The 57671-nt window shown below is 47.9% G+C and carries 54 protein-coding genes (1 of these 54 running past the window's edge); 4 read left to right on the forward strand and 50 right to left on the reverse strand.

The genetic code is table 11. The features are described 5' to 3' along the window. Positions 1-114 precede the first annotated feature (114 nt). The 7 genes from NCY57_RS10425 to NCY57_RS10455 form a co-directional block, all read right to left on the reverse strand. Positions 115-3399, reverse strand: coding sequence for a SpaA isopeptide-forming pilin-related protein (locus NCY57_RS10425; RefSeq protein ID WP_173739628.1), 3285 nt, complete (start codon positions 3397-3399; stop codon positions 115-117). After that, positions 3396-4619, reverse strand: a complete 1224-nt coding sequence (locus NCY57_RS10430; RefSeq protein WP_129974895.1) for a hypothetical protein — start codon at positions 4617-4619, stop codon at positions 3396-3398. The genes NCY57_RS10425 and NCY57_RS10430 overlap by 4 nt, the downstream gene beginning before the upstream one ends. Further along, positions 4616-5200 carry a hypothetical protein gene (locus NCY57_RS10435; RefSeq protein WP_129974893.1) on the reverse strand — a complete coding sequence of 195 codons (585 nt, stop codon included), beginning with the start codon at positions 5198-5200 and terminating at the stop codon, positions 4616-4618. Before NCY57_RS10435 ends, NCY57_RS10430 begins: the two co-directional genes overlap by 4 nt. Next, positions 5197-5844 (reverse strand): TasA family protein, encoded by a 648-nt coding sequence (locus tag NCY57_RS10440; protein ID WP_015524856.1) that lies wholly within the window; start codon positions 5842-5844, stop codon positions 5197-5199. Before NCY57_RS10440 ends, NCY57_RS10435 begins: the two co-directional genes overlap by 4 nt. A 2-nt stretch (positions 5845-5846) precedes the next feature. Continuing rightward, on the reverse strand, positions 5847-6326 hold the full coding sequence (locus NCY57_RS10445; RefSeq protein ID WP_021650528.1) for a signal peptidase I: 480 nt from the start codon (positions 6324-6326) through the stop codon (positions 5847-5849). A 482-nt stretch (positions 6327-6808) separates the two neighbouring features. Beyond that, positions 6809-7702: a M14 family zinc carboxypeptidase gene (locus NCY57_RS10450; protein ID WP_015524854.1), complete on the reverse strand. Its 894-nt coding sequence runs from the start codon at positions 7700-7702 to the stop codon at positions 6809-6811. A gap of 77 nt (positions 7703-7779) precedes the next feature. After that, a complete protein-coding gene (locus NCY57_RS10455) occupies positions 7780-8313 on the reverse strand; it encodes a hypothetical protein (RefSeq protein ID WP_242981989.1) in 534 nt (177 codons plus the stop codon). 149 nt (positions 8314-8462) lie between these two features. Here NCY57_RS10455 and NCY57_RS10460 point away from each other — a divergent pair, with 149 nt between their 5' ends. Both NCY57_RS10460 and NCY57_RS10465 read left to right on the forward strand, forming a co-directional pair. Continuing rightward, complete coding sequence (locus tag NCY57_RS10460; protein ID WP_021650530.1) at positions 8463-9305, forward strand: ABC transporter ATP-binding protein; 843 nt, start codon at positions 8463-8465, stop codon at positions 9303-9305. 54 nt (positions 9306-9359) lie between these two features. Continuing rightward, on the forward strand, positions 9360-10091 hold the full coding sequence (locus NCY57_RS10465) for an ABC transporter permease (protein ID WP_021650531.1): 732 nt from the start codon (positions 9360-9362) through the stop codon (positions 10089-10091). A gap of 90 nt (positions 10092-10181) precedes the next feature. On the opposite strand, the gene NCY57_RS10470 is transcribed toward NCY57_RS10465, so the two are convergent. The 33 genes from NCY57_RS10470 to NCY57_RS10625 form a co-directional block, all read right to left on the reverse strand. After that, positions 10182-13253: a hypothetical protein gene (locus tag NCY57_RS10470; protein WP_250789646.1), complete on the reverse strand. Its 3072-nt coding sequence runs from the start codon at positions 13251-13253 to the stop codon at positions 10182-10184. 112 nt (positions 13254-13365) lie between these two features. Next, the gene (locus NCY57_RS10475) at positions 13366-14616 is read right to left on the reverse strand and encodes a glutamate-5-semialdehyde dehydrogenase (RefSeq protein WP_195655957.1); all 1251 of its coding nucleotides are present in this window, start codon (positions 14614-14616) and stop codon (positions 13366-13368) included. 43 nt (positions 14617-14659) lie between these two features. Further along, the gene (locus tag NCY57_RS10480; protein WP_022426775.1) at positions 14660-15220 is read right to left on the reverse strand and encodes a 5-formyltetrahydrofolate cyclo-ligase; all 561 of its coding nucleotides are present in this window, start codon (positions 15218-15220) and stop codon (positions 14660-14662) included. Beyond that, positions 15198-15419 (reverse strand): DUF896 domain-containing protein, encoded by a 222-nt coding sequence (locus NCY57_RS10485; RefSeq protein ID WP_044960849.1) that lies wholly within the window; start codon positions 15417-15419, stop codon positions 15198-15200. Before NCY57_RS10485 ends, NCY57_RS10480 begins: the two co-directional genes overlap by 23 nt. Before the next feature lie 16 nt (positions 15420-15435). Beyond that, the gene (gene proB, locus NCY57_RS10490) at positions 15436-16299 is read right to left on the reverse strand and encodes a glutamate 5-kinase (protein WP_044960851.1); all 864 of its coding nucleotides are present in this window, start codon (positions 16297-16299) and stop codon (positions 15436-15438) included. A gap of 34 nt (positions 16300-16333) precedes the next feature. Next, a complete protein-coding gene (locus NCY57_RS10495; protein ID WP_250789647.1) occupies positions 16334-17383 on the reverse strand; it encodes a DUF3048 domain-containing protein in 1050 nt (349 codons plus the stop codon). Positions 17384-17446: 63 nt separating this feature from the next. After that, complete coding sequence (ybeY, locus tag NCY57_RS10500; protein ID WP_015524845.1) at positions 17447-17941, reverse strand: rRNA maturation RNase YbeY; 495 nt, start codon at positions 17939-17941, stop codon at positions 17447-17449. Next, entirely contained in the window at positions 17938-18963 is a 1026-nt protein-coding gene (locus NCY57_RS10505) for a PhoH family protein (RefSeq protein ID WP_022426778.1), read from the reverse strand. Before NCY57_RS10505 ends, ybeY begins: the two co-directional genes overlap by 4 nt. After that, a complete protein-coding gene (locus NCY57_RS10510) occupies positions 18956-20161 on the reverse strand; it encodes a sporulation protein YqfD (RefSeq protein WP_250789648.1) in 1206 nt (401 codons plus the stop codon). Before NCY57_RS10510 ends, NCY57_RS10505 begins: the two co-directional genes overlap by 8 nt. Beyond that, positions 20161-20424 carry a YabP/YqfC family sporulation protein gene (locus NCY57_RS10515; protein WP_021650540.1) on the reverse strand — a complete coding sequence of 88 codons (264 nt, stop codon included), beginning with the start codon at positions 20422-20424 and terminating at the stop codon, positions 20161-20163. The genes NCY57_RS10510 and NCY57_RS10515 overlap by 1 nt, the downstream gene beginning before the upstream one ends. 84 nt (positions 20425-20508) lie before the next feature. After that, a complete protein-coding gene (locus NCY57_RS10520; protein ID WP_015524841.1) occupies positions 20509-21054 on the reverse strand; it encodes a DUF2284 domain-containing protein in 546 nt (181 codons plus the stop codon). Beyond that, positions 21051-22013, reverse strand: a complete 963-nt coding sequence (locus tag NCY57_RS10525; RefSeq protein ID WP_114002424.1) for a tRNA dihydrouridine synthase — start codon at positions 22011-22013, stop codon at positions 21051-21053. The genes NCY57_RS10520 and NCY57_RS10525 overlap by 4 nt, the downstream gene beginning before the upstream one ends. Continuing rightward, positions 22010-22801, reverse strand: coding sequence for an NYN domain-containing protein (locus NCY57_RS10530; RefSeq protein ID WP_022426781.1), 792 nt, complete (start codon positions 22799-22801; stop codon positions 22010-22012). The genes NCY57_RS10525 and NCY57_RS10530 overlap by 4 nt, the downstream gene beginning before the upstream one ends. A 44-nt stretch (positions 22802-22845) precedes the next feature. After that, positions 22846-24147 carry an L-cysteine desulfidase family protein gene (locus NCY57_RS10535; protein ID WP_195635273.1) on the reverse strand — a complete coding sequence of 434 codons (1302 nt, stop codon included), beginning with the start codon at positions 24145-24147 and terminating at the stop codon, positions 22846-22848. Further along, a complete protein-coding gene (locus NCY57_RS10540; RefSeq protein ID WP_118368852.1) occupies positions 24144-25121 on the reverse strand; it encodes an ABC transporter ATP-binding protein in 978 nt (325 codons plus the stop codon). The genes NCY57_RS10535 and NCY57_RS10540 overlap by 4 nt, the downstream gene beginning before the upstream one ends. Next, positions 25118-26077: an ABC transporter ATP-binding protein gene (locus NCY57_RS10545; protein ID WP_173741292.1), complete on the reverse strand. Its 960-nt coding sequence runs from the start codon at positions 26075-26077 to the stop codon at positions 25118-25120. The genes NCY57_RS10540 and NCY57_RS10545 overlap by 4 nt, the downstream gene beginning before the upstream one ends. A gap of 15 nt (positions 26078-26092) precedes the next feature. Next, positions 26093-26926: an ABC transporter permease gene (locus tag NCY57_RS10550; RefSeq protein WP_015524834.1), complete on the reverse strand. Its 834-nt coding sequence runs from the start codon at positions 26924-26926 to the stop codon at positions 26093-26095. A gap of 13 nt (positions 26927-26939) precedes the next feature. Beyond that, positions 26940-27890: an ABC transporter permease gene (locus tag NCY57_RS10555; RefSeq protein WP_021650547.1), complete on the reverse strand. Its 951-nt coding sequence runs from the start codon at positions 27888-27890 to the stop codon at positions 26940-26942. Positions 27891-27988: 98 nt separating this feature from the next. Next, positions 27989-29560, reverse strand: coding sequence for an ABC transporter substrate-binding protein (locus NCY57_RS10560; protein WP_022426786.1), 1572 nt, complete (start codon positions 29558-29560; stop codon positions 27989-27991). A 222-nt stretch (positions 29561-29782) separates the two neighbouring features. After that, a complete protein-coding gene (locus tag NCY57_RS16950) occupies positions 29783-30016 on the reverse strand; it encodes a hypothetical protein (protein WP_015524831.1) in 234 nt (77 codons plus the stop codon). 29 nt (positions 30017-30045) lie between these two features. Then, positions 30046-30540, reverse strand: a complete 495-nt coding sequence (locus NCY57_RS10565; RefSeq protein WP_330638987.1) for an MATE family efflux transporter — start codon at positions 30538-30540, stop codon at positions 30046-30048. Beyond that, on the reverse strand, positions 30540-30827 hold the full coding sequence (gene groES, locus NCY57_RS10570; RefSeq protein ID WP_044960825.1) for a co-chaperone GroES: 288 nt from the start codon (positions 30825-30827) through the stop codon (positions 30540-30542). The genes NCY57_RS10565 and groES overlap by 1 nt, the downstream gene beginning before the upstream one ends. 115 nt (positions 30828-30942) lie before the next feature. Next, positions 30943-31422: a 23S rRNA (pseudouridine(1915)-N(3))-methyltransferase RlmH gene (gene rlmH, locus NCY57_RS10575; RefSeq protein WP_015524828.1), complete on the reverse strand. Its 480-nt coding sequence runs from the start codon at positions 31420-31422 to the stop codon at positions 30943-30945. Beyond that, positions 31419-34166, reverse strand: a complete 2748-nt coding sequence (locus NCY57_RS10580; protein ID WP_147603005.1) for an FtsK/SpoIIIE family DNA translocase — start codon at positions 34164-34166, stop codon at positions 31419-31421. Before NCY57_RS10580 ends, rlmH begins: the two co-directional genes overlap by 4 nt. Positions 34167-34189: 23 nt before the next feature. Then, the gene (locus NCY57_RS10585) at positions 34190-35065 is read right to left on the reverse strand and encodes an undecaprenyl-diphosphate phosphatase (protein WP_147603006.1); all 876 of its coding nucleotides are present in this window, start codon (positions 35063-35065) and stop codon (positions 34190-34192) included. A gap of 180 nt (positions 35066-35245) precedes the next feature. Further along, positions 35246-36640, reverse strand: coding sequence for an NADPH-dependent glutamate synthase (gltA, locus tag NCY57_RS10590; protein WP_021650554.1), 1395 nt, complete (start codon positions 36638-36640; stop codon positions 35246-35248). Beyond that, positions 36640-37527, reverse strand: a complete 888-nt coding sequence (locus tag NCY57_RS10595; protein ID WP_015524825.1) for a sulfide/dihydroorotate dehydrogenase-like FAD/NAD-binding protein — start codon at positions 37525-37527, stop codon at positions 36640-36642. The genes gltA and NCY57_RS10595 overlap by 1 nt, the downstream gene beginning before the upstream one ends. Before the next feature lie 165 nt (positions 37528-37692). Then, positions 37693-38406, reverse strand: coding sequence for a ClpP family protease (locus NCY57_RS10600; RefSeq protein ID WP_022426789.1), 714 nt, complete (start codon positions 38404-38406; stop codon positions 37693-37695). A 68-nt stretch (positions 38407-38474) separates the two neighbouring features. Further along, entirely contained in the window at positions 38475-39218 is a 744-nt protein-coding gene (locus tag NCY57_RS10605; protein WP_015524823.1) for a YebC/PmpR family DNA-binding transcriptional regulator, read from the reverse strand. A gap of 153 nt (positions 39219-39371) precedes the next feature. After that, on the reverse strand, positions 39372-39719 hold the full coding sequence (locus tag NCY57_RS10610) for a type II toxin-antitoxin system PemK/MazF family toxin (protein ID WP_021650556.1): 348 nt from the start codon (positions 39717-39719) through the stop codon (positions 39372-39374). A gap of 156 nt (positions 39720-39875) precedes the next feature. Then, a complete protein-coding gene (gene alr, locus NCY57_RS10615) occupies positions 39876-41045 on the reverse strand; it encodes an alanine racemase (protein WP_015524822.1) in 1170 nt (389 codons plus the stop codon). After that, the gene (locus tag NCY57_RS10620; RefSeq protein WP_250789649.1) at positions 41042-42559 is read right to left on the reverse strand and encodes an NAD(P)H-hydrate dehydratase; all 1518 of its coding nucleotides are present in this window, start codon (positions 42557-42559) and stop codon (positions 41042-41044) included. The genes alr and NCY57_RS10620 overlap by 4 nt, the downstream gene beginning before the upstream one ends. Positions 42560-42620: 61 nt before the next feature. Then, complete coding sequence (locus NCY57_RS10625) at positions 42621-43268, reverse strand: redox-sensing transcriptional repressor Rex (RefSeq protein ID WP_021650558.1); 648 nt, start codon at positions 43266-43268, stop codon at positions 42621-42623. 214 nt (positions 43269-43482) lie between these two features. On the opposite strand from NCY57_RS10625, the gene NCY57_RS10630 reads away from it, so the two are divergent. Further along, entirely contained in the window at positions 43483-45399 is a 1917-nt protein-coding gene (locus NCY57_RS10630; protein ID WP_173733559.1) for an ABC-F family ATP-binding cassette domain-containing protein, read from the forward strand. A 30-nt stretch (positions 45400-45429) separates the two neighbouring features. Here the strand turns inward: NCY57_RS10630 and NCY57_RS10635 are convergent, their stop codons facing one another. Beyond that, positions 45430-46296: a pyridoxamine kinase gene (locus tag NCY57_RS10635; RefSeq protein ID WP_015524819.1), complete on the reverse strand. Its 867-nt coding sequence runs from the start codon at positions 46294-46296 to the stop codon at positions 45430-45432. Between the two features lie 92 nt (positions 46297-46388). On the opposite strand from NCY57_RS10635, the gene pdxR reads away from it, so the two are divergent. After that, positions 46389-47705 carry a MocR-like pyridoxine biosynthesis transcription factor PdxR gene (pdxR, locus tag NCY57_RS10640; RefSeq protein WP_173739636.1) on the forward strand — a complete coding sequence of 439 codons (1317 nt, stop codon included), beginning with the start codon at positions 46389-46391 and terminating at the stop codon, positions 47703-47705. Here pdxR and NCY57_RS10645 read toward each other — a convergent pair. The 9 genes in view from NCY57_RS10645 to cobM are tightly spaced (at most 27 nt apart) and all read right to left on the reverse strand, a layout consistent with a single transcriptional unit that may run on beyond the window. After that, positions 47702-48343 carry a precorrin-8X methylmutase gene (locus NCY57_RS10645; RefSeq protein WP_015524817.1) on the reverse strand — a complete coding sequence of 214 codons (642 nt, stop codon included), beginning with the start codon at positions 48341-48343 and terminating at the stop codon, positions 47702-47704. The two genes, pdxR and NCY57_RS10645, sit on opposite strands and share 4 nt — an antisense overlap. 2 nt (positions 48344-48345) lie before the next feature. Next, positions 48346-49866: a cobyric acid synthase gene (locus NCY57_RS10650; RefSeq protein ID WP_173733561.1), complete on the reverse strand. Its 1521-nt coding sequence runs from the start codon at positions 49864-49866 to the stop codon at positions 48346-48348. Next, positions 49851-50903: a threonine-phosphate decarboxylase CobD gene (cobD, locus tag NCY57_RS10655; protein ID WP_173739638.1), complete on the reverse strand. Its 1053-nt coding sequence runs from the start codon at positions 50901-50903 to the stop codon at positions 49851-49853. The genes NCY57_RS10650 and cobD overlap by 16 nt, the downstream gene beginning before the upstream one ends. Before the next feature lie 27 nt (positions 50904-50930). Then, on the reverse strand, positions 50931-51908 hold the full coding sequence (gene cbiB, locus NCY57_RS10660; RefSeq protein ID WP_015524814.1) for an adenosylcobinamide-phosphate synthase CbiB: 978 nt from the start codon (positions 51906-51908) through the stop codon (positions 50931-50933). Beyond that, the gene (locus tag NCY57_RS10665) at positions 51895-53298 is read right to left on the reverse strand and encodes a cobyrinate a,c-diamide synthase (RefSeq protein WP_177968464.1); all 1404 of its coding nucleotides are present in this window, start codon (positions 53296-53298) and stop codon (positions 51895-51897) included. The genes cbiB and NCY57_RS10665 overlap by 14 nt, the downstream gene beginning before the upstream one ends. Next, complete coding sequence (gene cobK, locus NCY57_RS10670; protein ID WP_250789650.1) at positions 53299-55272, reverse strand: precorrin-6A reductase; 1974 nt, start codon at positions 55270-55272, stop codon at positions 53299-53301. It lies immediately after the preceding gene. Further along, positions 55265-55996 (reverse strand): precorrin-3B C(17)-methyltransferase, encoded by a 732-nt coding sequence (gene cobJ / locus NCY57_RS10675; RefSeq protein ID WP_021650567.1) that lies wholly within the window; start codon positions 55994-55996, stop codon positions 55265-55267. Before cobJ ends, cobK begins: the two co-directional genes overlap by 8 nt. Further along, the gene (locus NCY57_RS10680; RefSeq protein ID WP_177968465.1) at positions 55989-57077 is read right to left on the reverse strand and encodes a cobalt-precorrin 5A hydrolase; all 1089 of its coding nucleotides are present in this window, start codon (positions 57075-57077) and stop codon (positions 55989-55991) included. The genes cobJ and NCY57_RS10680 overlap by 8 nt, the downstream gene beginning before the upstream one ends. A 3-nt stretch (positions 57078-57080) precedes the next feature. After that, positions 57081-57671, reverse strand: partial view of a precorrin-4 C(11)-methyltransferase gene (gene cobM, locus NCY57_RS10685; protein ID WP_015524810.1) — the 3' portion only. 168 nt of this gene lie beyond the right edge of the window; 591 of the gene's 759 nt are visible here — the last part of the coding sequence; the start codon falls outside the window, past its right edge; its stop codon occupies positions 57081-57083.

Raw genomic sequence — 57671 nt, forward strand, 5'->3', positions numbered from 1 at the left:
TATACCATATCGTTGGGTATATATGTAGTTTTTTTATTTCTTTTTACAGTTTGTTTTTTACTATATAAAATACGCTGCGGAGGGCAGGATTACTCCTGCCCTCCTGTCTTTTTTTCAGGAAAATGATACGGGTATGGTATTTTTTATGCTGTCATTATGGGAATATCGATCATATCTGGATTTCTCATTTACAAAAGTCAGCGATGCATTTTTGTTTTGCATTGTCAGAGCAGCCGTACCGGAAGCAATCTTCCGGGGATCTGTACCATATGCAGGTGCAGCGCCTTTTATGATGCGGACATTCTCTGTATTTGCCCGTACATCTTTCAGATAGTAGCGTAGTACCGGTTTTTCCCAGACCGTATACTGCCCCAGCGGGATATTCCTGAGAGTGACCGATAATGTTGCATAGCCATTTTTATCGGTTTCATAGCTTCCTCTGGTAAAGGTCACATAATCCTCATATCTGTGAGGATTTCCGGATAGATCCGTACCTTCTGCCACAAAGGAAAAGGTTGGATTTCCATGAGCCCAGGTAATATCCTCCTCTTTGATCTTTTTTATGATGGTGATGCTTCCCAGTGGAAGTGTCACCGGAGTATTCTCTGCTTTTAAATCCACAATGTCTGTATCTGTGTTTTCTTTTTTCTGAAAGATTACCTCCTTTTCGTATTTGCCTGTATAGTTTTCCGGATTTTTTGTTTCCACTACTTTGAACCTTCCCTGATTGTCATCTGTGAGCACCAGCTCTTCGGTAGAGTACCATCCGGTTTCTCCGTCAAACTTCAGGATGCTCTGCCCGCCCAGGTCATTCTGGTAAGTCTGCTTCCCTCTATTCCACTGAAGCACGGTAAATTCAGCATCTTCCAGAACTTCCCCGGTATAGATGTCTGTTTTTCTCAGACGGATCACCCCTTTATATTCCTTTTCCTTTTCATTGACAACTTCAAAGGAAAGGCGTGCATCCTTGTCTGTGATATTCACCTCTTCTTCCCAGCTTCCTGTATATCCGGGCGGAGTCTTTGTTTCCGCGATCTTATATTTTCCCTCATTATCCGAAGTCTTCAAAAGTTCACCACTTACATAAAGTTCACTGGAGATGTCATAATCCAGAAGAGTTCCTTTTTCTTTATAGGCTTTTTTGGCTGCACTGTATTCATAAAGTGTAAATTCCGCACCTTTCAGGATCTCACCGGTTTTCGCATCGATCTTACGAACTTCAATCCTTCGTTTTTCAGTCTGGTAGTTCACTGCTTCAAACAGAAATTCCTGCTTTTCTCCCGGCTTATCCAGCGTAAAATTCTTCTGCCAGTTTCCGGTGTAATTGGGAGGAGATTTTGTCTCACGCACACGGAATTTTCCCTGATTGTCTTCGGTATAATTAAATTTCCCGGAGTTATAGGTACGCTTCTGTCCATCATAAGTCAGTTTTTTTAAGGTTACGTAGGCTTTGCTTTTTTTACTCCACTGATACAGGGTGAATTCAGCTCCTGCCAGTGGATCGCCGGTATTTCCGTCTTTCTTTCTGATGGATACTGTTCCGCTGATATCCATGATATCCGTTACGCTGACGGTTGTCGTCTTTCCGCCGGTTACTGTAACATTTTTGATAGCGGTGTTCAGTTTATAGCCTGCAGCGGCTTTCGTTTCTTTCACATAGTATTTTCCCGGAACCAGTTTTGAAAAAAGGATCTCTCCACTGGCGTTTGTTGTTCCGGTTGAAACCTTCTGATCCTTACTGTACATAGTCCGGTATCCGGAGGTCAGAGCTTCTGCTGCAAACAGTCCGTACTGCGCTCCCTGGATCAGTTTTCCCGTGTTGGGTTCCTTCTTGACCAGCTTTGCATTGCCGTAAACCGATGGCTTTACTGAAAACGAAAGGCTTCCTCTTGTTCCCTGGTATACGTAAGCGCCAAAATCCTGTACTCCATCTTTTCCTGCCTGGGCACTTCCGTCAACCAGGATATAGGAAACCGGCTGAAGCAGCATTTTGCAGGAAAACTTCTTTGTCGCAGATGCATTTAACGGAAAGATCAGGAAAAAATATGCCCCATCCTTAAGGCTCAGGCTTGTCCCCGACATCATTTTGGGATTGGTTTTGTGAGAATTATAATCCGCTGCACTTGTCCAGTAGGCCAGCTGCCATTTTTCTGCGGATCCTCTTGTTATGGTGATCCCGTTCCCTGCTTTTGCTCCATCTGTTACTTTCATAAGAGTACTCATCTGAAATCCGTCTTTCATACTGTCCGGAACAAAGGGAAAACCTGCAGGTCTGCTTCGAAATACACTTAACGGAATCGTCTTTCCGGATGCTGCTGCCCAGGAACCGTCTTCGGAAACATAAACGGCAGCTTTGTTTCTTGCAGGGATCGTCAATGTCTGGATCTTATCGATCAGGCGGTTTATCCCTGTATGTTCTACTTCTGCTGCTGTGGCATATCCACAATCATTAAAATATACCTTTGACAGCGCAATATGCGTAAATACATAACGGTTCTGCCATTTTGACCAGTCTATGTGACTGCAGGAGGGGTCGTATCCGGTTCCCAGATCCCCCGGTCCTCCGTAACCAAAGTACAAAAGCTTCTGAATCACAGAATTAGTCAGTGCTTTTACTGCCTCATTCTTCAGCGTCATACTGTCCAGTCCATCCTGAGTTGCTTTCAGGCAATAGAGAGGCGAAACCTTTTCCTCTCCTGTATCATCAATATAATGTACAGAACGATACGTACATCCCATACGGGTTTTATTTCCGGAACCAAGAAAATCATTGGCAGCTGTCCAGATCTCATCGCAGTAAACCCTGGTCCAGCTGTCCAGATAATACTGGGACGGGGAAAGTGCTGTAGCTGCGATAGCATCCTCTCCTTCTGAGATTACTTCCGCACTGCCAGTTTCCCGGAACTCCCCGGGAAGTGCTGCAGAAAGAGCAATGATCTCTCCGTTTTCGATATCCTGGATCAGTTCCTGATCCTCTTCACTTTCTCCTGTAAGGATTTCCGCGTTTTCTTCCGTGAATACAGTAAATCCCGGATCCTCTGTCTGCTCCGGTATCTCTGTCAGAGCTATATTTTCTCCTTCTTTTGAAGCAGCTTCTGGTTCTTCTTCCGGTTCGATCAGCTCATCACTATCCGTATTTTCAGTATTATCTTTACTTTCTTCAAAAGCTTCCTCCACCGTTTCCGGTTCAGGCAAGGCTGTCGGAACCGGCATCTCAGCCTCCCCAGGCTGATCTGTTACCGGAATATCCGGGGCCTCCTCTTCTTCCTCCGGTTCTGTCTGTTCCTGCTGCGGATCTGCTGATACCGAACTCATATCTGCTGCAGGACTGGCCGAAACCACAAGAGAAGAAGCTGTGATCATCAATGCCAGCCATGCACCGATCATTCTTCTTTTCAATTTTTTCGTCCTCCTTTCCATAGCGTCAGACTGCAGGTAAGCAGCGCCATACCAGCCATCAGTGCAAACAGGATCACAGGAGATTCATCTCCTGTCTTCACTGGTGTTGTCCTTACCGAAGAACTGTTATTTCCGGAAGCTCTTTCTGTGCTTTCTTTCCTGCCATTCCGGCGTGGAACAGGGCTAGTATCCACCGTCTCCTGATCCTCCTCCACAGAAAAGATCCATTTCACATCTGCTGCCCGCAAAGCATATAGATTATCCAGCTCTGCCGGAACCGTAACCTCAAATCTCATGTTTCCTTTTTCTCCGCTGGAAAATTCCCCCAGGGACACGGCTTTATTGAGAGACGCAGCCAGAAGATCCCCGGAATACAGCCTTTTATCATTCATGGTGATCACCAGCTTCAGATTTTTCAGAAATTCCTGATCCTTTACCGATTTACATTCCGGTGATGTGCGGAAGAATATCTCTGCAGCATGCTCCGTTGTGTTACGGATCTCTACAGAATCATGAAAAACATCTCCCGGCATTGCCGTGGAAAATCCGGAAAAAAAGTCTTCCGGAGCCGCGATCAGTTTGTGCGCATTTCCTTCAAACTCCACCTTCAGATCCACCGGACTTTTTTTCTGAACCACAAGACCATCGGTATCGTGGATACATCTTAAGATCTTCTGATTTCCCCAGGGTGACATGGCACGGAAATCCGGTGCAAAATTTGCCGCCTGGACAGCATCCGCCACGATGGTGATCCCCAGCTTCTTATCCTGGTAGGATTCATCCCATTGAGATGGTACAGTCACACCGGTAAAAATATCCACGCTATCTCCCTGTTCCAGCTTCCTGGTATAATAAAAATACTCTCCCTTCCGGATCCATCTCGGTGACATTCCTGTAAGATTCCTGTCATCCAGACCATCCAAACCTTCCAGATCATCTGTATAAGAGATCTTCACCCTTACCCAGCAGGGCTCTGAGCGATTGGTGATCCTTGGGATCTTGGATATTTCATCTCCCGGAAGAACGATCCGGCGATCTTGATATTTCATTTCTCGGCCGTCCTTTTTTTCCAGTTCTTGAAGAGAAATATTGATATCTCCCACTGATATGTGATTGGTCACTGTCACGGAATCTGAAAATCTGGCATAAGCAGCCGTGCACGCCAGGATACTGCCTGCCACAGCAGCACCTGCCAGCAGGGCTTTAAGGTGTTTTTTCAAGCATTCCCCCTCCTTTCTGCCTGAGCAGAAACCGGATCTGAAAAATACCTCCACGCACTTTCATAATCTGAAAATCCTTCTGCCTGTACAGCTTCCTCATAAACATTGATCTCAAAATCCTTAATGCTGTCCCTGTAAGTATCATCGATCTTTTGGGGATCGATCTGAAATCCGGTACACAGAGGAGCTGTTTTTTCACCCTCGGATATTTTTTTCCGGTAGTAATAATAGCCGTCCTGACTGTTATACACCCAGTTTGCCGTATCCAGACCTGTTAATTTCACGCCTCTGCCGATATCGTCATTGGAGTAGGAAAGGGACATCCTCACATAGCAGTCTGCCTGGAACCCTTTCACACTGCCGGAAAAATTTCCGATCCGGATCTCTTTTCTGTAGGATGGACCATTCTCCATAGGCGTAGGTGTAGGATCCGGAAAATCTTCCTCGATCTCCGTTGTCACATACCCTACTGCAGCAGAATTTATCTTTTTTTCGAAGTCTGAAAAATACGCCGCAGTCCCTGTTGCGCACAGGAGCCCTGTTATCAGGAGAAGGAAAAAGGGTCTTTTTAATTTATTCATTTCGTGACACCACCGGCCTGTCCTTTATTCTGATTTACATATTTCTGGTAAGCAGCAGTTGCCTGCTCCAGAACCGTAGTCTTGTCATCCCCGGTATTGGTAGCCTGGATCGCATAAGCCCGTACCGGCATATCGATCTGCTGTGTATCTAGCTGACCTTCGATGATATTGGCAAAGGTTACTGTATCAAAAAGAGTTGTTGTCTTTGTTCCCGGCTTCAGGATGTGGTTATATGCATAGGTGTAAACCATATTCTGCCCCACTTCGGTCCGCTCCAGCTGTGTCCAGTCCTTGTTTTTGGTGAAGCTGAACAGCTCTGTTTTTGCAAGTGCATTTCTGGTGCCATCCTTGGCTACCGTGATCACATTTCGAACCGGAACAGAAACTTCCAGATAGACAAATGCTTCATTTACTCCTTTATTTGCTACATAGGGATCCTTCCGGATCACCTGAGTAGGAACCAGATCTGTATTGTCCTCCGGTTTCCAGTTAGGCTCATCCAGGTCGATATCCACTTTTCCTACGGTAAAGCTGTTGGTTGCCGTTTCAAAATCCGTAAGATATGCAGCTGTTCCTCCGGCTGCCAGTGCAGTGATCACAGCAGCAAGTGCAATTCCTTTTACCAGTTTTCTGTTTTTCATCATGATTAAATTCCTCCCTGTATTTTTTTCTTTTTTGGGGTATATGCCAGATCAAAGAGTACTGACAGACATGCCGCTATGCAAACTGCGGCAAAAGGGATCCGGGCTTTCAGAAAATGGATCACGTAGCCCAGATAAGGCAGGTGAAAGACTACCCGCCCGATGATCTGTGACGCCTCTGCGGGAACAGGATCTTCTGTCTTGTTGGCGTCACCTTTTGTGATAAAGATATCCTTTTCTTTTTTAACCACTCTGTGGGTGACAACGGTATCTCCGTTATGAAAAGTAATGATATCTCCCTTTTTCGGAGAAAACTCTCCTTCCTTTGTAAAAACCACAGCTCCGGTTGGGATCTCAGGTTCCATGGATCCGGAATAGACCACATAGGGCCGGATCCCGAAAAGTCCGGGAATAAGAAGCACCAATGCCATCACCAGCATCAGTCCCAGAACTGTGTTGCCGATACATCGAAAAAATATTTTCATTCCTGTATTCTGTTCTACATACGATATTTGATGATCACTTCCCTCTGCAGGGAAAGAAACAGTGTTCGGATATCAGGAAAATTCCGGCGGAGACCTGCCCCACATAAATTGAGCCATAAAAAAGTCCTCCCTGTATAGCAGTTAATATGGCAATTCGCAACATGCTCCCATCACTTAAACTCACAGATTTTGAAGTGAGGACAAGCATGATCAAAATAATAATACAGCAAAAATACTGAATGGAAATTATTCGAGCAGATATGCTCAGATGTGCAGTTCCTCTCATTACTTACAGAGGTGAAAGATTCCTGCGACATTTGTTAAAAAAGATTTGTTTCAGATGATATTATTATAGGGTCCACAGATCCGGAAGTCAATCAAATTCGTCCGACAGGATTCGACACTGGTTTCTCAGCGGGTATGTCTGTCACCCTATTTTTCATAAGCTGACAGACCCTGCATCCGTGCAACGCCAGATTTTTTTACAGCTGTACCAGAGAGTAAATATATTCCAATGGAAGCAGCATCAGATCACGGATTTCCCGTTCTTCCTCTTCTTTATTTCCGGAATTTACCGGCAATTCGATCCGGAAAGCCGGCTGGCGGATCATTTCTCCGTAATACTGTTCCGGCCTGCCTGTGCTCCTTCGCCCGTTCTGCGCTTCTCGTTCTATTGCAAGCTGCTCCAGCTTTCCCCTGGTACATTTTTTTAAGTGACGTGCAAGACGGTAGCATCTCTGACCAGTGGAAAAATTCTGATCCCGCCGATAATAAACCACCTTTTTTCCATATCCGCAGAAAACCAGCAGGCCACGTCCTCCGTATTCCTGAAAGATCCGGATCAGTGCACGTGTCTCATTTTCACTGGCAGGCTGCTGATGGATCTTTTTTCTGCTGCAGAAGGTAGTAGGAAAATTCCTTGCAGTATCCATTCCTCTTGCATTTCCCTCGAATTCATCGCAGGGAACATCCTGCATTTTCAGCATCTGACGGAAAATGGGATTTCGCACAGTATTGTAGCCCTTCCGGCAGATCTCATATCCATCCGGATTGACCACCGGTATGATACAAAGCCTGGTCTGATCCAGGAGCTTTTTTACCTCATAAAGCTCGTCCACGGTCCAGTTGCATTCATATATTCTGCAAAGCTCCAGTGCCATCCTGGTAAGCCTGTCCGTCATCTGTCCATCCGTTCCGGAAAAACCGGCCACACAGAAAATACAGGCATCTCCCTGTCCGATCTCCAGCATAGGGATCATCCGGTCATCGTGGCTTTTTCCGATTACCCGAAACTGTGTAAAGCTGCTGTAACGCCTGGCTGCCTCCCACAGTGAATAATAAATTGCTTCGTAGGTTTTATCCTGTACTGTATCCATGATGTTCCCTTCCTTCCATCTTTATACATGTTCATTATTATGTATATTATGCGAAAGGGCATAAAAAAAGAACCGGTTTAACACCGATTCCTTTTGTTTACAAAATAATTCAGGATACCGCCGCCGATGATGATCACCAGCGCAACTGCAACCACTCTTTTCGCTGCTTCCTGAGGAAGCTGGCCCTTGGAGCCAATGGAAGCCTCATAAAAGGTCAGTGTATAATCGATCTCATGAGGAGCACCCATGGCCAGTGTATCTGCAATCACTTCCATCTTATCATCCAGGACAGTTACCGGGACAGTAAAAACAGAATTTCTGCCTTCCTCGCTCTCATTGAGATATTTTTCCCCATCTACGATCATATAATCATAGTTGGAGCTGCTCCACTGGAGCCGTGCATACATCTTCCCCTCTTTTACCAGCATCAATGTGGGGGAAGAAACGCTGGCTTTTCCGCTTCCGCCTTCCAGCTCCACCTGTATGGAATATTCTCCGTCCTCCAGATCTGTCTTCACTGCGTTCTCTCCACCTGCAGCCAGAACCTGTATCGGGCATAGCAACAGCATAGTCAGAAGAAGCAGCATTATTGTTCTCATCCTGTGTTTCATGGTTTTCTCTCCGTTTTTTATTTTTCCTTCGTATCACTATAGCACAACGCTCCTTTTCTGTAAAGAACATCTCAGAATTGTTGAAATGTCTCTTCTTTTCCAGTATAATAGAGTGAAATTTGCATACAAACGAAAGGAAATGAACAGAGATGATCGAAACAAAAAATCTCACAAAAAAATTCGACAGTTTTACTGCTGTGGATTCTCTGGATCTTCGCATAGAAACCGGCGAATTTTTCGGTCTGCTGGGACCCAACGGTGCCGGAAAGACCACCACGATCAGTCTGCTTTCCACTCTGCTCCTGCCCACAGAGGGCGAAATCCTCATTGATGGGCAGACACTTGGACGCAACCGACCGGATCTGAAGCGCAAGATCAGCGTGATCACGCAGGAATATTCCATGCGCCAGGATATGAACATGGACGAGATCATGGAATATCAGGGCCGTCTTTATTTCATGCCACGAAAAGAGATTAAACGGAAAACTGAAGAGCTTCTGGATTTCTGCGGACTTCTTCCCTTCCGCAAGCGGACTGTAAGGAAGCTTTCCGGTGGTATGAAACGAAAGCTTATGGTATGCCGGGCACTTCTTACAAGTCCGGAGATCCTTCTTCTGGACGAGCCCACTGCAGGCATGGACGCGCTATCCAGACGACAGATGTGGAATCTTCTCCGTCAGCTGAACGGAAAAAATCTGACCATTCTTCTGACAACCCACTATATGGAAGAGGCACAGTCTCTCTGCAACCGGGTAGCACTTATGGATCACGGAAAGCTGGAGGAGATCAATACTCCATCGGGCCTGATCGACGGCCTGGGCAAATACACCGTAGATCAGGAAACACCGGAAGGGGCAAAAAGCCACTACTTCCACAGTCGGGAAGAGGCCATCTCTTTTCTGTCCTCTCTGGACGGACAGTGCACCCTTCGCGAGACAACTCTGGAGGATGTTTTTGTGGAGCGCGCAGGCAGGCATCTGATGCAGCGATAAGCCGGCGTCAGCCACAGTTATTTTATAATTTAACAGAATGGACGATGAATTATCATGGGAATACTTACTATTTTATGGGAAAAATGGGTGGAGTTCCGAAGGGATTTCTATAAGATCACGCTGGCGGCCATGATCGCACCGCTGATGTATCTGATCGTTTTTGGAATGGGGATCCAGACCTCCTCACACGGAGAGCCTTATCTGAATTTCCTGATCCCTGGTGTAGTTTCACTGACTACAATGAACGGAAGCTTTAATGCTATCGCACAGAATCTGAATGTACAGCGTCTTTACGAGAAAGCCTTTGACCAGGTTATGATATCTCCGACACCTCTGTGGCAGTTTATTGCCGGACAGATCATCGGAGGCAGTCTCCGCGGGCTTTATGCAGGAGGAATCATCCTTCTTCTGACCATGCCGATCGGAACCGGTCTTGTGTTCAACGGATGGTCATTGCTGGTGATGTTCCTCAACGGTGCTGTATTTTCAGCCATCGGTGTTGTGGTTTCTTTCCTTGCCAAAAACCATGCGGATGTACCTCGTTTTTCCAACTATATCATTATGCCAATGGCTTTTTTGTGCAACACCTTCTTCTCTACAGAGAAGATCCCGGGTTTTCTTGGGAATTTTGTAGCTGCTCTTCCACTGTCACAGACCAGTCATCTGATCCGTACCATTGCTTCCGGCGGTGGAGTCAATTACCTCAGTGTCCTGATCCTGACAGTCTATCTAATTGCATTCAGCATTGCAGCTTCCTGGTTTATCTATAAGAAGAAAAATCTGTAAATTTATCTTTACAAAAAATCACCGGCTTTCCTGTTCTTTCGGAAAACCGGTGATTTTTTTATTTGTTATGCTATTTTGGCTATTGTGCGTTTAGATGTCCTTTTTTCTTCTTCTCACGATCACATATCCACCTGCAAGAAGGGATGCCACTGCCAGTGCGGACATGGTTCCGATCGGTGAGTTATCGGCTGTTGATACTGCATTCTTAGATCTGGTTCCGTTGCCTCCGTTGGAGGATGTTGCAGATGCCTCTCCTGTTATGGTTGCATCCGGATCAGAACCTGTCTGGCCGCCGGTACCATATGTACCGTCTGCTCCCGGAGTTCCGGTAGGTGTCAGTTTTGCAGATCTAAACTGATATACTGCGGATTCAATGGTGTCTGTCTCCTGCCACTGACCACCCGTGTAGATGTATTTCTGGAAGAATACGTACAGGTTGTATGTAGCGTCTTTGTTGATTCCCTTGCCGGAACCAATCTTCCATGCTGTATGCATCTGGCTCTGGGTTGGGTTTGCAGCTGTACTCCAGTAAACCGGAACCCACTTCACATCACCCTCATTTGGATCCTGATTGGTTGTTCCTGCACCGATCACAGTAAATTCATAGAACTGATTCGGATAGAACTGAATTGCCTCATCCAGTCCCTGTACTACGCTCTCTTTTACATTTGGGATGTATGCATCCGGTGTGTCAGTCGGAGTTGGATCTGCAACTTTCGGTCTGGAATCTTCTTTAAATGCTATTTTCAATGGATTCGTCAAAACACCATTTTTATCTTTGATCTGGATATAAAGATCAATTGGGTTGTCAGAATCTAAATCCTCAAGACCGATATTAAATTTCTTATCAGCAGTAAATGTTATCTGTTTTCCGGTAGATGTAAGATCTTTCGGAGTGGCAGATGTGCCATCACTGTTACGAGAAACCCATTTATAATAACAGGTACCGCTCTTATTCGAAATAAGAGTAACATTCGCAGATGTATGGTTGATCCATGAAAAGCCAACCCATCTGACATTTGCCGGACGCTTAGCTTCATCCAATGTAATCTTCTTTGGTGTACTTACAGTTCCGTCAGTTCCTTTGATACTCACATAAACATCAATCGCATTGTTTGCATCCAAATCTTTCAAACTGATCGTGAAATCCTTATTTGCGGAAACCTTTGTTCCTTTGCTCATTTTATCAACTGTCGGAGCTTTGGAACCACGTTTTACCCATTCATAATAGTACACACCTGCTTTATCAGAACGCATAGTTACAGTCGCAGATGTATGACCTTTCCATTTGTAGCTTACGTTGGAAATCTTCGCAGGTGTTTTAGCTGTTTCTTTCAAAGTAACAGTTGCAATCTTGGTCACTGCTGTCTTTGATCCATCTTTTGCTACTACCTGCACATAGAGATCAATCGCATCACCTTCCAGATTTTTCAGATCAATCTTACAATCTTTTTTTGCGGTGACCGCAATCTTGCTGTCTTTAGTTGTAATGGAAGGTTTATCCGCTCCCTTTGCCACCCATTTGTAATAGCATGTACCACTCTTATCAGACTGAAGAACTACTTCTGCAGTTGTTGCTGTTTTACTTTCTGCGCTGATTTTTGTAACCTTTGGTGCTGCCGGTTTCGGATCAACTGGATTCTGTGCCTGTGTTACTGCAATATCCTTCTTTACACCTTCACCAACAATGGCGTTACCACTTTCACTTTCTTTTACCCATACATAAAGGTCAATAGTCTTGTCTGTGACCTTGGTAAGTTTCAGGGAAGTAGTTTCTCCTGCCTTAACCGTTCCACCTTCTGTAGCTGTCTCGATGGTCGGAGCTTCCGCACCTTTTGCAACATATTTATAGTAATATGTACCTGCTTTATCAGATGTGAAGGTTACAGAAACAGTATTTGCTTCTTTACTTGTAGGATTATCAATATTAATCGTTGGAATGTTGGAAACAAGCAGACCTGTAGCTGTATTTATTCCATAACTCTGGTCGCCTTCATAGCTCATCGCCTTAATTGCCTTTGCAAATGCATCCGCAGCTAAAGATTCAGGCTTCTGGAAAACTGTATAGTCAACTGCCGGATTCTCTACGGAATATCCAACATTCTGGTTCTCAAATGCACCAGCAATGATGATACTTCCAGCACTCTGATCCTGCTGTCCTAATACGATATTGGATTTTACGCTCTTTTCTGCGCTTGTATAGTTCTCGATGATCTTTGGTTCGTCATCAGACGCACCCTCACCTTTTTCAAGTGAAACTGTACCTGTGCTGTAAACAGCTCCGCCTGTAGATACATTATCTTTGATCTCTCCACCTGTAATTACAAGTTTACCGCTGTTTTTAACTGCCGCACCTGCTGCAGTAGAAACATTCTTGGAAAGGGTAACACCTGTCGTCATCACAAATTTAGCGCCAGCTTCTACGGAAACAATCGATCCATCGGCTGCAGTTTCATCGTCTTTCTTACCTTCAACAGAAAGTTTACCGATTTCTGAGGAGCCGTCACCTTCATTCTGTGTCATGGACAAAATACTTCCTGCACTTACTTTGAACATATCTCCTGCAACACTTCCACGTCCAACTACAGTTGTAGCATTTGTTGCACCAAAAATTGCAATATTTTTATTGGCAGGAACGGTAATAGTATCTGTGAGATTAAACGATGCACTGATCAGAATCTTATAAGCAGATGTATATAGATCACTATCATCAATAGATCCTGCAAAATCAGGTGCATTATTAATCGCTGCCTGAAGTTCTGCCGCAGTAGTAACCGTTGCATCTGCCGCAGTAGTTTGCTGCTCCTGCTGCGCCTCTTCCGCCTGAGCCTGAGCTGCTGCCTGGGCCTCTGCTTCCGCCTGAGCCTGGGCTGCTGCCTGGGCCTCTGCTTCCGCCTGGGCCTGGGCTGCTGCCTGTGCTTCTGCCTCTGCCTGGGCCTGAGCCGCTGCCTGGGCTTCTGCCGCTGCCTGGGCGTCGGCTTCACTCTGTGACTGGTCATCCACAGCCGCTCCGTCATCTGGTGTTTCTGTATTCTCGTCTGCAGTCGATGCTTCTGCCTCTGTTACCGCTCCGGTATCTTCAGCGGCAAACGCTGCGGCAGGTGCCATTCCAACAGTCATGGAACCTGCAAGCAGGACTGCAAAAAGCTGCTTTTTTTTCATTTATAAGTCCTCCTGTTATGAGTTAGTCTGTTTAAATCCAATTACAAAAAAGTATAGCACAACACTTCAAAAAAGTAAAGCGGACCAAAGAATCCGCTTTACTTTATCTGTCTTACGGACGTACCTGTCCGTTACCATAAATGATATACTTGGTGGTGGTCAGTGCAAGGAGTCCCATTGGGCCTCTTGCATGGAGCTTCTGGGTGCTGATCCCGATCTCCGCACCGAATCCAAATTCGTTTCCATCGGTGAATCTGGTAGAAGCGTTCACATAAACTGCCGCTGCATCTACCTCATCCAGGAATTTCTGGGCATGGGTATAATCATTGGTAATGATGGCCTCCGAATGCTTTGTATTATATTTATTGATATGTGCAATGGCTTCCTCCACGGAATCCACTACCTTTACAGAAAGGATATAGTCAAGATATTCTGTTCCCCAGTCCTCTTCTGTTGCAGGAACTGCTCCCGGCATCAGAGCCTTTGCCGCTTCATCTGCACGGACCTCCACATGCTTCTCCTTAAGGCGTCCGGCCAGTACCGGCAGAAAATCATCCTTCACCTTACGGTTTACAAGAAGGGACTCGCATGCATTGCATACACCCACACGCTGGGTCTTTGCATTGATCACAATATCCGCTGCCATCTGAAGGTCTGCAGTCTCGTCCACATAGATATGGCAGTTTCCGGTTCCGGTCTCGATGACAGGGATCGTACTCTGGTTTACCACTGCTTTGATCAGTCCTCTTCCGCCACGTGGGATCAGTACATCCACATACCGGTTCAGCTTCATAAATTCCGCAGCCGTTTCTCTGGAGGTATCCTGGATCAGCTGGATGGCATCCTCGGTAATGCCGCAGGCTTTTAATGCCTCACGGATACAGTTGACAATGGCAGTATTGGAATGGATCGCGTCGCTTCCACCCTTCAGGATCACGACATTTCCGGTTTTGAAACAAAGACCGAATGCATCTGAGGTAACATTGGGACGTGCTTCGTAAATAATGCCAATCACACCTAAGGGAACACGTTTCTGTCCGATCAGAAGTCCGTTGGGACGTTTTTTCATACCGGTAACTTCCCCGATGGGATCTTCAAGACCGGTAAGCTGACGAAGTCCGTCTGCCATTCCTTCGATCCTCTCCGGTGTCAGCATCAGACGGTCGATCAGTCCTTCCGGCATCTGATTCTTTTTGCCGTTTTCCACATCCAGGGCATTGGCCTTCAGGATCTCATCGGTATGAGCGACAAGAGCCTTTGCCACAGCTTCCAGGGTTTTATTTTTGTCATTTGTGGAAAGATTTCGAAGGACTGACTCCGCATCTTTCGCATTCTGTCCCAGTTTTTCAAGCATTTCATTCATTTCCAAATATTCCTGCCTTTCTTTCTGTCTTTACAGCAATATCTTACTGTGCATCGCGGTATATATTCTCTTCCGTCACAATGACCTGCGGACGGATATCCGTAGGCTCTGTGGGAACCTCCGGAAGGATCTGGAAGGAAAATCCTACTGCAACGCGGCAGACCTCCGGATGTTTTTCCAGAAAACGGTCATAAAAACCTCCGCCATAGCCTACCCGGTTGCAATTCACGTCAAAAGCCACCCCGGGCATGACCATCATGGCTTCTTCCCAAGAAACCGTTTCTCCGTCTTCCTTTGGCTCCGGGATCCCGAAGTAGCCGGATTCCAGCTGACTGAAATCGGTCAGTCTGTAAAATACCATATCCTTTCCGAAAACCTTTGGCACTGCCACTTCCTTGCCATCTTTCCAGGCCTGCTCGATGATGTAGCGTGTGATCACTTCATGGTTATAATCTGCGTATGCCATGATCCGTTCTGCATTCCGGTATTCCGGAAGCTGTGTCAGGGCCTCTGTGATCCGGAGACTGTTTTCCCGGATCCAGGCATCGGTATGTTCTTTTCTGGCTTTGAAGATCTTTTTTCTAATTTCCTTTTTTTCTTCCATATTTTTCTCCAAGATTGGTGATGCTGCCATCCTTTTCTTTGATATCGATATTATTCAGATGCGCACGGAGATTTCCTTTCACTGCATCCAGATATTCTCTCCGAAGCTTCGCCTGTTCCACCTTTTCTTCCTCGGTAAGACCTACACTTTTCTGTTTATGTGCCAGTGCGTTGATCCTGTCGATCTTGATATTGTCCATCATAATGATACTCTCCTTAAAGCAGTTTTTCGATATAATCAATGAGGAAGAATTCTTCCTTCTTGTTTCCTACAAATAATGTTCCGCAGCTCCTGCCTTCCACGATCCTGTGGATGTTGTGGAAGTCGTTTCCGTTGGCAATGACCATGTCGGCCCCTGCCGCAGTGGCGATGATCGCAGCGGTAAGCTTGGTCGCCATTCCGCCGGTGCCTACATTGCTTCCTGTGGAGGATTTGCCAAGCTTACGCATATTGTCATCCATGTTTTCTACAATGTCGATAAACTGTGCATCCGGATTGGAATTGGGATCGTCTGTAAAAAGACCGTCAATATCGGACATGAGGATCAGAAGATCCGCATCGATCAGTGCAGCAACCACAGAGGAAAGGGTATCGTTGTCTCCGAATTTTACCAAATTCTGGAATTCGTAGGAGGATACCGAGTCGTTCTCATTTACAATGGGGATCACCTTTTCTGCCAGAAGCTGCTGGAAGGTATTCTGGGCATTCCTGCGGTTGGTATTGTTGACCATGGTATTCTTGGTCATCAGGATCTGTGCCACCATCTGATTGTATTCCCCGAAAAGCTTCTGATAAATGGTCATCAGCCTGGCCTGTCCCACAGCTGCACAGGCCTGCTTTTTCTCAAGCTCTGCCGGCTTTCCCTTCATACCCAGTGCAGCTGCACCTACCGCAATGGCTCCGGAGGATACCAGCACTACGTCTTTCCCCTGGTTATGAAGGTCGCTGAGCTCTCTGGCCAGGATCTCCAGCTTACGGAAATCCAGTCTTCCTGTTTCTGCGTGGATCAGTGATGATGATCCGATCTTGATAACGATGCGTTTCTTGTCTTTCAGTCGTTCCCTGTAATTTGCGTTCATGTTTTTTGTTTCTCCTGATACCTGTATATTAGTCTTACTGATAAGTAACGGAATCAATCCGGTCATTCTGTACGATCTCCACCCAGGTAGTACCCGGATTCAGGCGGATCTCCTGTTCATTTCCGTCGTAATAATGCGTGATTCCCCATGGAGAATCCTTTTCCCAGCGGATATCAATAGCTCTGCCTCTGGTAATAAACTTGCCCTCTCCGCCGGAAATGGCATCAATATTCAGATAGCCGTTTCCATCGTAGGCCGGGCAGGATGAATACTGAAGGATGATATTGTCGCAGGTAAGCGGTTCATTATCCAGCTGATCCACATGTTCCTTGCCAAACTGGAACCGCTTATATTCCTTTGTCTCTTCATCGTATTCATACCACGGATGATTGTCAGTAAAATTATCCAGCTTCACAAGGCTGGCTGTGATCCCATCCGGTACAGTCTCTGTACCATCTTCTGCAAAAAGATAATGTCCGGTATATTCTTCTTTATATTCCTGGCTGTATCCCATAGCATCTATGCCTGCCTGAAGGTGGCTGGCATCTGTATAGGCATTGTGAGGTGCCTTCCTGTCTGTTGTGCGGAAAAAAGCCAGCTTGCCGATCTGGATCCCGTTGAGGTTATCGACCACATGCTGCTCCAGATAAGGCAGTGCATAGGCAGCCTGTCCGTAATGGGCATAGATCGCATTAAATTCGTTGGCATAAAAGAGATAATAGTCACGGCAGCTGCGAACGGAACCGATCCGTTCCAGCTCATCGTAATCTTCGAGAATACCCATAAGACGGGTAATATTACCTTCCACCGGCGCTTCGTAAACAACACCGGCATGTCCGATACCACTCTGGGGAGCTCCGACACTGTTGTTGCCCATCATCACGGCAACCGGTCTTCTCCGTCCAATGCTCTCCGGAACATTTTCGCCGGTAAGATAGCTCTTTACCTGGGTTTCTTCCTGCTTTTCCTCATTGGGGACAAAGCCTACCAGATCCTGCCCTGCTCCAAAAGCGGGAACAGTCTGGGCAATGCAGATGCATGCAGCTGTGATACCTGCCAGGATACCTGTCTTTTTCATTCTCATATATTACCTCCTTTTCTTAAAGCGGAAGAGTTTTCCGCTTAGCTTTTCCGTGGGACAGCCCGTCTAGCGGTTGATCCCCAGCTCCTTCAGTGCCGCTGCCTGCTTGGCTTCCATAACCTTTGCCTCATCCTCTGTCATATGATCATAGCCCAGAAGATGCAGCATACTGTGTGCCACCAGGAAACAGAATTCCCTTGTCACACTATGTCCGTATTCCTCTGCCTGGGCAAAAACCTTGGGCACGGAGATCATGATATCTCCAAGAAGGAGTTCATCACTGTCCAGATCAAAATAGGACTCATCCTCTTCCACAACGGAATAATCCGCCGGTGTCTCAAAGGGGATCATAGGAAATGACAGCACATCCGTAGGAGCCTGGATATTCCGGAATTCCGTATTTACCCTCTTGATCTCCTCGTTGTCTGTCAGGACAAGATTGACCTGTCCGTCATAGGGACATTTTTCCATTTCAAGAACCTTGTCCGCAACCTGGGATGCAAGGGCAGCATAGTCAATGCCTAACTCCTGATCTGTCTCATATTCGATATTTATGGTCATCTTCTGTACTCCTTATTTTTTACAGCATACCTGTCATCCTTCCTGGATTTGGCAGGCTTCTGTTTTTTTTCATAATCGTCATAGGCCTGTACGATCTGCTGTACAAGTGGATGACGTACAACATCCTTGCTGGTCAGCTGACAGAATCCGATGTCATCGATCTTCTTCAGCACCTTCATCGCCACATCCAGACCAGACGTGGCGTCCCTGGGAAGGTCCTTCTGGGATGCATCACCTGTGATGATCACCTTGGAACCGAAGCCGATCCTGGTCAGGAACATCTTCATCTGGGCAGGTGTGGTATTCTGTGCCTCATCCAGGATGATGAAGGCATTATCCAGTGTACGTCCCCTCATATAGGCAAGAGGGGCAACCTCGATGAGCCCCTTCTCCATGTTTTTGGCAAAGCTGTCTGCGCCCATGATCTGATACAATGCGTCATAAAGAGGACGCAGATAGGGATCGACCTTGCTCTGGAGATCGCCAGGAAGGAATCCCAGCTTCTCGCCTGCCTCAATGGCGGGTCTGGTAAGAATGATCCTGGAAACCTCCTCATTGCGAAAAGCAGTTACTGCCATAGCCATGGCAAGATAGGTTTTGCCGGTTCCGGCAGGTCCCACGCCGAACACGATCATCTTCTTACGGATCTGTTCCACATAATCCTTCTGTCCGAGAGTCTTAGGCTTGATGGGTCTGCCCTGTATGGTATTACAGATAAAATCCTTGTCGATCTCCTCCATCACGGAGCCGATCTTCTCCATGGCAAGGGAAAGTGCGTAATTCACATTCTGCTGTGTGATGGTATTGCCTCTGCCCGCAAGTGTGTTCAGTTCCTCCACGATCGCCCTGGCCTGTGTGGCTCCCTCCTGGCTTCCCAGGATCTTAAGAGAACCGTCACGGAAGATCATGGTTACGTTCAGAGTACGTTCGATCAGCTTCAGATGCTCGTCAAACTGTCCGAAAATATTCGCCTGGCGGTCTGCCGGCACATCCACATATAATTCGATAATGCTGCTAGCCATCCTCTGGTGTCCTTTCTTTTGGCTGCGTCTTTTTTTCTGTGGGGGCTTCTCTTCCGGTCCGTTCAATGACGGTAAGAGTGCCTCTGCTGACGCAGTCCTGGTGATTTATTTCTATTTTAACATTATTTTCAGATATTTGAACCCCTTTTTCTATTAATTTTTCTTCATAAGCATAAAGCCTTTGTATGGCCTGTTTTTTTGCGACATCCTCCGTCAGCTGCTCTTTCTGTACTTCGTACTTCCTGATCGCAGCGATCCCCAGGGTAACAGGAGAACGAAAAATCCCGATACTGAAAAGAGGTTCCCGGCTGACGAGGCGTTCCTCATTTTGTTTCAGAGGAGAGGAAAAGTCCAGAAACCAGTTTCCCAGCTGAAAAAAAAGCCTTGTTTTCTTTTTATCGGACCATACCTTTTTCTCTATGTCCAACGGAAAGGTATCGTAATAGGCAATGGTATGTCGGATGTAAATATCCGCATCTGCCTGAACATATGCATAGCGGATGACCTCCTGACTGTCATCGGTGATGTCCACGATCCCGGAAACCAGTTCCTGACCTTTTTTTATTTCATCCCCAGCCCTGACAAGAGGAGTTCCCTGCCGTGTGACCATGGAATCGATCACACCGTCCAGAGTTGAAAACAGACTGCATGCTCTTTCTTCCGGCTCTGCTTTTTCTCCGGCAGTTCCCTCCCGGATCTCAAAACGCAGGCCCGTTCCCGAAAATCCGGCAGACACCCAGGTGATCTCCGGAAATTCTCTTCGCAGGGAAGCTGCAAGTGCACTGCAGCTGATCTTTTTTCTGGATACTCCGAAACAGACCCCCTGCTCTTTCAGAAAGCTCATCAGCTGGGGTGTGGGATTTAAAATATTTCCCCGGATCTCAACGTTCCACACTCTGCCTGACAGAAAAAAAAGGAGGCAGCAAACTGCCAGAAACCCCGCGGGGATCATTTTTCTTCTTTTACAGAAAAGCAGAAAAAACAAAGGTCCTCTTTTTTTCAGGATGTGGATATGTACCCCTGTTTTTCTCCGCAGTGGCGAGATCTGCAGAAAATCCGCTACCCTCATGGTGAGCTGAAGCTCCGTCTCACCGGTACAGATGATCCTTTTCAGATCCATTTCCCTGCCTCTGCACAGATTCACAAACCGCTGGCACTGCTGCCCCTTAACAGAAACCCGCACAAAACCTGGGATCATTACTTATTTCCCTCCTCCAGCGTAATGCTTTCGATCTGCCCGCGGATACATAGTTCAAGGGTTGTGTAGCAGGGGATCACAAGGTTTTTCCCACGGATCACAAGTCTGCCGGAAGGTGTCAGTATCAGGATCTCCTCCCTTGTATAGCTCTGGATATTCCGGTAATTTTCGATCACTGCCCGGCGTTTTCCCGTAAGTATCACCTGCACCTCCCGAAATGCCGGTTCCCCGGGAAGCTCCAGAAAAGCTGACATTTTTCTCATTAAAAAAATCCTCCGGCTTTTATCATTAATCTATGCCGGAGGATTTCTTCTTATGTATCTTTCACTGTATCTGCTTTTTGTCTTTTATCTGCGGATCAGCACCATGGAAAACCAGAGAATGGTATTTCCACCCAGATTGTATTCCATAGCTTCCTTTTCTACGATCTCACTGACTACCACGCCATAGCTTTCCAGACATGGATGCATATGCTCCGGAAAACGGCATGGTTTTCCGTCCAGATAGGCACAGCGTTCACAGAAGTCACAGGATTCCGTAGAAAGCGTAAAGGTCTCATAGCCCTCTCCCTCCAGAAAATCACGTACCTTCTCTGTAAGCGCTTCGTGTTCCATTCTTGTGGAAAGCATCTCCTTCATGTTCATGATATCCGATACCTCCGCAACGCTGGAAAAGAAAACTGCTTTCGGATAGCTTCGGATCTTCTTTTCGCATTCTGACAGCTCTCCCACTGCCGGAGGACAGGCCCATGTGCTTCCATAACGTTCACATTCCTGTTTACAGATCGTGCGTACACGTGACTGTACTTTAATATCCCCGGTATCCAGCACACGATACTCAAAAATGGGATACTGGGAAATAAACTCATCAAATTTTTCTTTTATACTGTTCATACCTTTAAGATCTCCTGTTCTCCAAAAAGGCTCATAACTGCTGCCTCATAGTCACCAAAATGCTGGGATTTTTTGATCTTTTTCAGATATCTGGCATAATTGGTAAAGCCTGGTGCCATATAACTCCACAATTCCTTCATGCGGAAAAGTACATTTCGTTCTCCTGAAAGATATTCCTGATAATCCCGGTAAAGACGGTCATGGAACTGCCGCAACTTTTTTCGGTATTCTTCCCGGTGATCCTCTCCGTCTTCTTTTTGCATAATGGCATCCAGAAGATAGGGCCTTGCGATCAGGCCTCTTCCGTACATGACGCTGTCTGCATCCGGAAATTTCTCCCGAATTTCCTGATAAGCCTCCACTGAAAAAATATCCCCGTTATATCCCAGGGGAACCTTCAGCTTTTCCCTTGCCTCCTCATACAGTCCATATCTGGGAACTCCCTTATAATGATCCTTCAGAAGGCGTGGATGGATGATCAGCTCCTTCAGCGGATATCTGCCGTAGACCTCAAGAAGCCGTTCCCAGTCTTCCTCATAATCCGTTCCCACTCTTGTTTTTATGGAGATCTCCATCCCGGTCTTTTCGAAGATCTCATCCAGAAAACGTTCCAGCTTATCCGGCTCGCCCAGGAAACCGGCACCCTTTCCCTTGGCTGTGACAGTTCCCGATGGGCATCCCAGATTGAGATTTACTTCCCTGTGTCCGTATTCATCCCGGAAGATATGGGCTGTTTTCACAAAATCCTCCGCATTGTTGGTCAGGATCTGGGGGATCACCGGAAGATCTCCGTTGGTTTCCGGTGATACCTCTTTGATCTCCTTGCTACTGAGACGTTTATTGGGCTTGGCAGTGATGAAGGGAGTAAAGTATTTATCCATGGGATAAAAACAGTCATGATATGCATTCCGGTAAACCCAGTTGGTTACGCCCTCCATAGGTGCCAGATAATTCTTCATTGTTTATCCTCCTTCATCCGGAAATAGATCTGCTTTCTCCCTCCGCTTCCTGTGGGGATCCTGCCTGTCTCATAATTTCCCAGAGATTTGATAAAGGGGGTCAGCTTGGAATATCCGTAATTACGCACATCAAAATCCGGAAGTCGTTTCCCAAGCTGATCGCCCAGCTGTCCGGAGGAAAGCCATCCCTCTTCGTCAGAAAATTTCTCGATGATGGCATTAATGGCCTTGCGTACCCGCTTGAGATCTTTGTTCTTCCTGGAGCCGGAGCTGCTCTGTTTGCTGCTGTTTCCGGATTTTTTAGCTTCTGCTGCAGTAGCCAGATCTTCCTTCTTCTCTTCCTCCTGTTGGTTGCGATAGAGAAGATCCAGATATTTAAACTGGTTACATGCGGAAATAAACGGCTTCGGCGTCTTCTCCTCACCCATACCCAGGACCAGCATTCCGGATTCCCGGAGCCTTGCTGCCAGACGGGTGAAATCACTGTCCGAAGAAACGATACAATATCCATCCACATTTCCGGAATACAGAATATCCATGGCATCAATGATCATCGCCGAATCGGTGGCGTTTTTTCCGGTGGTATAGCTGTACTGCTGGATAGGAATGATGGAATCCTCCAGAAGAACCTTTTTCCAGGAGGAAAGCCGTGCACTGGTCCAGTCTCCATAGATCCGTTTGTAGGTGGCTATGCCGATGTTTGCCACTTCATCCACGATGATCTTGATGTATTTGTCTGATACATTATCTGCATCGATCAGTATTGCAATTCTTAATTCGTTGTCCATAAATCCAACCTTTTCTGTTTAATCTGTGCCGTCTCCGATGCGGATCAATGCTCCAGCATGATCTTGAGGATCTCTCTGTCTGTTTCCTTCATACCGTCTTTTCCGATCTGTCCCACACAGCTGATGGTCTCTGCGGTTTCTTCCTGGAGAATTCCTGTATAAGGTGCATAAGACTGCCCGTTCATGGCAAGATGATGCGCCAGGAAGGCTGCGTCAAGACAGGCTGCGATCTTGGCAGCACAGGAGATCTTGGCCCCATCACAGATGATTCCCGGAATATTGGCAAGGGTATTCTCAATCGTTTTTTTGATCAGGGAAATATCTCCGCCTACCATATAGGTAATGGCAGCTCCGGCTGCACAGGAGGCCGATACCGCACCGCAGAAGGCAGACAGCTTCCCTATATATTGCTTCTGATAAACTGTGAGGAGATTGGAAAACACCAGAGCCCTGTAGAGGCTGTAATCCGGCAGCTCCATCTCTCTTGCATAGACGATCAGCGGAACAGAGCATGCAATTCCCTGATTTCCGCTTCCGGAATTGATGACAACCGGCATATCACAGCCACCCATACGTGCCTCAGAAGCCGCTGCAGTAAGACTTCTCATTCTGGTGAGCATATCGTGAGAATAATTTTCACGAATCACGCGCCCGATACCCAGGCCGTATTTTCCGGTCATTCCCTCATGAGCAATGGCCATATTGCTTCTGATCTGCGCATCCAAAAGCTCCTTTACATCGGAAAGCTCTACGGTATCTGCAAATTCCCGAATATCCTCCAGATTTAACAGGCCGCGGTCCGTCTCTTCCTTTTCTTCCACTGCTTTATCTGCATCAAGGAGGATCTCTCCGTTTTTGCTGATCCTGGTCACGTTAATATGGTCGTATTTGATCTCCAGGCTGACGGCATCTTCACCAGCATACATTTCGATGATAATGTGAAGGACTACCGGCGTGTCCAGAAGCTCCACCTTACAGATATCTGCCTCCAGAAGTTCCCGGCAGCGTGCCCTGCCCTTTTCATCGACTTTGGAAAGAACTTCCATATTCAGTGAGGCATCTCCTGCCACCGCCCCAAGGATCACACCTGCAGGAATCCCCTTTAAGCCTCCTGAATTGGGAATGATCACACAACGCACATTTTTGATGATATTTCCGGAACATTTTGCTACGATACGCTCCGGCTCTTTCCCAAGGATCTCTCTTGCTCTTGCCGCACCATAGGCCAGAGCGATCGGTTCTGTACATCCCATAGCCGGGATCATCTCCTCACGGAGGATCGCCAGATAGTTTTTATATATATTTTTGTCCACTTTTTTATTTACCTTCCCGTATTTTATGATCATTTCTTTTCCTGATATTTATGACATGCTACCATATGTCCCGGCTCCACCTGACGAAGTGCCGGGGTTTCCTGTCTGCAGCGTTCCTCACACCACGGACAGCGGTTATGGAAGCGGCAGCCCCCAATAGATCTGGACTGTACTCCGGTATCCGTAACGATCTGATCCAGAGTTTTGACTCTCGGGTCCGGAACCGGAATCGAGGAGATCAGCATTTTTGTATAAGGATGCAGCGGATTGGAATAGAGCTTATCTGCATCTGCGATCTCCATGAGATTTCCAAGATAAAGCACCCCGATCTCATCACAGATCTTCTGGACCACCTGCAGCTGATGGCTGATGAACAGATAGGTCAGCCCGTATTTTTCCTGAAGATCCTGAAGCATCTGGACGATCTGGGCCTGCAGAGAAACATCCAGTGCAGAAATGGGCTCATCGCAGACTACAAATTCCGGCTGTACGGAAAGTGCTCTTGCAATGGAAATCCTCTGACGCTGTCCGCCGGAAAACTCATGAGGATACTTCAGAAGATCCTGCTCTTTGAGGCCAACCACGCGGATCAGTTCTTTTGCACGCTCCTTACGTTCCTTTGGAGTGTACATTTTATGGATTGCCATAGGCTCACAGATGATATCCTGCACTGTATGGCTTGGGTCCAGAGAGGAATAGGGATCCTGAAAAACGGACTGCATTTTTTTGCGGTATGGAAGCAGTTCTTTTTCCCCCATGGCTCCGATCTCTGTTCCTTCATAAAAAATCTCACCGCCTGTGGGTTTATGATAACGTAGGATTGCCTTTCCGATGGTAGATTTTCCGCTTCCGGATTCTCCTACCAGACCGAAGGTTTTCCCCTTTTCAATCGAAAAGCTTACCTGATCCACAGCCTTCAGTATGCCCGGCTTAAAGGACAGAAGCTTCGGAGATTTCTGTTTAAAATATACTTTCAGATCTTTTACTTCAATTAAGGGCTTGCTCATCTCTTCTCCTCCCTTCTGTGACAGAATATCCTGTGTCCCTCTGAAGCCTCATAATATTTCGGAAGACAGGCTTCACAGGTTTTGTCCGCATATTTACAGCGATTCAGGAAGGGACACAGATCACCGTTTCCGTCCGAAAGATCTCTCTCCAGAAACTGTTCAAAGGTACCTCCCACCCGCGGCATGCTTGCGATCAGTGCCTGTGTATAGGGATGTCCCGGATGAAGAAAGATCTCTTCTACCGTTCCCTCTTCCACCACGTAGCCACCACACATGACAGCTACCCGTTTACAGGTCTGCGCTACAACGCCCAGATCATGGGTGATCAGGATGATGCTCATATTGTTTTTTTTCTGAAGTTCCAGAAGCAGATGAAGGATCTGCGCCTGGATCGTAACATCCAGGGCTGTGGTGGGCTCATCTGCGATCAGGATCTTCGGATCACTGCTCATGGCCATGGCGATCATCACACGCTGGCGCATACCGCCGGAAAGCTCGTGGGGATAGCTGTTCATAGCCTTTTCCGGGTCTGTGATGCCAACGGCTGTGAGAAGCTCCAGCACCCGGGCCTTTGCTTCTTTTTTGTTCATATTGGTATGGCGCCGGATCAGCTCTACCATCTTATTGCCAACAGTGTAAACCGGATTCAGTGCGGAAAGAGAATCCTGAAAGATCATGGCGATCTCACCACCGCGGATCTCACGGAGCGCTGCTTCATTTTTCTTCAGGATATCTTCTCCCCGGAACAGGATCTCACCACCCATGATCTTACAGTTGGATGGTCCGAGACGGAGAATGGATTTGGTGGTCACGCTTTTTCCGCTTCCGGACTCTCCTACGATCCCGAAAAAATCCCCCTCACCGATGGCAAAACCTGCACCTTTTACTGCCTGTGTCTCTCCAAGGTCTGTAAAGAAAGACACCTTCAGATCTTTTACTTCCAGTAATTTTTCCATATGTAAATGTCCTCCTTACTTGGGCTCGAATACTTTTCTTAATACTTCTCCCAGATAATTGAAGCTGACGACCGTGATCAGGATCAGGATTCCGGGGAAAATAGCCAGATACGGTGCCTGCTGGATATAGCGCTGTGCATTGCTCAGCATACTTCCCCAGGAAGCCGTAGGCGGCTGGATACCCAGGCCGAAAAAGCTCAGTGCAGATTCCATCAGGATGGCATTGGCAATGTTCATGGTTGCAGCCACGATAATGGTAGGCATGATGTTAGGCAGGATATGATGTACAATGGTGGAGAATTTCTTCTGTCCGGAGATCTTTGCATAGATGACATACTCTCTCTCGTTCAGGGAAATAGTCTCGCCACGGACGATCCTGGCAATATTCATCCAGGTCAGAAAGCCGATGATCAGGACAATGTTCTGAAGTCCCGGTTTCAGGAAGGCATTCATAACGATCATGATCAGGAATGTCGGAAGGCTCATCAGTGCATCCACCAGACGCATCAGCACTGCATCCACCGTTCCTCCCACAAAACCGCTGATGGAACCGATGATCACACCAAGGGCTGTCGAAAGCACCATGGAAAGGAAGCCCACCAGAAGGGATGCTCTTCCTCCGTAAATACAGCGAGCCAGATAATCCCGTCCCATATCATCCGTACCGAAAAGGTGTGCCATGGATGGAGCATTCAGTCGCTCTGTGGCGCTGATGGCATTGGGATCTACCGGATACAAAAAGGCAAAAATGGAGATCAGTGCCAGCAGGATGATCGCTGCTGCACCTGCCACTGCAAGTTTATTTGTCTTAAAACCAAGTTTGATATTTTTCCAGATATTTTCTCTCATGTCCCTTTACCTCCTAACATCCTGCTTTGCGGATCCTCGGATCAAAGACAGCATACAGGATATCTGCCAGAAGATTTCCGAGCACCACGAGAAGCGCGGTAAACATGGTGATTCCCATGATCAGGGGATAATCATACTGCATAACAGCGGTCACTGCCAGCTGACCGATTCCCGGCCATGCAAAAACCTGCTCGGTGATAATGGCACCGGAAACCAGAGACTGCAGGCTCATTCCGAGAACTGTGATCATAGGAAGCATGGCATTTTTCAGTACATGTCGGAAAAGGATTCCAGACTCTTTCATTCCGTAAGCCTTCTGCACCATAACATAATCGGAGGACATTTCCGTAATGGTACTGCTTCTTAAATACCGGATGTACTGTGAAGCATTTGCAAAGGTCAGAACTGCGCAGGGCATGACCATATGCAGGATCAGATCTCCTAAGGAACGGTTGCCGTCTGAATGCATACCGATACTTGGCAGGATATGGAGATGCACACTGAAGAGATAGATCAGCATGATACCGAACCAGAACGTAGGAATGGAGATACCTACATAACAGAACATGCTGGTGATCTTATCCAGAACACCATTTTTATTCTTTCCGGAATACAGGCCCAGTACAATGGCAATGAGAAAACCAAGCAGCATGCTGGTTCCCATTAGGATCACGGTTGCGGGAAGCCTCTCCAGCATCTGTGTCAGGACCGGTCGATTATTCATCAGGGAATTTCCGAAATTCCCGTGAAGGATCCTTCCCAGCCACAGAAAGTACTGCTCATAGACAGGCTTTGTAAGTCCCAGGCTTTCTCTCAGGTTCTGGATATATTCTTCACTCATATTTGGTTCCACATAAGTCAGGACAGGATCTCCGGGCGCTGCTTTTGTCAGTGCAAAGCAGAGAACAGAGACAATAAACAGTGTCAGAATACACTGTATCAGACGGTTTACGATCTTCTTCAAAATGTACCTCCTTTATTTTCCCCGAAAACAGGAAATCGGCTGGCGCAAAAACGCGTCAGCCTCTTTCTGTTTCCGGTATTCATCCGCTATAAAATTATTTATTTCTCCAATGTGTAGATCTTGGAATAATCATAATAAATAGTTTTTAACAGACATTCATCAAAGCCTCCGAAATCTTTACTTACCGCATAGAAACCATTGGAATAAGCGATCGGATAGATATACATGTTATCATTGATCGTATTCTGGATCTCCTTATAAATCTCGCCACGTTTTGTCTCATCTGCAGTGCTGTTGCCCTCTTCCCACAATGCATCCAGATCTGTATCCTTGATCCTGGAATAGTTGGAACGGCTGACGGAAGAACTCATGTCTGCATAAAGGCTCGGCTCTTCTCCCAGAGTGTAGAAGCTCAGTACCAGATCATAATCTGTGCACTCCGTATCCTTTGTCTTATTCTTGAAGGTAGACTCATCTGTAGGAAGAAGATTGATGGTGATTCCTACATTGGCAAGGGCAGACTGTACATACAGAGCTTCACTCTCCATTGTCTTATCTGTGGAGATATACATCAGGTTCAGAGAAAGACTTGTCTTTCCTGCTTCGGAAAGGAGCTCCTGTGCTTTAGCCGGATCATTGTCGTAGGTATTGTCCGGTTTTGTATAGTAGAGTGTATCCGGTGTAAAAATAGAATCTGCAGGCTCTGCATAATCCTCGGAAAGGAAAGCAAACTGACAGAACTCCTCTTTATTCAGTGCGTATGCAATCGCCTGACGTACCTTTACATCCTGAAGATCTTCGTTCAGCTCATTCATGAACATGGCGTTGACACGTCCGGAATTATAGGTATTGATGTTTACGTTATCGTAAGCACTGACGGTATCGTAATCATCTGCGCTGATCAGACGTGCATCCAGATCTCCGCTTGCAAGTGCCGCATTGGCGGAGCTGGAATCCTTTACGATCTTGAAGGTGATGGAATCCAGATTTACATCATCAAAATAGTCATCGAATTTTGTTACTTTATAATACTCTCCGGATTTGTATTCCTCGAACTTAAAAGGACCACTTCCCACCGGTTCATTGTTGAGATCACTTTCTCCGATATTCTCCACGCCGTCATAAATATGCTTCGGAATACAGTAAACCTGGCTCAGTCCGCCAAGAAATCCTGCGGAAGATGATCCAAGGGAAATCTTGACTGTAAGGTCATCAACCTTCTCTGCCTCTACTGCCTTGTCATTAACGTATCCGTAAGAAGAATACGGAACATTCTGCTTCTCATCTACCAGCACCTGCATGGTGAATACCACATCATCGGCTGTGATCGGCTGACCGTCATGCCATTTCAGTCCGTCTTTGAGCTTCAGTGTGAATTCGCTGGCATCATCATTGGCTGTTACACTTTCGCAAAGTCCGTTTCCATAATACATCTCTCCGTTCACGATCTCAAAAAACGGGCTGTACAGTGCCTGCATCATATCGAAGCTTGTCTGATCCACAACATAAAGCGGATTGATGTTCTGCGGATCTGCTGTTTCTGCAATGGTAATATTTCCGCCTTCCGCCTTGGTTCCTTCTGTTTCTGCTGCAAAAGCAGTCATTCCTGACATAACAGTTGTTCCTGCCACTGCAGCTGCCAGAAGCGCTGCCAGTACTTTTTTTCTCATTTCCTGTTCCTCCTGTGTTTCAGTGAGTATTCCTCTTTTCCCACCAGTTTAATATGATATAGGTAAAATAATACTATACCATATTACCTTTGTCAAGCTGTCCCTGGCTCTTCAGAGATTTTTTTACTGCATTTCGTTAAAGCTTGTATTTATTCTACATACAGATCACACAGGCGTCAAGATAAATTTTCTGTATCTTGCCTCTGATCTATATATATTTCCTTAATTCGTCATATTTTTGATCCAGTGTCCGTAATTGCACTTCAAAAATGCAGGCACGCATTTAAAGATCTGATCTGCATTCAGGCAGCATACCACCACTGCCGGAGATGCCTTGACCACAAATGCCATAAACATGGACAGAGGGATCACGATCCCCCAGGTACTGATCAGATCCACCTTCATGGAATAGGCGATGCTTCCGCTTCCCCGGATGATACCACCGTTTGTCGGCATCTGATAGGACATTCCTACCATTACTACACTTAAGTCATTACCGAAAGCCCGAAGGCAACCCCTGCAATTTCCACACAGCGCAGTGTAGCAAGCAGGATCTGCGTCACCGCAAAGAAAAAGTAAGTAAACCGGATGATCGCCAGATAGGAAAGACCGGCTTCGATAATCGCCTGATCTGTTGTAAAAAGCCCCAGCAGCTGTGTTGGAAAAAGGCTGGCCAGGATAAACAGCACAAGGGCAATAAAAAAGCCTGTGCGCATGGCCCAGGCACTGATCTTTCTTACCGGCTCTGTCTCTTTCTTTCCCCAGTACTGACTTCCGAATATGACAAGTCCGTCTCCCAGCGCCATAAGCAGCTGCTGAAAGACGAACTGTACCTGGTTTACGGTAGTCACACCGGATAATGCAGTTTCGCTGAAGGCTCCAAGCATAATGTTGTCCGCAAGATTGACACTTAAGGTCACTACATTCTGCTGCACCAGCATGGAGCATAATTTCAGAAAATTACGATAAAAATTCTTCATCAATCTTTTACGATGGCAATGATATCATCTGCGTTGATCACCAGATATTTCTCACCCTCATATTTGATCTCGGTTCCTGTGTATTTTCCGTAGATCACACGGTCGCCCGGCTTTACCTGTACCGGTACTTCTTTACCGTCTACGACCTTACCGCCACCTACTGCGATAACCTCTGCCTGCTGGGTTTTCTCCTTGGAGCTGTCCGGAAGTACGATGCCGGATGCGGTTTTGTCTTCTGTCTCAAAATATTTTACGATAACTCTGTCTGCAACTGGTTTTAATGCCATATTCATTTCCTTCTTTCTGTGATTATTAGCACTCTTAAGCTCCGAGTGCTACTCTTTTTTTATCATACTACATATCCGAAAATTGTCAAGATATTTGCAGATATGTAGTATGATATTATTTATGATAGGGCTCTCCACTGATGATACGATAGCTGCGGTAGATCTGTTCCAGAAGGATCACACGCATCAGCTGATGAGGAAATGTCATCTTCGAAAAGCTTAAAGCATAGTCTGATCTCTTCAGTACTTCTTTTCCAAGACCGATAGAGCCGCCGATCACAAACTGGATATGGCTGGTCCCACGTATTCCCAGCTCGTTGATCTTCCGTGCGAAATTCTCAGAGGTCAGCTGTTCGCCTCCGATCTCCAGAGTGATCACAAACGCATCCTCCCGGATATATTTAAGAAGACGCTCCCCTTCCTTGTTCCGAATGGCATCTTCTACTGTTTCGCTGGCATTATCCGGTGTTTTTTCGTCGGACACTTCTATGATCTCCAGCTTGCAGTAACGCCCGAGGCGCTTGGAATACTCCGCAATGGCATCCCGCAGATATTTTTCCTTGATCTTCCCTACTGTCAGGATACTTATTTTCATCCGCCGTTCTCCTCCAGATAATTCTCAAATTCTTCTACTGACATCAAAACCTTCCTTGGCTTGGTTCCTTCCTCCGGACCTACCACTCCTGCGTCACAAAGCTGATCCATGATCCTTGCCGCACGGTTAAATCCGATCTTGAACATACGCTGGAGCATACCGATGGAGGCCTTTTCCTTCTCAATGATAAATTTACCGGCTTCTGTAAAATAGACATCTCTGTCACCGCCGCCGGCTCCTCCCGGGACACCGGCTGTATTGACCTGCTTCTCGATGGAGGTATCATAAACAGCACCCTGATTTTTGTCAGAAACATATTCTACGACTGCACTGACCTCCTCATCTGAAACAAAAGCGCCCTGCAGTCTGGCCGGCTTCTGATACCCCTGAGGATAAAACAGCATATCGCCCTTGCCAAGAAGCTTCTCGGCACCGTTCATATCCAGGATCGTCCTTGAATCCACACCGGAGGATACAGAAAATGCGATCCTGGACGGCATATTGGCCTTGATCAGACCTGTGATGACATTGACCGATGGCCTCTGGGTAGCAATGATCAGATGGATACCTGCTGCACGTGCCAGCTGGGCCAGACGGCAGATCGCATCCTCAACTTCTCCCGGCGCAACCATCATAAGATCCGCAAGCTCGTCCACGATGATCACGATCTGCGGCATCTTCTCAGGTGCCTTTTCTCCCTCCGGGACACGCATATTGGCAACCTTTTTGTTATATTCTCCAAGATTACGTACCCCATATTCCGCAAAGGCATTGTAACGGCTGGTCATCTCGGAAACAGCCCAGTTCAACGCACCGGCCGCTTTCTTCGGATCTGTGACCACCGGAATGAACAGGTGCGGGATCCCGTTGTATACACTGAGCTCCACCACCTTCGGATCGATCATGATCAGACGCACCTCATCCGGTGTAGCCTTATAAAGGATGCTGATGATCAGCGTATTGATGCAGACGGATTTTCCGGAGCCGGTTGCTCCGGCGATAAGAAGATGCGGCATCTTGGCAATATCTGCCACTACCGGTTTTCCGGCAATATCCTTACCTGCTGCAAAAGACAGCTTGGATTTTGCATTTTTAAACTCCTCTGACTGAAGAAGATCCCGCAGCATGACCGGGCTGTTCTCCTTGTTCGGAACCTCAATCCCCACGGCTGCCTTTCCCGGTATCGGTGCTTCGATGCGGATATCCGGTGTAGCAAGATTCAGCTTGATATCATCGGAAAGACCAACGATCTTGCTGACCTTCACACCCATTTCCGGCTGCAGCTCATAGCGGGTAACGGTAGGTCCGCAGCTCACATTGGTAACGGTTACATTGACGCCGAAATTATGCAGGGTTTCCTGAAGCTTCTGTGCTGTTTTGCGCAGATGTGCATCGGAATCTCCCTGAGATCTGCCATCTCCGCGCTTCAGAAGCTTCAGCGGCGGATACTGATATGGTTTCTTCTCCGGAGCTTCTCCCTGGCTGATCTCATGCTGGATATTTCTGATCCCATGCTCGATCTCTGTCTGAGATGACTTCGGGTTTCTGGAGGGCTGATGGGATGCCTTCTGTTCAGCTCCCGGCTGAGGATCCTCCTTTATCTCAGCGGGAACGGCTGCCTTTCCTGTTTCCCGGGAAGCTTTTGCTGCTGTCTCAGTTTTTGACGGCAGGACCTGCTGCATCTCGGGAATATCCACATCCTCATAACCGGAATAGGCATCTTCCTCTTCGGCTACCTGCATTTCTCTTTCGAAATCCGGCTCCTCCGACTCTTCCCGGGCCGGCTGGGACTGTGAACGGTGGATCTGGAATTCCAGCGGCTGAGCATGCTCCTCCGGTTTCTCATCAAGCCCTGGATCCTCTTCTGTCAGATCTGTATCTGCCGGAAGTACAGCCTTTTGTTCATCAAGGAAAGAAGGAAGATTAAATTCTCCTTCCCGGTTCGCCTTCACCGCAGCCTGTCTTTCTTTCTGCGATCTTCTTGTTTTTTTCTTTTGTTTTTTTGAGATATTTTCCGGATCTTTCTCTGTAAGGGCAAGTTCTTCTTCCTCCAGCTCTTCTTCCAGCCGGCGGATCTTCTCCGCTCTTTTTTCCGCACGGATCTTTCTGCGAAGCTCCTTCTGCTTTTCTCTGTCCGGCTGTCCCTCAAGATAAGCTTCTCTGCCCTCTCTTGCTGCATCTGTAAAAAAGTCCAGGATCTTATTCATAAATCCGAAGAAGGATCTCTGTGTTATGATGATCAGAGACACCAGAAGCACCAGAACGATGATCACAGTTCCGCCCACAACGCCAAAAGCGGATGCTGTGGAAATACATACTGCACCACCGAATACTCCACCGCCGGTACGGTATTCCGAACTCAGTGAATAATAATCCGAAAACGTGGTGCTTGGCGTATAGCCCTCTGTGATCAGCTGAAGAAAGCCGCAGAGGAACACAAAAAATACCACGCCCGCCAGTACCTTTTTGTAGGCAAGGCGGTTGGTATTGTTCACGATCAGGAACGTAACTCCGGCAAAAAGCAGGATCGGGAAAATATATGCACAAAGTCCCATGATGCCAAAGCATACGGCACTGATGGCATTTCCTACGATCCCTCCCATACCAAATGCACTGATCATCAGGATCAGGCAGGCCGCAAACATCACAAGGATCAGGATCTCTGTCTGAAAGCGGTTACCGACAGGCTGCTGCTTCGCCGCAGGTTTTCTTTTTCTTTTTTTTGTCGTTTTTGAAGCTGCCATTGTCAGACTCCTCCCAGTTGATATCAAATATAATTCGCTGCCAGAATAAGGATTCCGGCTGCAAAAGAATAAAATGCAAAATAACGCAGTCTGACCTGATTCGAAAGCTTAAGCATAAAACGGATCACCAGATAGCCTGTGATCCCGGCCACGATCATTCCAAGAACATAAGTAAATCCCTGGCCAACAGTCATATGAACAGAAGTAAACTCTCCCATCTCCACAAAAAAAGCTCCCAACACAGCCGGAATGCTCATCAGCAGCGAATATTTCACTGCAAACTTTCTTCCGAGGCCGCAGAAAAGTCCTGCGCTCATGGTAAGTCCAAGCCTGGAAAGTCCCGGAAACACAGAAAGGCCCTGGCAGATACCCATCCACATAGCATCTCCGAAGCTGGTTTCTTTTGTTCCCTTGCTGCCATTGACATTACTGTAGTCCACAACAAGGAGGATCACACCTGTAAGAAGGATTCCGATCCCGGAAAACATGTGTGAGGATGCGCTTCGCACAACAAGTCGTTTGCACTGATATCCGATCAGGACTGTAGGAATGGTGGATACCATGATCAGGGCAGTAAGCTTCCGGTAAGTTCCGCTTATGATCTTTGCGTAGGTAAGCTCTTTCCCAGTCCTACGGTTATAGAGAAAAATATTGGCATTTCCGATCAGATCCAGTATCATTCCGATCAGCTCGATCCCGATTTTCTTGATGTCCTTCAGAAAAACAAGGATCAGAGCTATCATAGTTCCCAGATGGAGCATCACTTCAAAAAGCACACCGGAGCCTCTGGTACCGCCCAAAAGATCCTGCACTCCACAGAGATGTCCGAAGCTGCTCACCGGCAGAAATTCGGTGATTCCCTGAATGATTCCCAATATAATCGCATGTATCACTGACATAATGATATTTCCTTTTCTTAAATTTTTTCCAACACATTATAGCATAACTGAGTAAAACTTACAATCTTCACTTGGCAAAAGTTTCAAACAAATGTTCTTTTTTTGATCTGCAAGAAAAAAAATCCTCCGGCTGCATCAGAAAACACAGTCGGAGGATCTGTTTATAAACAGACTTTCTGCTTATTTATTTTTCAGATATTCGTCGATACCTTTTGCACCAGCTTTACCTGCACCCATGGCAAGGATTACGGTAGCTGCACCTGTAACGGCATCACCACCGGCATATACGCCGTCCTTGGATGTCTTACCGGTTTCTTCCTCGGCAACGATACATCTTCTCTTGTTGATGTCAAGGCCCTTGGTTGTGGAAGAGATCAGCGGGTTCGGTGAAGTACCAAGAGACATGATGACAGTATCTACATCCATATCATACTCGGAACCAGGAATCTCTACCGGACGTCTTCTTCCGGATGCATCCGGCTCACCAAGCTCCATCTTAACAACCTTCATACCGTTTACGTGGCCGTTCTCATCAACGAGGATCTCCTTCGGATTTGTAAGAAGATCAAAGATGATGCCCTCTTCCTTAGCGTGATGAACTTCCTCTGCTCGTGCAGGAAGCTCTGCCTCACTTCTTCTGTATACGATATGTACCTCAGCGCCAAGTCTCAGCGCTGTTCTTGCAGCATCCATGGCAACGTTACCACCGCCGACAACTGCAACCTTTTTGCCTGCTGCGATCGGTGTATCATAGGAATCATCGAATGCTTTCATGAGGTTGCTTCTTGTCAGGTACTCGTTTGCAGAGAATACACCGCTTGCATTCTCACCCGGGATCCCCATGAACATCGGAAGTCCTGCACCGGAACCGATGAATACAGCTTCAAATCCCTCATCCTCGATCAGCTGATCGATGGTAGTGGATTTACCGATGACAACGTTTGTCTCGAATTTAACGCCAAGCTCTTTGACCTTCTCGATCTCTTTCTTAACAACCTTCTGCTTCGGAAGACGGAACTCCGGAATACCGTAAACAAGAACACCGCCAAGTTCATGAAGAGCCTCGAATACAGTTACATCGTATCCTGCCTTTGCAAGATCACCTGCACAGGTAAGTCCGGATGGACCGGAACCGATCACTGCAACCTTATGTCCGTTCTTAACCTCTGCTCCTGCAGGTTTGATATCATGCTCCAGAGCATAGTCTGCAACGAATCTCTCCAGCTTACCGATAGAAACAGCCTCGCCCTTCTTACCGCGGATACACTGTCCCTCACACTGGGATTCCTGCGGACATACACGACCACAGATAGCCGGAAGTGCGGAAGATAAACCGATCACCTTGTAAGCCTCTTCCATGTTGCCTTCTTTGATGTGCTCGATAAATCCCGGAATATTGATGGATACCGGACATCCCTCTACACATTTCGGTTTCTTACAGCCAAGGCATCTCTGTGCCTCTTCCATTGCTTCTTCCTGATTATATCCAAGACATACTTCCTCGAAGTTTGTCGCACGTACCTTCGGATCCTGCTCTCTTACAGGAACTTTTTTTAACATTTTTGCATCTGCCATTAGTTGTCACCTCCGCAATGTCCGCATCCACCGTGGTGGGTATCGCCTTCCTGAAGCTTCAGTAATGCACGGCCCTCCTGGGTCTTATACATCTGGCTTCTCTTCATAGCCTGATCGAAATCAACGAGATGTCCGTCGAACTCCGGTCCGTCTACGCAGGCAAATTTGATCTCATCACCGACCTGGAGACGACAAGCGCCGCACATACCGGTTCCGTCAACCATGATCGGGTTCATGCTGACAATTGTGTGGATACCAAGCTTCTTGGTAAGAAGACAGACAAATTTCATCATGATCATCGGTCCGATTGCTACACAGACGTCATAATGCTTGCCCTCGTTTGTCACAAGATCTTCAAGAGTCTTTGTTACCATACCGGAACGGCCATAGGAACCGTCATCTGTTGTAACATAAAGATTGGAAACAGCGCCAAGCTCTTTCTCAAGGATAACCATATCCTTAGTCTTGGAACCAAGGATAACATCCGCTGTGATGCCGTGCTCATGGAGCCATTTAACCTGCGGATAAACAGGTGCGGTACCGACACCACCGGCTACGAATACCATTTTTTTCTTCTTAAGTTCTTCGATATCCTCATGAACGAACTCAGACGGACATCCCAGAGGTCCTACGAAATCACGGAATGAATCTCCCGCCTTCAGTGCGGACATCTTAATGGTAGATGCTCCGATCTCCTGGAATACGATGGTAACTGTACCGGCCTCGCGATCGTAATCACAGATGGTAAGCGGGATCCTTTCTCCCTTTTCGTCAAGTTTCACAATGATAAATTGTCCTGGCAGACAGTGGCTTGCCACACGTGGTGCATGCACAACCATAAGATGGATCTTAGCTGCCAGCGTTTCAGCTTTTAAAACCTTATACATGGTCTTCCTCCTCGCGCAAATTATAAACCTTTATTAATAATACGCTAAAAATCAGCATATGACAAGAGTAGATTTACAATTTCTGTCAAATTTCTTTACCACAGCACAGCGCAACCATGTTAGCCTTATGCAACTAGTATCATCAAAAGCCACATACAAAACTGGTTATTTCTGTGTTTTTTTCCTTTCGATAAGGGTATACAATCGGTCCAGTGCCTCCCGGATCCCTCCTACTTCATCGATGAGTCCTTCCTTTACCGCTTCCTCACCCTCCAGCATAGTCCCCACATCTTTTACAAGCTGGGAGGTATCCAGCATCAGCTCCTCCATCCGTTCTGCCGTGATATGTGAATGTCCGGATACAAAGGCAATGATCCGGTCCTGGATCTTTTCCATATTGCGGTAGGACTGCGCCACGCCGATGAACATTCCGTTCTGGCGCACCGGATGGACCACCATGGTAGCACTTGGCACGATAAAGGAATAATCTGCTGATACCGCCATGGGTACACCTATGGAATGTCCCCCGCCCAGCACCAGAGAAACCGTAGGGATACTCAGAGACGCGATCATCTCCGCAATGGCAAGCCCTGCCTCCACATCTCCTCCTACCGTATTTAAAAGGATCAGAAGCCCCTCGATCTCCTCATCGTCCTCAATGAGAGCCAGCTTTGGCAGTACATGCTCATACTTGGTTGTTTTGCTGTGAGACGGCGCGGATTCATGACCTTCGATTTCCCCGATCACCGTCAGAAGCTCCACTTTATGCTTCCGGGAATTTCCATCGAGCACTGCCTGCCCGGTTTCCCGGATCTGTTCGTTCTGGCTCGCTTCCCGGTCTAGTTCCTTCTGTTTTCCCTCTTCGCTCTGTTTTTCCATAAAAAAATACCTCCGGAATCTGAAATTCTGGAGGTATTATATGCAAAATATTACTTTCTATTCAGAGATCATTCGTCCCAGTTTGTCCATACGTCAGTAACGTCGTCGTCATCATCAAGAAGATCCAGTGTTCTGTGAAGATCTTTGATAGCCTGATCATCCGTCAGCTCCACATAGGTCTGCGGGATCATGGCGATCTGTGCTTCTACCAGCGGGATTCCGGCTTTCTCAAGAGCCTCACGTACAGCACTGAAATCGTCCGGTGCTGTGATGATCTCAAAGCTGTCCTCTTCCTCGTTGAAGTCCTCAGCACCTGCATCCAGAGCTGTCATCATCAGCTCGTCCGCATCCATCTCGCCGCACTCATCCTCAAGCTCTTCCTTATCGATGATGATCTGGCCCTTCTGGTCGAACATAAAGGATACGCATCCCTGTGTTCCGATGCTTCCGTTACCCTTGGTAAACGCGTTACGTACATTACCTGCCGTACGGTTCTTGTTATCTGTAAGAGTCTCTACGATAATAGCAACACCGTTCGGACCATATCCCTCATATACAGCCTTCTCGTAGCTGTCTGCAGAATCCGCACCTGCTGCCTTCTTGATTCCACGATCAATCGTATCGTTCGGCATGTTGTTCGCTTTTGCTTTTGCGATGACATCACGAAGCTTGCTGTTGTTTGCAGGATCCGGGCCGCCGGCCTTTACTGCCATAACGATCTCACGGCCGATGACTGTGAAGATCTTACCCTTCTTGGCATCATTTTTCTCTTTCTTATGTTTGATGTTGGCAAATTTTGAATGTCCTGACATGGTATCTTCCTCTCCTTGTTACCGTATATTTTCTTTCGTGCCCTGCTCATTTTGGGTACCGTTTTACATAATTGCAACTCGGTTTAATATAGCACTTATGAAAGATTTCGTCAAGAATCAGAAAACAAACCGGTCAAAATTCCTCATGTTCCCCTAAAAAGTCAGTTCCAGACTGATCTCAAGCGCATGATTCACCTTATCAAGCATAGCACTGTCCAGATGACACACCTTATCCTTCAGACGCCGCTTGTCGATGGTGCGGAGCTGTTCCAGAAGGATCACGGAATCCTTTTCGATCCCGTAGGCGGATGCATCGATCTCAATATGTGTCGGCAGCTTTGCCTTATTCATTTTTGATGTAATTGCCGCACAGATCACTGTGGGACTGTGACGGTTGCCCACATCGTTCTGGATGATCAGCACCGGACGGATGCCGCCCTGTTCACTGCCCACTACAGGTCTTAAGTCCGCGTAAAAAATATCCCCTCTTTTTATAACCACACAATTCACACTCCGATTCTGGTCCGGCTTATTTGCAAGCCGTATTCCTTTTTACAGATAAGTATTTCCACAATTTCTTTGTGTATACCATGCGTGGTACTTTTTTACCGGCCTTATGTCTGACCCGGCGTTTTCCGGATCCGGGTATTTACGGATCTACTGGAAAAAGCTCTCCTCTTCTCCGCATTCCTTACCGTCTTTGATATAAACCCGCGGAACACGTTTACTGATCCCACAGACAAATTCATAGGAAAATCTTCCGGAAAGATCTCCCAGTGTCTCCACACTGATAAATTCCTCTCCATCTCTTCCCATCAGGGTGACCTCGTCCCCGGCCTTCACCTCCGGGATATCTGTGACATCAACCATAAACTGATCCATGCAGACCCGTCCGAGGATCGGAGCTTTTTTGCCCCGGATCAGGACCCAGCCCTTATTGGAAAGCTGTCTCGGATAGCCATCTGCATAACCTACGGGGATCGTTGCCATTCTGGTAAAGCGTTCTGTAACAAACGTTCCTCCATAGCTTACCGCTGTTCCACGTTCCACATTTTTCACATAGGATACATGACTTTTCAGCTCCATTGCAGGTGTCAGCTTCACAATATCACGTTCTACCTCCTCTGACGGATAAATACCGTAAATGGTGATGCCGGCACGAACGACATTGAGATTTGCTTCCGGAACACGGATGATACCTGCACTGTTGGAGCAGTGACGTACCGGAATATGAACGCCTCTTTTTTCCAGAAGCTCTGCAAAACGGAGATAACGGTCCAGCTGCACCAGTGCAGGAGAACGGTCGGTCTCATCCGCCCTGGCAAAATGGGTAAACATTCCCTCGATCACCAGATTCGGGATTTTTGAGATTTTTTCGATCTTTACCGCATTTTCCGGAATATCCGCATATCCGATCCTTGTCATTCCCGTATCCAGAGCCAGATGAATATGTACATTTTTTCCAATGCGTGCACCTGCTTTTGCATATTCTGCCGCTGTATTAAGATCCGATATGGTGATCCGGATATCATTGGCTGCAAGTTCCTCATAATATTCCTCAAATACAAGGCCAAGGATCAGGACAGGCTTGGTGATCCCTGCATGCCGAAGCTCCAGTGCCTCCTCTGCAGTAGCTGTTGCAAATCCCCAGATATAATCATAGTCCTGGATCAGACGGGCAATAGCTCTAGCACCATGGCCATAACCGTCTGCCTTGATCACAGCGATGATCTTTGTCCCTTCTTTGACATTTTTATGCATTTCCTCAAAATTGTGGGCAATGGCATCCAGTGATACCAGTGCTTTTACTCTCTCGTATTTTTTCATAATCCCGACTCCTCTTCACCTATAGCTAATGCCTTGGGCAGATATTCTATGATATCTCCTGCCAGCATACTGCGCTTTCCTTTTTCAGCGGCTGCAAGATCGCCGCAAAGTCCGTGAAGATAAACACCTAACGCGGCCTTTAAAACCATGGGAGGCTGTTCCTCCGTTTTCAGATACATACATAACACTGCTGCCAGAATCCCGGAAAGCACATCTCCGCTTCCTGCAGTTGCCATTCCGGAATTACCGGAAAGATTCAGATACATCTGGCCTTTTTCATCTGCGATCAACGTACATGCATCCTTCAATACGCACACAGAGCCTGTTTCCGCAGCACATTTCAGCGCAGTATCTGCGATCTCATGCTGGATCTCCTGGATCGTTCTGCCACTGAGCCGGCTCATTTCTCCGATATGCGGTGTCAGGACTACATGCTCTCCCAGATACTGATACCACTGTGGATGTGCAGCCAGAAGGTTCAGGCCGTCCGCATCCAGGATCAGCGGCTTTTTCTCCCGGGCAGCCGCCGTGAGAAACCACTGTTCTCTCTCACGGCTGGCCACTGATGTTCCAAGTCCCGGTCCGATCACGATCACATCACACCAGGATAGAAGCTGTTCATTGGATTCCTGATCAAAGCGGCTGCAGACCATAGCCTCCGGAAGGAGTATCTGCAGTGGGATCCTGTTGGCTTCCACAGTCTGGATCTTCACCATTCCCGCACCGGCACGAAGTGCTGCACTGGCGCTTAAATAAGCGGCTCCGCACATTCCCTCACTTCCGGTCACAAAGAGCACTTTTCCGAAGGTACCCTTGTTTCCGCCGGGATCACGTTCCGGAAACAGCTTCAGATCTTTATTTTCCAGACAGGCGGCAGATGCAGTCACAGCTTCCTGCTCATAGATCCCGATATCGGCGGTAACGATCCTTCCTGCATACAGTCTTCCCGGATAAAAGCAAAGACCTCTTTTCCGGTAGGCAAATGTGACAGTCAGATCGGCGCTGAAGGCAATTCCCATTTCCAGGCCAGTATCTCCGTTCACTCCTGACGGGATGTCAACTGCGATCTTTTTGGCCCTCGCACTGTTCATCTCATGGATGATATCAGCATAATGCCCCTCGATCGGACGCGTCAGGCCTACCCCAAACACGGCATCTACTATAGTAGTATATTCACTCCACTGCGGGTTATTCACCTCCGGGACACGATAACCGGAAGCGATCTTATACTGAAGAGCTGTCTCTCTGGTCATTTTATCTTTGTTTCCGACCATATAAAACTCTACCCGGATCCCCTTCAGATGGAACAATCTGGCAACTGCGATACCGTCACCACCATTGTTTCCGCTTCCGCAGACTACCAGGATCCTTTCGTCCTTCTGGAGATACTTTTCTGTTTCCTCTACCACCTTCAGTGCCGCCCGCTCCATCAGAACCTCGGAGGGAACTCCGATCTCACGGATCGTTGTGGAGTCCAGATCCTTCATTTCTTTGCAGGTAACAAGCTTCTTCATTCTGTCTTCTGCCTCCCCTCTGTCATAGAGAAAGCTGCCGTTTCCGGCAGCTTAACAATTCTTACTTATCCACATGTTCCTGCCTGTATTTGCTGAGATTATAAGACAGTGTCATCAGACTCTCGGAAAGATGAACGTTCTCTACGATCACATCATCCGGTGTCTCAAGATCGAGATGTGCAAAATTCCAGATTGCCTTGATCCCGTTCTCTACCAGGATATCTGCCATTTCCTTGGCTTTATTCTTAGGAAGTGTCAGGATCGCGATCTCCACGTTATTCTCTCTCAGGAAAAACGGAAGCTCACTGAGCATCTGGATCTCAAGTCCACGGACTGCGATGCCCTCAAGCACAGGATTTACGTCAAAGATACCAACCAGCCTGAACCCGCGCTTCTCAAAATCCACATAATTGGCAAGTGCCTGTCCCAGATTACCGGCACCCAGGATGATCATCGGATGAACGGTATCCAGTCCCAGGATCTTACCGATCTCTGTATAAAGATAGTGTACATTATAGCCATACCCCTGCTGCCCAAAACCGCCAAAATTATTAAGATCCTGACGGATCTGAGAAGCTGTGGTATGCATCTTCTTACTTAATTCATTGGAAGAAATACGTTCTACATTATCTTCCATCAGCTCTCCTAAGTAGCGGTAATAGCGTGGCAGACGCTTAATCACCGCTTTCGAGATTTGTTTTGTCTCCACGATAGTTTTCCTCCTTACCTTACACTAGGTTAATTATAACGAATTGACATTTTCCTGTCAATTAAAGTTGTCTATTCTGTACAAATTTCTTTATATTTTTTCTAATAATTGATTTTTTCTTTGAAATCCCGGCAGTTTCCGTTATAATAGGTGGAGGATTTTTCCCTGTTCAGACATAAACAGGGGTGATTCTTTATACAGGAGGACAGTTTTTATGATTTTATCATGTCAGAATATATGCAAGGCCTTTGGCGAAAAAGTAATTTTAAATGATGCATCCTTTCACATTGAAGACCGTGAAAAGGCTGCTCTGATCGGATGCAACGGTGCAGGAAAGACCACACTGCTGCGGATCATCATGCAGGAGCTTTCTGCTGATTCCGGTACCGTGGTGCTTGCCCGGGATAAAAATATCGGCTATCTTGCCCAGTACCAGGATATCCACGGACATCATACCATCTACGAGGAGCTTCTTACCACCAAGCAGCACATCATCGATATGGAACGCCGTATCCGCAATATGGAACAGGAAATGAACACGGTGACCGGTGATGAGCTGAACCGTCTGATGGAAACCTATACCCGCCTGACCCATCAGTTTGAGCTGGAGAACGGATACGCTTACAAAAGTGAGCTGACCGGTGTCTTAAAGGGTCTCGGCTTCACAGAGGAAGATTATGACAAGCAGATTGAAACTCTTTCCGGCGGTCAGAAAACACGCGTGGCGCTGGGCAAGATGCTTCTTTCCAAGCCGGATATCCTGCTTCTGGATGAGCCAACCAATCACCTGGATATGGAAAGCATCTCCTGGCTGGAAACTTATCTTCTGAATTATCCGGGAGCTGTTTTTATCGTCTCCCATGACCGTTATTTTCTGGATAAGGTGGTCACCAAGGTCATTGAGATCGAAGCCGGACAGACCCGCGTATACAGCGGCAACTACTCTGCCTATGCTCTCAAGAAGGCTCAGCTTCGTGACGCACAGTACAAGGCATACTTAAATCAGCAGCGGGATATCAAGCATCAGGAAGCCGTTATCGCCAAGCTGAAATCCTTTAACCGTGAAAAATCCATCAAGCGTGCGGAAAGCCGTGAAAAAATGCTGGACCGTGTACAGAGGATCGAAAAGCCTCTTGAGCTCCAGGACCGGATGCGTATCTCGCTGGAACCACGGGTGTTAAGCGGAAACGATGTGCTCCACGTGGAAGCGCTTTCCAAGGCCTTTCCGGGACAGACCCTGTTCTCCGATATCTCCTTTGATATCAAACGCGGCGAGCGTGTGGCACTGATCGGAAACAACGGAACCGGAAAGACCACCATGCTAAAGATCATCAACGGTCTTATTGAGGCAGATGCCGGCAAATTTTCCCTTGGTTCCAAGGTGCAGATCGGTTATTACGATCAGGAACATCATGTTCTGCATATGGACAAGACAATTTTTCAGGAGATCTCCGATACTTATCCGACTCTCACAGAGACCGAGATCCGAAATATGCTTGCCGCATTTCTCTTTACCGGAGATGATGTTTTCAAGGAGATCTCCGCACTTTCCGGTGGAGAAAGAGGCCGTGTTTCCCTTGCAAAGCTGATGCTTTCCGAAGCCAACTTCCTGATCCTTGACGAGCCTACCAACCATCTGGATATTGCCTCCAAGGAGATCCTGGAGGAAGCACTGGTCAGCTACACCGGTACAGTCCTTTATGTATCCCATGACCGTTACTTTATCAATCAGACTGCGACCAGGATCATGGAGCTGACAAACCAGGCAGTGGTAAATTACATCGGTGATTATGATTACTATCTGGAAAAGAAGGAGGAGCTGACCAGTACCTATGCACCGGGAAGCACTTCTCCGGAGGCACCTACCGAAGAAAAATCGATTTCCGAGAACAAGCTTTCCTGGCAGCAGATGAAGGAAGAACAGGCAAAGAAACGAAAACGGGAAGCCGAGCTGAAAAAAGTCGAAGCCCGTATCGAAGAGCTGGAAACAAGAGACAGCGAGATCGACGAAACCATGGTCCTTCCGGATGTCTGCACCAATGTAGCGGAATGTACAAAGCTGAGCCGCGAAAAAGCAGCCATCGCTGAAGAACTGGAAGAGCTTTATGAAAAATGGGAAGAGCTGGCCTGACGGTCAGCTCTTTTTTATCCCCTTATGTTTTTATGGAAGCAGCATACCGAGATGCTGTTCAAAGCATACACCATCGTTACGGTCTGTTCCTTCCTCCACCGCATCCCGGATCGATGCCGAGATAAAATCCACGGCCAGCTCTGCACAGGTTTTCATGGAATATCTTTTTACCAGCCCTGCACTGAGCACGGATGCAAAAAGATCTCCTGTCCCGGAATAGCTTCCGCCGGATTTCTCTGCAAATACCCAGGAGCTGTTTCCGTTTTCCAGGACAAGATTTCCCATTTTCAGAGGCTGCCCCTCCTCCCTGTGATCCACTCCGGTGATCACAACGGCAGGAAGTGAAAATTTCCGGGCAAGTCCGCACCCGATCTCCCGGATCTCTTCCATCCGCCGGGCCTCTGATGCCTTTTGCAGTTCCTTCCAGATCTCCTCCATTTTTTCTTTTCCGTAGAGAAGAAGGAGGGCTTCCGTAAGGTTCGGTGTGATCACATAGGAACGACGTGTCAGTTCGCAGAACCGGCTGCGGAGTTCTTCTGTATAGATCGGATAAACCGCGCCGTCATCCCCCATCACTGGATCTGTAAGGATCAGAGTATCCTTCCCTGCAAACGCATCCATAAATTTCAGGATCCTGTCTGCCTGCTTATCGTCAGAAAGAAATCCTGTATAGATCCCATCCGGGAAAAATCCTCTTTTTTTCCACTGCTCCATATATGGTTCCATATGCTCTGTGAAATCCTCACAGAAATAACTTTCATAACCGGTCTGGTTGCTTAAAACAGCGGTGGGAAGTGGACACGCCTGGACTCCCATCACCGAGATCACCGGGATCGCTGCTGTCAGTGAACATTTCCCCAGCCCGGAAAGATCATTGATCACTGCTATTTTTTTCATGGTAATTCTCCAGTCTTGAGTTTTTTTCTGTAATATTATAGAATGAACTGTCAGGTTTACGCAATCATTTTTGGAAGGAAATCATCATACTTATGTTAAATATATCTGCAGAACACAAAAAAGAACACCTTTATCTGGAGGTTTACCACTATTATCGGAAGCTGATCCTGGAAGGCCGTCTCCTTCCCGGAAGCAAAATGCCCTCCCTCCGCAAATGCGCCCAGGAGCTGAAGCTGAGCCGTACCACCATCGAAAATGCCTATCTTCTGCTGGCAGCAGACGGCTATATCATCGCCAGGGCACAGAGCGGCTATTATGTCACCGGCATTGCTTCCAAGCAGCATCTGCTTACCCCCGAAAAACAGGATAAGGATATCACGCCCTGCCTTTATGATTTTGCCTCTTCCGGTGTTGACCGGGAAAGCTTCCGTTTTGATCTGTGGCAGCGTTACATCAAAAGCGCCCTCCGCCAGGGCGACCGTATGCTTTCTTATGGCGAACCCCAGGGTGAAAGCGATTTCCGGGAGGTTCTCGCAGACTATATCCGGGAACGCAGAAATGTGATCTGCTCCCCGGATGACATTGTAGTAGGGGCCGGTCTCCAGCCCCTTCTCCAGATCCTCTGCCCTCTGATCCATGAACGGAAAACCGTTTCGTTCCCCACACCGTCCTTCACCACATGCAGCACCATCTTTCAGGATTACGGCTTTGATGTCCATTACCGGGACAAAAGCTGCGATGTGATCTATGTTTCTCCTGCTCACATGACGAAATGGGGCGAGATCATGCCGGTAAAACGACGCCTGGAGCTGATCCGTCATGCGGAGATCGATGACCATCTGATCATTGAGGATGATTTCGAAAACGAATTTGTTTATTTCCAGAAACCGACGCCTTCACTTTTCGGTCTTGCAGGTGGTGAAAACGTTGTCTATATCGGTTCCTTTTCCAGGCTGCTGCTGCCCTCCATCCGTGTCAGCTTCATGGTATTGCCACGCTCTCTCCGGGAAAAATATACAAAAAAAGCAGCCTTTTATAATCAGACTGCTTCCAAGGCAGAACAGATCGCACTCTGCCAGTTTATCCGCGACGGGCATCTGGCTTCCCAGACAAGAAAGCTCCGCCGCCTTTATTCCCAGAAGCTGAAGGCTCTTTCCCAGGCTGTCCGGGAAACCTTCGGCCAGGACTGCCAGATCCAAACAGGAGCCGCAGGAACCAGCCTTGCCCTTACTCTCCCCTGTTCTCTCACAGGCAGTGAACTGACAGACAGAGCCCGGAACCATGGTCTGGGACTGGAGGTTCTCAGAGAAAACGGAGCCGAGGTCACCTTGGTCCTCTCCTGCTCCTCCATTCCATCCAAGGATTTTCTGCCTGCCTGTCAGCTTCTGAAGGAGGTTACCGGCTCCTAATCTCTCCGGTTATCGATCATGTAGAGCAGGGCATTTACAATGCACGCAGCGATGTTGCTTCCACCCTTGCGTCCTTTTGCCACAATATAAGGCACATCTGCGTGCATGATCAGCTCCTTGGACTGCACAACATTCACAAAGCCTACCGGCACACCGATGATCAGCTCAGGAGAAAGCTTTCCGTTCTCAATAAGCTCATAAAGACGTACCAGTGCGGTAGGTGCGTTCCCAATGGCAAAGATCAGCTTTTTATCCATCTCTGCGGCCTTGTCCATGCTGGCTGTGGCTCTGGTAGTCCCGTTCTTTTTTGCAAGGGCAGCCACATCCTCATCGGACATGAAACAGTAAGCCTCACCGCCGTAGCGGGCAAGTGCACGCTTGTTGATCCCGGCCTTTGCCATCTGGGTATCTGTGACGATGCAGGCACCGTTGCGGATGGCGTCCATGGCCATCTCCACTGCACCCTCCGAGAAGCAGAGATTTTTTGCATAATCAAAATCTGCGCTTGTGTGGATGCAGCGTTTTACGATCAGCTCTGTTCCCGGGATCAGGGGAGTATCCCCCAGCTCTTCTGTGATGATCTCAAAGCTTCTTTTTTCAATCTCCATGGGTTTTACATTTTCAAGCTCAACTTTCATTTCTATTCTTCCTCCGTAATCCCGTTTTCCAGTATCTCATAGATTTTTTTCATATCCAGATGCTTCCGCAACTCTGAAGCCAGGATATCATACTGCTGTTCCTTAAATGCCGCAAAATCCACGCCTGTCATATTTTCCACATCAATACCTTTTTTCTCGCCGATCACGCGGATGATCGCCTCTGCAGATGCTTCCTTATCGAAAACGCCATGGATATAGGTTCCGCACACATTTCCCGCAAAAGCACCCTCTTCTTTTTTCTTACCGCTGACGCTGTCTGTGATCTTCGTGGCTGTTCCTGCATTCTCCTTTAGGATACTTTCGCCCATATGGATCTCATAGCCCTCGATCTCCGCACCGGAAAGAGGAGCAAACACACCGGACAGCTGACCGAAATGCCCCTGCACCCTGGTCCTGGTTTTCTTTTCGGCAAATACCGTTTCCATTGGAAGAAGTCCCATTCCTTTCATGGAACCGCCATTTTCAACGCCATGAGGATCGCTTAAGGTCTCGCCCAGCATCTGATAGCCGCCGCAGACACCAAAGATCAGCTTGCCTCTGGAGGCTTCCTTGAGAACCGCCGCCTCCATTCCGCTTTCCCGCATCCAGATCAGATCGCCCATGGTGTTCTTGGTTCCAGGAAGGATGATCATGTCCGGAGAGTGAAGATCTCTCGGGTGTTTTACATAGCGGAGAGAAACTCCGGGAATGCTCTCAAAAGGATTAAAATCCGTAAAGTTGGAGATCCTTGGTGTACGGACCACTGCGATATCAATGACACCGGCTTCCTGCTTCCGGTCAAAACGCTCCGTCAGGCTGTCCTCATCCTCCACCTGGATATCCAGATAAGGCGCCACACCCACCACCGGGATCCCGCTTCTTTTCTCAAGCATGACAACACCAGGGTCCAGAATAGTCTTATCTCCGCGGAATTTGTTGATGATCAGCCCCTTTACCATAGCCTTCTCATTGTCCTCCAGAAGCTCCACCGTACCGATCAGCTGGGCAAAAACACCTCCACGGTCAATATCTCCCACAAGAAGGACCGGTGCCTTGGCCATCTTTGCCATACCCATATTTACAATATCCTCATCCTTGAGATTGATCTCAGCAGGACTTCCCGCACCTTCGATGACAATGATATCGTTTTCCGCTGCAAGAGCGTTGTACGCCTTCATCACATCCGGGACCAGGGTCTTCTTATATTTGAAATAATCCCTGGCACTCATGGTTCCAAGAACCTCTCCGTTTACGATCACCTGGGAGCCTACATCATTGGTAGGCTTCAGAAGAATCGGATTCATCAGGACAGACGGCCGGATCCCGGCTGCCTCTGCCTGCATGACCTGGGCCCGTCCCATCTCAAGACCATCCTCTGTGATAAAGGAATTCAGTGCCATATTTTGTGATTTAAAAGGAGCCACACGATATCCATCCTGCTTAAAGATCCTGCAAAGTCCCGCAGCCAGCAGGCTTTTTCCGGCATTGGACATGGTTCCCTGTACCATTATTGCTTTTGCCATAATATACCTCCCTCAAGTACTTCGATCAGTTTTACATTTTCTTCATGGCGCTTTACCGCGATCCGGTAATACCCCTTTGCAAGACCCGGATAATTGCTGCAGTCACGGATCAGGATCCGCTTGCGCAGGCAGAAGTCAAAGAGCTCCTCCGGTCCTTTAAAGAAAATATAATTTGCTTCCGACGGAAATACTTTATACCCAATGCGGACCAGCTCATCCTTCAGCCACTGTGCCTCCCGAAAAACAAGCTGTCTTCCCTCCTCTACATATTCCGTCTCTGTAAGTGCCTGGAGCCCGGCTGCCTGGGCCATGGTGGAAACATTCCATGGCTGAACGCAGAGCTCCATCCTTTCCATCAGCTTTCTGTCAGAACAGAGGCCATAGCCCAGCCGCACACCGGCCATGGCATATCTTTTTGTAAATGCTTTCAGGATAAAAAGATTATTGAACCCGGAAAGAGAATGCTTCAGAGAATACTCTTCCGGTTCCTTTACAAAATCAAGAAAACATTCATCTACCACCAGCAGGATATCCAGCTTTCTGCATTTTTCCAGGATCCTTTTCAGAAGCCTGTGGGGGATCAGCATGCCGGTAGGATTGTTGGGGTTACATAAGAAAGCCATATCCAGTCCCTTATGGAGGATATCCAGATAGGTTTCACTGAGCACAAAACCGTCATTTTCCGTCAGCATGTAATATTCCAGCTCACAGCCAGTGCTGGCCAGAGCCTGTCCGTATTCCGCAAAAGTAGGCGCCGGGATCAGAGCCCGCTTTGGCTTTACTGCATGACAAAGCGTAAAGATCACTTCTGCCGCTCCGTTACCGCATATTACCTCTTCCGCTTTTACCCCTTCCGATTCTGCGATCCTTTCCCTGAGAACGCCGCATCCCACCTGGGGATACTGTGCAATATGATCCAGACTGTGGATAATGGCCTGCTTCACACTTTCCGGTGTTCCCAAAGGATTCAGATTTGCCGAAAAATCCAGGCAGTCTTTATGTTTATATACGTCTCCTCCATGTATGTGTTTTGTCATTGGTCATTCTCCTGTCTGTATTTATTGTTACCTTAATAATCCGAACCGGATCCCCGCGCTGAGCAGTCCAAATACAACCACACCCAGTATGGATGCCGCGTACATCAGCCGGTTAGCTCTTTTGATATCCTCCGGCTCCACCGGGCGAATCGGATCCCCGATCGTGGGTTTTTCATATAATTTTCCGAAATAATATGCATTTCCCGCAAGCTGTACATCCAGCGCTCCGGCCATGGCAGCCTCTGTCTGAGCAGAGTTGGGGCTTGCATGATTTCTCCGGTCACGTTTGTAGATCTTTGCCGCGTTTTTTGTATCCATTCCTGTAAAAACAGTTCCTGCCACCATCAGCCATCCGGAGATCCTGGCAGGGATATAATTGGCCACATCATCCAGCTTTGCCGCAATACGGCCGAAATAAAGATATTTGTCATTTTTATATCCAAGCATGGAATCCATGGTATTGATACCCTTATACAAAAACATCAGCGGCACCCCGCCGATAGCCATATAAAGCATGGGGGCGATCACGCCGTCGGATGCATTTTCCGCAACGGTTTCCACAGCAGCCTTTGTCACGCCGGTTTCCGTAAGCTCTCTGGTATCACGGCCTACGATCATGGACACCGCATAGCGTGCCTCGTCCAGAGTTCCGTTTTTCAGCCGGTCATAAACCTTCATACTCTCATCTTTCAGGGAACGGGTGGCAAGAAGCTGATAGCACCAGAAAACCTCCAGCACAAATCCGGCCACCGGCAGATACCGGTAAAGATAATAAAGCACCAGAAGCGGCACCCCGCCGCTGAACAGACAGACAAGCACTACGATCAGAAAGCCTCCTGTCAGCTCACCGCCGTGATTTTTCGGAAAAATCTTCCGGATCACCTTTTCCAGCACTGCGATCAGATTGCCGATGACACAGATCGGATGATAAAGCCATCTGGGATCTCCGATCAGAAGATCCAGCACAAATCCTATGACCAGTGCAGGAAGACTATATTTCAGCATCTTTTTTCTGCCTCCGTTCTTTCTTATATTCCAGTGCGTTCTTCAGAAAGCGTGCCGGAACCCTGGGATTTCCGTAATAATAAAGATGCGGAAATCCTGCCATCAGCCTGCCCCGGTCATGGATACAATCCCATCCTCTTTTAGATGCCGGCTTTGCCGCATGAAAATCCTCTCCGCAATCTGTGGAATCAAAGTAATGGAATTCATGAGCCGGGATCTCACCAAGTCCGGTATCCTTTTTTTCCGTAAGGGTGATATAGCCGAACCGGTTCAGCTTCGGTGTCCGGTAAGCCCTTCCAGGGATCACCCCGCAGACTCTGCGCTGCTTTCCTTCCATATCCTCCATCTCCTGATGAAGATACATGAATCCGCCACATTCTGCCAGACAAGGCATTCCATCCAGGATAACTTCCCGGATCCGGGTGCACATTTCCTGATTTTCTTCCAGCGCCTCCCCGTTTAATTCCGGGTAACCGCCGCTTAAAAGAAGCCCGTCCAGATCCTCCGGAAGCTCTCTGTCATGAATGGGTGAAAAACGTACCAGCTCCGCTCCCATCTGCTCCAGAAGATTTAAATTATCCGCATAGAAAAAGCAGAAGGCTTCATCATCCGCCACACCAATCCGCACCTTTTCCTCTGTACGGTATCCGAAGGCAGTATCCTTCTGTATCAGCATTTCCGTCTCCGGTGCCGCAAGCTCCGGTGCTTCCCCTGCAAGCTCCAGGATCCCATCGATATCCAAGGTTTTCTCCAGTACCTCGGAAAGCTTCTGCAGACGGCTTTTCAGCTCCGGGATCTCCTCCGGAAGCACCAGCCCCAGATGACGGCTTTCGATCACACAGTCCTCCACCTTCGGAACATATCCCAGCACCTTTACGGAAAGCTCCTCTTCCAGAAGCTTCTTCATCCTGGGATACAGCATGGGAGACATCTGGTTAAAGATCACGCCGCAGATATGACTGTCCTTTTTGTATTCCAGAAAGCCCTTTACATAGGCAGCCAGGGAAACACTCATGCCACGGCTGTTTACGATCAGGATCACCGGTGTATCTGTGGTGGAGGCCAGATCATAGGCGCTGGCTCTGGAGGTGATCCCTCCTACACCGTCATAATACCCCATGACTCCCTCCATCACTGCGATCTCACAGTCCGATGCGTTCTTTGCCAGAAGATACCGGGTTCTGTCTCCATCTGTAAAAAACGTATCCAGGTTTCGGGATCTTGTACCGATCACACGGCTGTGGAACATAGGATCTATGTAATCCGGGCCGCATTTAAAAGAAGCCACCTTAAGGCCACGGTTCACCAGCGCTTGAAGCAGCCCGCAGGTGATCAGGGTTTTTCCGCTTCCGCTGGCACCTGCCGCAAGAAGTATTCTCGGGATCTTCACCTAAATCTCCTCCCCTCTTCCGCTGCAGGAAATGATATAGATCGGATTCTCACCCATCATCATATGATACCTTCCGATAGATTTGGATCTTGCCGCAGACAGCTGTACGATATCCACATCCGTCAGGCTGAAATCTCGTATGGCATTCATGGCTTCCGTCACCGTCTCCAGGGTGATGCAGTTGATCACGATCCGTACTTTTGGATTTTTGTCCAGAAGAAGCCGGATGATCTCATTCATATTTCCGGAAGACCCACCGATAAAGGCATGTGTCGGAACAGGCAGTTCCACCATCGCTTCCGGTGCAGTACCAGGCACGATCTCTAAATTATCTGTGGCAAATTTCCGCCTGTTCTCCTTCAGAAGAGCAAGGGCATCTTCCTTTTTCTCAATGGCATAGACCTGCCCCTTCCAGGCACGCAGCGCCATCTCAACAGAAACCGAGCCCGTACCCGCTCCCACATCATAGCAGACAGAATCCTCCTGAAGACGAAGCTTGGACAGAGAAACCGTACGCACCTCTTCCTTTGTCATAGGCGCCTTCCCACGGAGAAATTCCTCATCACAGATCCCGTGAACTGTGGGCAAAGGTACTGCCTTTTCATTGCACGCAGTTACCACGCTTAACGCATCTCCCCGGTATTCTGTAAGCTCTGCCGCACTGGCATGAAAGATCTTTTCATTTTCGTAGGAAAGATTTTCGCCCACATAGAGGGTCACATCACCCATTCCATACGCAACCAGACGGGAAGCCAGACGAGCTACCCCATCCTCTGTTCCCAGAATGGAAAAAACCTTGGGGTTATGCCGGATCAGGGCAATCAGATTGCAGTCTCTTCCATGAGCGCTGACGATCCTGGCATCATCCCAGGAAAGACCGATCTTCGCCATAAAATAAACAACGGAAGAAATCCCGCAGATCACCTGGACATCGCCATCCAGAAGATCGATCAGCTTCCTTGCACCGCTGTAGAAGCCCACATCGCCGGAAAGGGCAATGGCTACGGTACGGTACTGTGGATGTGTCTTGATATACTCCACGATCTTATCACTGCGGTACTCATGGAGAACCATCTGCCCCGGCCTCTGTACGGCATCTGTCATACGCTTTGCACCGATCAGAAGCTCCGCCTCATCAAAGGCCTTCTTTCCTTCCAAAGTCAGGGTTTTTTCCGCACCCATGCCGATGCCTACAAGAGAAACCCTCTGTGACAGGGTAAGGCCGAACAGCTTTGCCAGAAATACCCTTGCTTCCGGCAGGGACAGCCCCTCCTCCTGCAAAGGTCTTCCGATGATCACAGGTGTGACGCCGCAGCGCTGACAGGCCTCCATCTTTTCCGGGAATCCACCTGCCAGACCGGTATCCTTGGTGACCAGATAGCTGCACTGAAACTGTCGAAGCATGGCTTCGTTGATCTCTGTGGAAAATGGCCCCTGCATACCGATGAGATGCTTTCCCTCGATCCCCAGCTCCGCGCAGGAGCTGATCACGGAAGGGATGGACAGCACCCGGGCAAAAAGCCTCTCCTGGTAATCCGGGATCACTGTAAATTTAGACAGCTCCTTGCTTCCTGTGGTAAGAAAAATGTTCCCCTCTGTACCGGAAAGAAGCTCTGCCGCCTTCTCCGTGCTTTCCACATAGATGGCTTCCCTGTTCTTCTCCCCCTCCGGACGAAGGACACGCTGATAGCGGATGCTTCCGTTCTCACAGGCAGTCCGGATATTTTTTGTCACTTCTGCAGCATAGGGATGAGTGGCGTCCAGAACGATCTCCGGCGCTTCCATCCGGAAAAGCTCCTCCATATCTTCGGTTTTCAGCCTTCCGGCGCTGACATGGAGAAATTCATTTTCCTTCAGAAGAGAGCCGCCATATTCCGTGGCTGCACAGGCATAGACCGGAACATGATTTTCCGCAAGGAACTCACAGAGTGCATAGCCCTCGGTGGTCCCTGCAAAAACAATGGCTTTATACATTCTTATATCCCCTTGGTGTTACCATCTTGCCGTTTACATTCTTAGTCTGTGAATTTCCCACAAAAACGGTAGTAAACATATCCACTTCTGTATCACGGAGTTCCTTCAGTGTCATAACCTGTGCAGTCTCGCCGTCACGTGCGATCTGGGCAACCGTGCCGCAGACAGTATCCGGGGACTTGTATTTCATCATCAGATCACAGGCCTTCTGAAGATAATCCTTACGTTTTCTGCTGGACGGATTGTAAAGGCATACCACAAAATCCGCCTGTGCTGCTGCCAGAAGCCTTGCCTCGATCTTCTCCCACGGAGTCAGAAGATCACTTAAGCTGATCAGGCAGAAGTCATGGATCAGCGGTGCACCCAGCACTGCGGCGCCGCCTGTGGCTGCTGTCACACCCGGGATAATGGTCAGCTCCACATCCGGATAGTTTTCTCCCACCTCATACATCAGACCTGCCATACCATAGACACCGGCGTCACCACTGCAGATCATGGAAACGGTTTTTCCTTTTTTTGCCTCGTCAAAAGCAAGTACACAGCGGTCTACCTCTTTTTTCATCGGTGTGGTCATGAACTCTTTGCCTGCAAAATACTCCTTTACAAGATCCACATACACCGTATAACCGATGATCACATCACTTTCATTTAATGCACGGATCGCTCTTCCAGTCATCTGGTCATACGCACCCGGGCCAATTCCTACAACATAAATCTTACTCAAAACGTATCCTCCGATTTCCGGCTGCAAGGGCGGTGGTCACACCGTCCCGGCCTGTTTTTTTTCTGATCAGTGTACCCTGTCCGCAACCCAGAACCGCACTTCTCTCACAGACATTCTCTACACCTGTTATCTTTTTTACAAATTGTGACGGGGTAAATTCCCCCTGCACTGCCTTCAGTTCTTCCTCTGTAAAGGTCAGAAACGGAAGCTGCCAGGCTCCTGCCAGGGAAAGAAGTCCCACCTCTTCCTTCTTCAGATCGATACTGGCAATAGCGCTCAGCGCTTCTCTGTAAACATCCGATTCTCTCAGACATTCCTCTGCCGCCTTCCGGATGGAGGCTGCATCCTTTCCCCTGCGGCAGCCCATTCCCAGAACTGCAGAGGGCGGCACCACATGGACTGTATTTTTAAAGGGCAGGCAGCCTCTGTGGATCGTCACCGCAATACCTGTTTCCGGTGCCTCACCGGCTTTCTCACCATTCCCCGGATCCGCTGCAGTTGAGGGCCTTCCGTCTTTTCCGCAAAGCACCAAACCCTCCGGCAGCTCCCCGTCCCATGGAAACTCACTGTAAAAGCCAACGCTCTCTCCTGCAAGAAGGGCCGCAGAAGCCTCCTTTGCAGCCTTCATATGAAAAATAGCACAGCCATTCTTTTTTGCAAAAACATCCACTGCAAAACGGCTGTGAAGATCTGTGGCTGTTGTCACAACCGGCACCGCCTTAAGATATCCGGCACAGCGAAAAGCCAGCTCATTGGCTCCGCCCAGATGTCCGGAAAGAAGAGCAATGACAAATTTTCCGCATTCATCGATCACCAGCACAGCCGGATCCGTCTTTTTTCCGGCAATGTAAGGTGCGATACTGCGCACTGCGATCCCGCAGGCACCAACAAAGATCACACCCTCTTTTCCTGTCCGGAACTGTTCCCCTGCCCACTGGGAGGTGGAAACAGAGATCGGATCCGGAAGGTAACGGCTCTTTTTTGCAAGGGTGACACTCTCACCCTCTTTTTCCAGAGCCCTCTGAAGCCTTTCCCCTGTCTCCAGCCCTGTCATACTGAAGCAAATGATGGAAATGTTCATATTTTATTTCGTAGCCTCACGGAACTCTGTGGTAAAGCCCGGATCATACAGCTTGGATCTGTCATAGCTTGCAGCATTGACCGCATCGCCTACCAGCATAAGCGCTGTTTTTGTGATCTTGTTCTCTTTTGCTGTCTGCGCCAGAGTACCCACTGTACAGATAAACTTCTTCTCATCGGGCCAGGTTGCCTTGTAGACGATGGCAGCCGGTGTATCCTCACGGTATCCGCCCTCCACCAGTCTGCGGCTCAGCTCCTCCAGCATACCTGTACTGAGGAAAATAACCATAGTGGCATTATGAGCGGCAAAGGACTGAATGCTCTCTTTTGCCGGCACCGGTGTCCTTCCTTCCATTCTTGTGATGATCACACTCTGGGAAATATCCGGAAGTGTATACTCCAGGTTCAGTGCAGATGCAGCTCCGCAGAAGGCACTGACACCCGGGCAGGAATCATAGGGGATTCCCTTTTCATCCAGGATATCCATCTGCTCACGGATCGCACCATAGATACATGGATCGCCGGTGTGGAGACGAACGGTCATCTTACCCTCAGCCTCTGCTCGCTCCATAACAGAGATCACTTCCTCAAGGGT

It is taken from the genome of Blautia sp. MB18-30 (assembly GCF_023669475.1).
In the GTDB taxonomy this organism is placed as follows: domain Bacteria; phylum Bacillota; class Clostridia; order Lachnospirales; family Lachnospiraceae; genus Blautia_A; species Blautia_A fusiformis.

What these genes read in the sequence shown, in the direction of transcription:
- NCY57_RS10435 (WP_129974893.1), bottom strand. Translation starts at nt 5,200, where the DNA reads ATGAATAAATTAAAAAGACCCTTTTTCCTTCTCCTGATAACAGGGCTC.
- NCY57_RS10440 (WP_015524856.1), bottom strand. Translation starts at nt 5,844, where the DNA reads ATGATGAAAAACAGAAAACTGGTAAAAGGAATTGCACTTGCTGCTGTG.
- NCY57_RS10445 (WP_021650528.1), bottom strand. Translation starts at nt 6,326, where the DNA reads ATGAAAATATTTTTTCGATGTATCGGCAACACAGTTCTGGGACTGATG.
- NCY57_RS10450 (WP_015524854.1), bottom strand. Translation starts at nt 7,702, where the DNA reads ATGGATACAGTACAGGATAAAACCTACGAAGCAATTTATTATTCACTG.
- NCY57_RS10455 (WP_242981989.1), bottom strand. Translation starts at nt 8,313, where the DNA reads ATGAAACACAGGATGAGAACAATAATGCTGCTTCTTCTGACTATGCTG.
- NCY57_RS10460 (WP_021650530.1), top strand. Translation starts at nt 8,463, where the DNA reads ATGATCGAAACAAAAAATCTCACAAAAAAATTCGACAGTTTTACTGCT.
- NCY57_RS10465 (WP_021650531.1), top strand. Translation starts at nt 9,360, where the DNA reads ATGGGAATACTTACTATTTTATGGGAAAAATGGGTGGAGTTCCGAAGG.
- NCY57_RS10470 (WP_250789646.1), bottom strand. Translation starts at nt 13,253, where the DNA reads ATGAAAAAAAAGCAGCTTTTTGCAGTCCTGCTTGCAGGTTCCATGACT.
- NCY57_RS10475 (WP_195655957.1), bottom strand. Translation starts at nt 14,616, where the DNA reads ATGAATGAAATGCTTGAAAAACTGGGACAGAATGCGAAAGATGCGGAG.
- NCY57_RS10480 (WP_022426775.1), bottom strand. Translation starts at nt 15,220, where the DNA reads ATGGAAGAAAAAAAGGAAATTAGAAAAAAGATCTTCAAAGCCAGAAAA.
- NCY57_RS10485 (WP_044960849.1), bottom strand. Translation starts at nt 15,419, where the DNA reads ATGGACAATATCAAGATCGACAGGATCAACGCACTGGCACATAAACAG.
- proB (WP_044960851.1), bottom strand. Translation starts at nt 16,299, where the DNA reads ATGAACGCAAATTACAGGGAACGACTGAAAGACAAGAAACGCATCGTT.
- NCY57_RS10495 (WP_250789647.1), bottom strand. Translation starts at nt 17,383, where the DNA reads ATGAGAATGAAAAAGACAGGTATCCTGGCAGGTATCACAGCTGCATGC.
- ybeY (WP_015524845.1), bottom strand. Translation starts at nt 17,941, where the DNA reads ATGACCATAAATATCGAATATGAGACAGATCAGGAGTTAGGCATTGAC.
- NCY57_RS10505 (WP_022426778.1), bottom strand. Translation starts at nt 18,963, where the DNA reads ATGGCTAGCAGCATTATCGAATTATATGTGGATGTGCCGGCAGACCGC.
- NCY57_RS10510 (WP_250789648.1), bottom strand. Translation starts at nt 20,161, where the DNA reads ATGATCCCAGGTTTTGTGCGGGTTTCTGTTAAGGGGCAGCAGTGCCAG.
- NCY57_RS10515 (WP_021650540.1), bottom strand. Translation starts at nt 20,424, where the DNA reads ATGAGAAAAATGTCAGCTTTTCTGGAGCTTCCCGGGGAACCGGCATTT.
- NCY57_RS10520 (WP_015524841.1), bottom strand. Translation starts at nt 21,054, where the DNA reads ATGAACAGTATAAAAGAAAAATTTGATGAGTTTATTTCCCAGTATCCC.
- NCY57_RS10525 (WP_114002424.1), bottom strand. Translation starts at nt 22,013, where the DNA reads ATGAAGAATTATCTGGCACCTATGGAGGGCGTAACCAACTGGGTTTAC.
- NCY57_RS10530 (WP_022426781.1), bottom strand. Translation starts at nt 22,801, where the DNA reads ATGGACAACGAATTAAGAATTGCAATACTGATCGATGCAGATAATGTA.
- NCY57_RS10535 (WP_195635273.1), bottom strand. Translation starts at nt 24,147, where the DNA reads ATGATCATAAAATACGGGAAGGTAAATAAAAAAGTGGACAAAAATATA.
- NCY57_RS10540 (WP_118368852.1), bottom strand. Translation starts at nt 25,121, where the DNA reads ATGAGCAAGCCCTTAATTGAAGTAAAAGATCTGAAAGTATATTTTAAA.
- NCY57_RS10545 (WP_173741292.1), bottom strand. Translation starts at nt 26,077, where the DNA reads ATGGAAAAATTACTGGAAGTAAAAGATCTGAAGGTGTCTTTCTTTACA.
- NCY57_RS10550 (WP_015524834.1), bottom strand. Translation starts at nt 26,926, where the DNA reads ATGAGAGAAAATATCTGGAAAAATATCAAACTTGGTTTTAAGACAAAT.
- NCY57_RS10560 (WP_022426786.1), bottom strand. Translation starts at nt 29,560, where the DNA reads ATGAGAAAAAAAGTACTGGCAGCGCTTCTGGCAGCTGCAGTGGCAGGA.
- NCY57_RS16950 (WP_015524831.1), bottom strand. Translation starts at nt 30,016, where the DNA reads ATGCCGACAAACGGTGGTATCATCCGGGGAAGCGGAAGCATCGCCTAT.
- NCY57_RS10565 (WP_330638987.1), bottom strand. Translation starts at nt 30,540, where the DNA reads ATGAAGAATTTTTATCGTAATTTTCTGAAATTATGCTCCATGCTGGTG.
- groES (WP_044960825.1), bottom strand. Translation starts at nt 30,827, where the DNA reads ATGGCATTAAAACCAGTTGCAGACAGAGTTATCGTAAAATATTTTGAG.
- rlmH (WP_015524828.1), bottom strand. Translation starts at nt 31,422, where the DNA reads ATGAAAATAAGTATCCTGACAGTAGGGAAGATCAAGGAAAAATATCTG.
- NCY57_RS10580 (WP_147603005.1), bottom strand. Translation starts at nt 34,166, where the DNA reads ATGGCAGCTTCAAAAACGACAAAAAAAAGAAAAAGAAAACCTGCGGCG.
- NCY57_RS10585 (WP_147603006.1), bottom strand. Translation starts at nt 35,065, where the DNA reads ATGTCAGTGATACATGCGATTATATTGGGAATCATTCAGGGAATCACC.
- gltA (WP_021650554.1), bottom strand. Translation starts at nt 36,640, where the DNA reads ATGGCAGATGCAAAAATGTTAAAAAAAGTTCCTGTAAGAGAGCAGGAT.
- NCY57_RS10595 (WP_015524825.1), bottom strand. Translation starts at nt 37,527, where the DNA reads ATGTATAAGGTTTTAAAAGCTGAAACGCTGGCAGCTAAGATCCATCTT.
- NCY57_RS10600 (WP_022426789.1), bottom strand. Translation starts at nt 38,406, where the DNA reads ATGGAAAAACAGAGCGAAGAGGGAAAACAGAAGGAACTAGACCGGGAA.
- NCY57_RS10605 (WP_015524823.1), bottom strand. Translation starts at nt 39,218, where the DNA reads ATGTCAGGACATTCAAAATTTGCCAACATCAAACATAAGAAAGAGAAA.
- alr (WP_015524822.1), bottom strand. Translation starts at nt 41,045, where the DNA reads ATGAAAAAATACGAGAGAGTAAAAGCACTGGTATCACTGGATGCCATT.
- NCY57_RS10620 (WP_250789649.1), bottom strand. Translation starts at nt 42,559, where the DNA reads ATGAAGAAGCTTGTTACCTGCAAAGAAATGAAGGATCTGGACTCCACA.
- NCY57_RS10630 (WP_173733559.1), top strand. Translation starts at nt 43,483, where the DNA reads ATGATTTTATCATGTCAGAATATATGCAAGGCCTTTGGCGAAAAAGTA.
- NCY57_RS10635 (WP_015524819.1), bottom strand. Translation starts at nt 46,296, where the DNA reads ATGAAAAAAATAGCAGTGATCAATGATCTTTCCGGGCTGGGGAAATGT.
- pdxR (WP_173739636.1), top strand. Translation starts at nt 46,389, where the DNA reads ATGTTAAATATATCTGCAGAACACAAAAAAGAACACCTTTATCTGGAG.
- NCY57_RS10645 (WP_015524817.1), bottom strand. Translation starts at nt 48,343, where the DNA reads ATGAAAGTTGAGCTTGAAAATGTAAAACCCATGGAGATTGAAAAAAGA.
- NCY57_RS10650 (WP_173733561.1), bottom strand. Translation starts at nt 49,866, where the DNA reads ATGGCAAAAGCAATAATGGTACAGGGAACCATGTCCAATGCCGGAAAA.
- cobD (WP_173739638.1), bottom strand. Translation starts at nt 50,903, where the DNA reads ATGACAAAACACATACATGGAGGAGACGTATATAAACATAAAGACTGC.
- cbiB (WP_015524814.1), bottom strand. Translation starts at nt 51,908, where the DNA reads ATGCTGAAATATAGTCTTCCTGCACTGGTCATAGGATTTGTGCTGGAT.
- cobK (WP_250789650.1), bottom strand. Translation starts at nt 55,272, where the DNA reads ATGTATAAAGCCATTGTTTTTGCAGGGACCACCGAGGGCTATGCACTC.
- NCY57_RS10680 (WP_177968465.1), bottom strand. Translation starts at nt 57,077, where the DNA reads ATGAACATTTCCATCATTTGCTTCAGTATGACAGGGCTGGAGACAGGG.